We start from the raw sequence: 57,671 nt of genomic DNA, 5'->3' as shown, positions 1-57,671 counted from the left end.
CTGCATATCAGCTTTGAGAGCGGCATGCTTGAGGATCCATGGTTCGATCCAAGTGCGCCGTCTAACAAGGATATGTTCGTCTTGAGTGTAGACCCTGAGGATGCACCTGACCAAGCGGAGTATGTAGAGCTGAATTTTGAAAAAGGGAACTGCGTCGGCTTGAACGGCGACCGCATGACGCCCCTGCAAGTAATGGAACGCCTGAATGAGCTGGGCGGCAAGCATGGCATCGGCCGTGTAGATATGGTAGAAAACCGTTTTGTCGGCATGAAGAGCCGCGGCGTATATGAGACTCCGGGCGGAACAATCCTGTTCACCGCTCACCGCAAAATGGAGTCCTTGACCATGGACCGTGAGGTTATGAACCTCCGTGACTCCCTGATCTCCCGTTATGCGACTCTTGTATATAACGGCTTCTGGTTCGCTCCGGAACGTCTTGCTCTGCAAGCGCTCGTGGATGAGAGCCAAAAGAATGTAACAGGTACGGTCCGTCTAAAGCTGTACAAAGGTAATGTTATCGGAGCCGGCGTACAAAGCCCTGTGAGCTTGTACAACCCTGACATCGCCACGATGGAAGCTGATCCTACACAAGCTTACAATCAAGGTGACGCAACAGGCTTTATCCGCCTGAACGCGCTTCGTTTGAAGGTATCTTCCGGCGTTCAACAAAACGCGAAGAAGTAAGGACAGAAGGCCGTGGGAATCGCGGCCTTTTCGTGAGACGGGCTTTCCTGTGGATCTCCATAGGGAGGCCCTGCATCACGTATACACAAAGAGCTTTCCTCAAGGAAAGCTCGGGCTATCGAGAAACCCTAACGTACAGAAAAATGCGAAAGGTGATAAGTGGGGTATCTCCTGGAGGAGCGATAGCGTTCGCCTTTGTTCTCGGGAAATACCGCTATATAGCGAAGATAATCAACATTTCCCGAGAACAACAGCGACCAGAAGGGGATATCCCACCGGAGTACCAAAGCTATTTTTCAGATTTTCAGGTTTCTCGACAAACTTAGCTTTCCTAGAGGAAAGCTCGTTAGTATTGCTTACGAAGTCAACTTTCCTCCGGAAAGTTCTTAGAAAGGGGCAGCAGCCGTGTCAAAGCTTTGGGGTGGACGATTTACTAAAAAAACGGACCAGCTGGTGGAGGAGTATACGGCTTCCATCATGTTCGATAAAGAGCTGGCTGAAGAAGATATTCAAGGCAGCTTGGCTCACGTAACGATGCTTGGCAAATGCGGAATTTTGCCGCAGGAAGATGTGGAGACCATCAAGGACGGGTTGTTGAAGGTGCAAGGCACGATCCGCCGCGGGGAAATGGAGTTCTCTGTCAGCGACGAGGACATCCACATGAACATTGAAAAAGCCCTGATCGAAGAAGTTGGACCTGTAGGTGGCAAGCTGCACACGGGACGCAGCCGTAACGACCAGGTCGCTACCGACATGCACTTGTATTTGCGCAAACGTGTGGTGGAATTCGTTGGGCTGTTGAATAAGCTTCAGGAAGCATTGATCGAGCAAGCGAAGAAAAACCTCGATACAATCCTTCCTGGCTATACGCATCTTCAGCGCGCTCAGCCGATTTTGTTCGCCCATCATCTGATGGCCTATGTATCGATGTTCCAGCGCGATATCGAGCGTTTGCAGGACAGCTACAAACGCATTAACGTGCTGCCGCTCGGAGCGGGAGCTCTGGCGGGAACGACATTCCCGATCGATCGTCATTTCGTGGCTCAGCAGCTGGGCTTCGACGGTGTGTATGAGAATTCCCTGGACGCCGTCAGCGACCGCGATTTTATCATCGAGTTTCTGTCCAATGCTTCCATGATTATGATGCACCTGTCCCGCTTGAGCGAAGAATTCATTCTTTGGTCTTCGACAGAATTCCATTTCATCGAGCTTGACGATGCATTTTGTACGGGAAGCAGCATCATGCCTCAGAAGAAAAATCCGGACGTACCGGAGCTTGTTCGCGGAAAAACCGGCCGTGTATACGGCAACCTGTTCGGCTTGTTGACGGTGCTTAAGTCACTGCCTCTTGCCTACAACAAGGACATGCAGGAGGATAAAGAAGGCATGCTGGACACGGTTCGTACGCTCCAAGGCGCCCTTCAGCTGTACGCCCCGATGGTCAGCACCATGAAGGTCAATAAGGATCGCATGCGTCAAGCGGTTAACCAGGACTTCTCTAATGCAACGGATATTGCGGACTACTTGGTTAACAAGGGCCTGCCTTTCCGCCAAGCACATGAAGTTATCGGTAAAACAGTACTCTACTGTATCCAAAACGGCAAATTCCTGCTCGATCTGAAGCTGGAGGAATTCCACCAGTTCTCAACTCTTTTCGAGCAGGATATCTATAAAGTATTGCAGCCGGAGCAGGTCGTTAACGCCCGTAACGTTTACGGCGGTACGGCAAGCAACCAGGTTAGCGAAGCTATTGCTCGTGCTGAGGCAGTGATCAACCATACGAACGAATGGTTCGAGCAGTACAGTAACAAAAGCCAATAAATGTGAATGGTTGATGAAATAAACGAAAGCGGCTGGCAGAGAGGTGACTCTGTCCAACCGCTTTTTTTAATGGGCTCCCCTCATAGTATCTGACCACTTCGAAACCTGGGCTTCGCTTTGAGGGATTGTTTTACCGGAAAGTCGGCCCTTTCACGCCGTCCTCTATAAGTGGGGCTTCCGGCTGCCGGTTGTTCGGTTCTGCGGCACTGCCTTGGTTGGTAGCAATGATGGTAGGTTGAGCGGCATACGTGTCATGAGAAATCCTTTCCCTGCTTATCTCGACTCCATTTTTCATTTTGATCCGGTACGTATCGACGACGTAGCCGGTTTTTCCTGTGCTGATGGTCTGTTTTTTTCCTTTGGGGAGCGTCGGGTTTAAGATGTATTTGATGGAAGGCTGCAGCTTTTCGATAGTAGTCGACTCGATGGCGTAGGTAATATCCGTTGGCGTTTGTCCGAATAATTTGACGGTAATCTGGCGGTCGTCCGTATAGGTACGAATCAGCAGGTGCTTCTCCGTATTGTTGCGGAATTTGAAGTTGATATGGCCGCTTGCAAAGGTGGCGTCCTGCCCTAGTGGAACATAGCTGACCGGAAGGGAGTGGTTGCGTCGCTCGACGATTTGCAGGCCTGCGCGAAGCACGGCATTGTACAGAGTGGACGAAACCTGGCAGATCCCGCCTCCGATACCCGGCACCAGCTTGCCGTTGAGAATGACGGGTGCTTCCTTGAAGCCGAATTTGGCTTCGGTTTGGGCGATATAGGTTGCGTAATCGAAGGTTTCCCCGGGCTTTAATAACACATCTTGGATAGATTGGGCTGTAGAGCGTATATTGTGAATCCGCCCATCGCCGTTTTGCGGGTATGTTGTTGTAAACTCGCTGATTTTACGCTCAATTCCTTGGGCTTGCAGCATGCTGATGGTGACGGCAGGCTCCTGCTTTACCAAAGGGAGCACGACAAGAAACGGCGTTTTCCCCGCAGGCAATACCACGGGCGCTGCCTCCTCCTGAACCCGCTGGACCGCTCCTTCTCCGGAGTGATTTTCCCCCGGGTAGTCCGCAAAGCGCCGCCCATCCTTTCCCACTGTCCAACCGATGGTTCCCATGGAAGGAAGAATTCGCTGCAGCTGCTGAAGCAGCTCCGGTTCATGGATACGCATGACGGCTGTTTCGGGAACATAGCTGATCATGTCGTTCGGACCTACAATTCTTTGAGCATCGACAGGCTGTCTATTGTACAGCTCCGGAAATCCGCGCATAAGTGTGGCATGAAGCTTGGCAGCATCGAAGGTAGGGGCCAGGGGCCACTCTTCATTGCGGATATGCCAGCGATAGGCGGCTCTGTGAAACAAGGAGCCCGTTTTGAGCGGTTGAAGCCGGTCGATCACGTCCTGCAGGGAGAGATCCAATCCGAGCTGATCCAGCATCCAGTCTGCAGGCTGAAACGGAACATCGGGCTGCTTGCTGACCATCCGGACTGTTTGCTGCAGTAGCAGCTTTTTTTTGTCCTCCAGTTGGCGCTCGAATTCAAGAATCGGTAAACCGCCGACGTCCCAGTTATCTACGGTTAAGCCTGCGGGAAGCGTTCGCTGCGATCCGTACCAGGCCATGGCTGCACAGGCGGCACCGGCAAACAGCAGCAAGCCTACAATCGCCTGCCATATCAACATGCGCTGACGCGTCATCGGTTTCGTCTCCTTTGGTTTCATGGTTCCATGACAAGCTCTGCTCGTACATATTGATATATATGCTGTCATTTCGGAAATTTGCCTGTGGGAATATTCGTGTTTTCTACAAAAAATGCCGGGGTAAATGTGAAAATGTGTTGAAAATCTTTTACGCGTAAAGGAATTTACCTGTTTATGTCGAAAGGATATAAGCTAGCTAAAAATTCAGGATGTGATACCGTGATTGAAATGCATGACGTTTGGAAGACGTATCCCGATGGAAGTCAGGCGTTGCGAGGCATCAATGTCAAGGTGGACCGCAATGAGTTCTTGTATGTGGTAGGTCCGTCGGGTGCAGGAAAATCGACATTTATGAAATTGATTTATAGAGAAGAGCGGCCTACGAAGGGAAGTATTTTTGTAAACGGATTTAATTTGGAAAAGCTGAAGCAGCGCAAGATTCCGTATGTGCGCCGCAATATCGGTGTTATCTTTCAGGATTTCCGCCTGCTTCCCAAGCTGACTGTGTATGAGAACATTTCCTTTGCAATGGAGGTTATTGAAGCACCCAAAAAGCTGATCCGCCGGCGTGTGCAGGAGGTTCTTGAGCTCGTCAGGCTGAAGGACAAAGCCGGCTCTTTGCCGACGCAATTATCTGGCGGAGAGCAGCAGCGGGTAGCGATCGCCAGGGCTATCGTGAACAACCCTTCGGTCATCATTGCCGATGAGCCTACGGGTAACCTCGACCCCGATACATCCTGGGACATTATGAAGCTGATGGAAGAGATCAATTTTCGTGGTACGACGATCATCATGGCTACACACAACAAAGAAATCGTAAACACGATGCGCAAGCGTGTTCTGGCTATTGAACAGGGACAAATTGCCCGTGACGAAGTTAGGGGTGAATACGGCTATGAGGATTAGCACAGGCTTCCGCCACTTACGGGAAGGCGGTAAAAATGTGATCCGCAATGGCTGGATGACGTTCGCTTCGATAAGCTCAATTGCCATTTCGTTATTGATATTAGGTGTATTTTTACTGCTGACGCTGAATGTGAATTATCTCGCTCAGCAAATCGAGCAGCAGGTTGAGATTCGCGTTTACCTGGATGTGAACATTACCAAGGAGCAGACGGCATCCCTGCAAACGGAGATTGCCTCTATAGCCAATGTTGCCAACGTTACCTTCATATCGAAGGACGAAGGACTTAATTACTTGCGGGACAAGCTCGGCGATAGCGGAAAGTCTTTGCTGGAAGGATTTGACGGAGACAATAACCCTCTGAATGATTCCTTTACCGTCGAAGTGGTAGAGCCCCGTCAGGTAGGAACGGTTGCCCAGCAAATCAGCGATCTGAACAACGGAAAAGCCTCCAAACCAATTTATCGTGTCAGCTACGGACAGGGAACGGTGGAAACGATGTTTAAGGTTACCCAAATCGTTCGTAACATCGGACTTGTGCTGGTAGCAGGGCTTGCATTGACGGCTATGTTCCTCATCGCCAATACGATCAAGATTACTATTGTAGCGCGTCGCCGCGAGATTGGCATCATGAAGCTGGTCGGGGCGACGAACTCCTTTATTCGTTGGCCATTTTTTATCGAGGGTGCTTTACTGGGCATTGTAGGATCCATTATTCCTACCGCCATTTTGTTATATGGTTACTGGGAATTGATGAGCTCGACACAGCTTGATTTGAACTTGCTGATGATTAAGCTGCTGCCTTTTAATCAGATATACTATTCGATGTCGGGTCTGCTGCTTGGAATCGGCGTGTTAATCGGGATCTTTGGCAGCACCTTGTCCGTACGAAAGTTTTTGCGAGTGTAGCATAGATGGTGTAAACAAGCTTAAGCCATATCCGGCTAAGGAATGAATCTAGTTGGGGAGGAAACGAAAGTTGAAGAAGTCCGTTCTATCACTGGTCGTTACCGCGGGGATGGCAAGTACGCTGCTTGTGCCGCAGCTGTCCTTTGCTTTGTCCGAATCGCAAAAGATTCAGCAGCAGCTGGATCAACTGAAGAAGCAGCAAAATTCCACCCAGCAAAAGGCTACCGAAACCCAGCAGGAAATAAGCAAGGTACAGCAGGATAAACAGCAGGTGGAAGCTGAGGTCAAAAGCATCATTAAGCAGATCGAAGATGAGAATTTGAAGCTGAACAAATTGAATGAGCAAATAGCGGATACGAAGGATAAGCTGACAGAGAACAGCAAGCTGCTGGACGAGCTGAAGGCCCAAATCGAGGCCCGCGATGTGCTGCTAAAATCTCGTCTGCGTCTTATGTACATGAACGGTGTCGTATCGTATGCGGACGTTCTGCTTAGTTCTACGAGCTTTGGGGATTTCCTGGACCGCATGAACGCGCTGAGGGCTATTGTGAATCAGGATAAAGAAATATTGCAGGCGAACCAACGGGATAGGGAAGCCAAAGAAGTGAAGCAAAATCAGATTGAGCAGGAGTTCAAGCAGGTAAGTGATCTATATAGCCAGTCTGCTGCAATCAAAGCTAGCCTGGTGGCTAAGGAGAAAGATAAGGAAGTCAAAATTGCCAGCCTGTCCAAAAAGGAAAAAGAGCTTGAAGACATCAGCGAGGATCAGGAGCAGCAGCTTCTTCAATATGCCCGTAAGTCGGCTGCTTTAGCGGAGCAAAAGCGTAAAGCGGCTGCGGCAGAGGCTGCGAAAGCTGCAGCGGATGCGGCGGCCAAGGCGAAGGCAAGCGGAAATAGCGGCAGCAGCGGTGGAGGCGGTTCTACAGCCTCGGCGGCACCAACATCCACCTCCGGGGGCAAATTCGGCTATCCGTTAGCTAAAGTAGCTCCGATGACTTCGGATTTCGGATACCGTTCCGACCCGTTCACCGGCGCCAAGAAGCTGCATAAAGGCATTGACTTGGGTGCCCCTAACGGCACGGATATTTTGGCGGCAGCAGAGGGTGAAGTCATTGTCGCTTCCTGGTGGAGCGGTTACGGCAACACGGTAATCATTGACCATGGGAACGGTTACTGGACGCTATATGGACACATTCGCAATGGAGGTACGGTAGTAGAAAAAGGAGACCATGTGAAGCGCGGCCAAAAAATCGCGGAAGTGGGCTCTACAGGAGAATCCACTGGCAACCATCTGCATTTTGAGGTGCGCATTAACGAAGATCCGGTTGATCCGAAACCGTATTTAAAATAAAAACCGCTGTTAATAATTTCTAATAGCTTGTCATATAATACAGAGACGAGTTCACCAAGGCAGGAACAAAGGCGGTGTAAAGGGCAATGACGTTTAAGGGACGTACGGTTTTAGCATTTATTTTGTTGGCTATGTTCGCCAGCAGCATTATGACGCTTACGATTGTAAATCCGTCCATGTTTGCCGGTGCCGGGAAGGAAGGCTCCACGGCTACGGTGAAATCAGGGTTAACTTCCAAGGACATGAACAAAATAGCAACGACGTATCAGCTGATACAGAACAAATTCCTATCTGAGGTCGATCATGAAAAGGTCGTCAACGGAGCCATTAACGGAATGCTCGCCACATTGGACGATCCTTTCACCGTGTATATGGACCAGAAGGAAGCGAAGCAGTTTGACGAAAGCATCACATCCTCGTTCCAAGGGATTGGCGCTGAGGTATCTACGGAAGACGGCAAAGTAACGATCGTGGCTCCCATCAAGGGCTCTCCGGCGGAGAAAGCGGGCCTGCATGCCAAGGATGTCATTCTGTCGGTGAACGGAGAGAAATTGGACGGGCTGACGCTGAACCAGGCCGTGATGAAAATCCGCGGTCCGAAAGGAACCCAGGCGAAGCTTGAAATCCTGCGTCCGGGTACTCAGGAGCCGATCCAAATGATCGTGGTTCGTGATGACATTGACGTAGAAACGGTCTACGCCGAGATGCTTCAAGGCAATATCGGGAAAATCGAAATTCGCCAGTTCTCCACGAATACGGCCAAACGCTTCAAGGAAGAGCTGCAAAACCTGGAATCCAAAGGAATGAAGGGGCTTGTCATCGACGTTCGTAACGATCCGGGCGGCTTACTGCAGGCTGTAGTGGAGATTGCAGAGCCGTTTATTGCCAAAGGCAAACCGATTGTCAAGATCGAGGACCGTAACGGCAAGCAGGAGGATACACCGTCCCAGGGAGCGGGAAAAAGCTATCCGGTCACCGTTCTGATGAACAAAGGAAGCGCAAGTGCTTCCGAAATATTGGCCGGCGCTCTTCGTGACTCCGCTGGTAGCAAGCTGGTCGGGGAAACCTCCTTCGGAAAAGGGACGGTACAGGTGCCGTTCGAGAAGGAAATGGGCGATGGAAGCAATATTAAGATGACCGTATACAAATGGCTGACGCCGAACGGAACATGGATTCACAAAAAAGGGATTACTCCCGACATTGCTGTTGAACAGCCGGCTTATTTTAAAGTAGCTCCATTGACGAAAAAGGCGACCCTTAAGCCTGATTCGATTGGCGATGACGTGAAGAACCTGCAAATCATGCTGACCGGACTCGGAATGAATCCGGATCGGACCGACGGCTACTTTAGTGAGAAGACCGCTGCAGCTGTAAAAGCATTCCAACGTCTTCATAACTTGCCGGTCACCGGTGAAGTTGACGTAGAAACAGCCAATCAGCTGGAAAAAGCGATCTTGAATGAAATCAAAGATCCGAAGAACGATCTGCAGCTGAAAGCGGCCGTTCAGGAAATCCAATCGGCTATAACCAAATAAGGTCTGTTGGAAAAATGGAATCGTAGAAGGAAAAGCCCCTATAGGCGTCGAATGGTAAAGAAGGTTGGACTCGTCCAGCTTTCTTTCTTTTTTTGAACCCATGAATGATGTACGATAGGCGGTCATGCCTTTATCCTTGTGTACAAAGGAGCAGCCTAATGAACTTATTAGCGGATTTGGCTTACCAAGGGCTTCACGCCTTGCTGCAATTGCTGTTGCATCCGTTCTATTATGTAGGGATTTTATTTATAGTGCTTCAGTATCGAAGACAGATTCAATTAGAACGCAAGCTATTTCATACCAAGCTGCATTCATTAATATCGGAAACATGGCGGGCGCTGCTATGGGGATGGATTGGCGGCCTGCTCGCGTCCGTTCTTATGGCCGTTGTTGGAGCAACCATTCAGCCGGAGGCCGTTGTCCTGCTATGGATTATTTCTTTGTTGCTGATCTTGTTCCGTGTCCGGTTTCTATGTTGGGCTTATGCGGTCGGGGCTATAGGAATCATTCAAGTGCTGGTCAGCACAATAGGCACTATATCGGACATAATGCCAGCTTGGTTGCTGGAGCCTTTACGAAGCCTTAACGTGCCGACGCTGCTTGCTCTTGTGGCTGTGCTTCACTTAATTGAAGCTATTCTGGTTCGGTTGCAGGGGGCGAGAACGGCCACGCCGATGTTTTACGAAAGCAAGCGCGGGAAAATTGTCGGCGGTTATCACATGCAGGGATTTTGGCCTGTCGCTTTGTTTTTGCTGGTGCCGCTTCAGGGAGGGAACGTTCATCCATTGCCCTGGACTCCGCTGTTAGGCGGTGAATTATGGAGCGGTGGCTGGACGATTGTCGGTTTCCCCGTCATGATCGGCTTTGCAGAATTAACGATGTCCCGGCTGCCGCAAATGAAGGCCAGGCTGACGTCCAGATTGTTGGCATTGTATGCCTGCCTCGTCCTGCTCCTTGCGATTGCCGTTCATGAATGGCCTGTAGTGACCTTGGCCGCTTCCCTCTTATGCATTGCGCTGCATGAAGGGCTGCTCTTGTTCAGCCGTTGGGACGAAGCCAAGCGCAGTCCGATATTTGTACACGATCAGAGGGGCTTAAAGGTACTGGCCATACTGCCCGGGAGTCCTGCGGACGAGCTTGGCATTGTGCCAGGCGAAATACTTCATAAAGTCAATGGAATGCCGATACGAACCAAAAGTGAGCTTCACCAGGCTATGCAAGTGAATTCGGCCTTCTGCAAGCTGGAAGTATTGAACTTGGCGGGGGAGAGTAAATTTTTGAAGCGGGCCATGTTCTCGGGAGAGCATCATCAATTAGGTATTTTATTGGCCCCGGATCAAGATGCAATGTACTATGCCGTAGAGAAGCAGACCCCTATTTTCGCTTATATGAGAAGAAAGCTGGTCGGATTGCTCAGCAAGCCTTCCGATACGACGAAGCCGATGTAACGTATAGAGAATAGTAAATTGAAAAGCTGCCGGGGATATCCCCGACAGCTTTTTTTCGAACCGATATTAATCATTTTACCGATAACCTAGTGGTGTATGATCAGCTTTTACCTCTGAGAACGACAATTTCGACACGGCGGTTTTTGGCGCGGTTCTCGACGGTATCATTGTCGGCGACAGGCCGGGTATCGGCGTAGCCGGTCGAGATGAAGAGCTTCGGATCCAAGCCGTCATTATATACAAAGTAGCGAAGCACCGATAGGGAACGTTCGTTCGACAACCCCCAGTTATCCTTATAGAGCGAACCCGTCGCTAGCGGAAGGTTATCCGTATGCCCCTCAATGCTGATCGTCGTATCCTTCAGAGTAGGGAACAAGCTGGCCAATTGGTTCAATATCGGGTAGGCATCCTTTTTCAAATCGGCCTTTCCAAGATCGAACAGGAACAGATCGTTCAGTGTCACCGCAACTCCTCTTGGGGTATTGGCGGCGGACACTTGGGCCTGCAGGTTGTTTTGCTGAATGTACTGCTGAACTTGTTCCAGCAAGTTTTGCAGCTGCTTTTCGCGCTGCTCCAGTTCTTCGCGTTCTTTCTTATCCTTCTCGTTGTTCTCGGTTTTCTCGCCTTCCTGTGACTTGGCGGTGCTTACGCGGCCGAGAACCCCTTCACCCTGTGGCAGCACCGTATCCGACTTCTTAAATTCAAAGCTGAGCGCTGAGGCCAGGACCGAATACTTTTCATTATCGATTTTACTCATGGCGTACATGATGATAAAGAAAACCAGAAGAAGCGTGATCAAGTCGGAATAAGTAATTAACCATCGTTCATGGTTCTCGTGGGCTGCGTGCTTTTTATTTCTCCTCGCCACCGGTATCACCTTCGCTTTCCGGTTTCTTCTGCTCTTGGTGTAGGAACGATTTCAATTTTTTCTTGATCAGCTGCGGATTTTCACCGGCTTGCAGCGCCAAAATCCCTTCCAGCATAAGCTCCATTTCGGAGATTTGCTCCTTGCTGCGGACTTTGATCTTTTGGGCAAGCGGCATGTAAATAACGTTAGCGGATGCAACCCCGTACAAGGTGGCGGCAAAAGCGACCGCGATTGCAGGTCCTAATGTGCTTGGCTCGGAAAGGTTGCCCAGAACGTGGATCAGACCCATTACCGTACCGATGATCCCCATCGTTGGCGCAAAACCGCCGGCGGATTCAAAAATTTTGGCCCAGCCTTCGTGATGATGCTCCAACGCATCCATTTCGAGCTCCAAAATTTGTCTTGTCAATTCAGGATCGGTGCCGTCAACGACCATCATCAAGCCATCGCGCAAAAAGTCGTTGCTGTGCTCCTGCGCACGCTGCTCCAAGGCAAGTACGCCTTCCCGTCTGGCAACTGTAGCCATGTCGACCAGCTCGTCGATGATAGCGCCTGGATCGCGCTTGGTTTCTTTAAATGCCATTTTCAACGCTTTTGGCGTTTCCTTCAACGTTGACATTGGAAAGCTTACTACAACCGCTCCAATGGTTCCGCCGAATACGATCAGCATGGCACTTGGGACTATCAGTGCAGAAATATGTCCTCCATCCCACATGTAACCGCCGATTAGGGCGCCCAAGCCGAATACAATACCTAGAATTGTTGTCAAATCCATTTTTCGTACCACCCCTAGTTCGAGTAAATGAGAATGCTTCTTGTTTTTTTTAATCCGTTCTTCGGCTGTGGCTGCAGCATAGAAGTGGAAGACTTATGCGTTTGCAACATAACCTGAAAAAAGGTATAATATATGGGAACAAATATTCCTATAGAGGAAAAAGTCGAACGGAGTCAACCTGCGTCGATGTGACGCATAGTATTTATCGGAAACATCCCGGCAAAAGTTTATAGAGAATGATCTTTTTCAATAGGCGGTGAAGAAATGAACGATGTAGTGATGAGTGACAAGCGCTTTGAGCTGGTATCCGAGTTTTCCCCTCAAGGGGATCAGCCCAAGGCCATAGAGAAGCTTTTAGAAAGTATCCGATCAGGGAAAAAGCATCAGACGCTGCTTGGAGCGACAGGAACGGGGAAGACGTTTACAGCAGCTCAGGTTATTGCACAGCTGAATAGGCCTACACTGTTAATTGCCCATAATAAGACGCTGGCTGCGCAGCTGTGCAGTGAGCTGAAGGAGTTTTTTCCGAATAATGCGGTTGAATATTTTGTAAGCTACTACGATTATTATCAGCCTGAGGCCTACATTCCTTCATCCGATACGTTTATTGAAAAAGACTCGAGCATAAATGATGAGATTGATAAGCTTCGCCACTCCGCTACCAGCGCGCTGTTCGAGCGCCGCGACGTCATTATCGTAGCGAGTGTCTCCTGTATTTACGGTTTGGGTTCTCCAATGGAGTACCGGAACCTGGTGATGTCCCTGCGTGTCGGAATGGAGCGTTCGCGCAATGAGATCTTGCATAGACTGATCGACATCCAGTATCAGCGCAACGATATGAATTTTGTTCGCGGCACGTTCCGTGTTCGGGGGGATGTCGTAGAGATTTTCCCGGCTTCACATAGCGAGCATGCCGTTCGTGTGGAGCTCTTCGGCGATGAAATCGAACGGATTACGGAGATTGATGTCCTGACCGGCGAAATTCTGGGCGAGCGGGATCATATCGCTATTTTCCCGGCATCCCACTTCGTAACCCACGAGGATACGATGAAGCGGGCGCTTGTCGATATAGAGCGTGAGCTGGAGGAACGGCTGGAGGAGCTTCGCGGTCAAGGCAAGCTGCTGGAGGCCCAGCGGCTTGAGCAGCGGACGCGCTACGACATCGAGATGATGCAGGAGATGGGCTTCTGCTCGGGCATCGAGAACTATTCAGGCCCCCTCACGTTCCGCGAGCGCGGAGCTACGCCTTATACCCTGTTCGATTACTTCCCTGACGATATGCTGATTGTCGTGGACGAGTCGCACGTGACGCTTCCGCAAATTCGCGGGATGTATAATGGAGACAGGGCGCGTAAGGAAGTGCTGGTAGAGCACGGCTTCCGTCTGCCTTCGGCTTTGGATAACCGTCCGCTGCGCTTCGAGGAGTTCGAGAAGAAGATCACCCAAGCGCTGTATATTTCGGCTACTCCAGGACCTTACGAGCTGGAGCATTGTCCGGAAATGGTGGAGCAAATCATTCGTCCGACCGGCTTGATCGATCCCGAGATCGAGGTTCGTCCGACCAAAGGACAGATCGATGATCTGCTTGGGGAGATTCAGGACCGGATTCGCAAGGATGAGCGGGTGCTCGTTACCACATTAACGAAGAAGATGGCCGAGGATTTGACAGATTACTTTAAGGAAATCGGCATTAAGGTACGTTACCTGCATTCGGACATCAAGACGCTGGAGCGGATGCAAATCCTTCGTGAGCTGAGGCTCGGTGTATTTCATGTGCTGGTAGGCATCAACCTGCTGAGAGAAGGGCTCGACCTGCCGGAGGTATCCCTGGTCGCTATTCTGGATGCAGATAAGGAAGGCTTCCTTCGTGCAGAGCGGTCGTTGATCCAGACGATCGGGCGGGCGGCGAGAAACGCTAACGGCCGGGTCATCATGTACGGGGATAAAATAACCGACTCTATGGATAAAGCGATACGCGAGACGAATCGCCGTCGTGAAATCCAGATGGCCTATAACAAGCAGCACGGGATTACGCCGCAGACGATTCAGAAGAAGGTCCGCGACGTTATTGAAGCGGTCAAGGTTGCTGAGACCAAGGCGGATTATTTGACCGATGTGAAGCAGGCCAAGATGTCGAAGAAGGACCGCATGTCTTTAATCGAACGGTTGGAGCAAGAGATGAAGGAAGCGGCCAAAAACCTGCAGTTTGAGCGCGCCGCCGAGCTTCGCGATGCCGTTATGGAGTTAAAGGCAGAGCTTTAATGGGTATAATGTTGAAATAAAGATTCATGCATTGAATCTATAGTGAATAGATTAGAAATTCGGAAATGGCGGATTCTCCATCAAAGCGAGTACGGAAAGTAGAACAGCTGTCAGCTCCGTTGAATATGAAGGATGGTGGAAGGCAAGTGGCCAGAGATAATATTGTGATTAAGGGCGCAAGAGCGCACAACCTGAAAAATATCGATGTAACGATTCCCCGCGACAAATTTGTAGTATTAACGGGGCTCAGCGGCTCCGGGAAATCATCTCTTGCGTTCGATACGATCTATGCGGAAGGACAGCGCAGATATGTGGAATCCCTGTCTGCCTATGCAAGGCAGTTTCTGGGCCAGATGGATAAGCCGGATGTGGACTCGATCGAAGGATTGTCACCCGCGATATCGATCGATCAAAAAACAACCAGCCGGAATCCTCGTTCGACCGTAGGTACGGTAACGGAAATCTACGATTATCTCCGGCTGCTGTTCGCCCGGATCGGGCGTCCGCATTGCCCGATTCATAAGATTGAGATTACTTCGCAGACCGTGGAGCAAATGGTCGACCGGATTATGGAGTACCCGGAACGTACCCGGCTGCAAATATTGGCTCCGATTATTTCCGGGCGCAAGGGCGAGCATACGAAGCTGCTGGCGGACATTCAGAAGCAAGGCTTCGTTCGCGTGCGCGTCAACGGAGAAGTCATGGATCTATCGGATAAAATTGAGCTTGATAAAAATAAAAAGTCCAACATAGAAGTCGTTGTGGACCGTATCGTCGTCAAGGCGGATGTGCAGGCTCGCTTGGCGGACTCTCTTGAAACGGCGTTAAAGCTGGGAAGCGGCCGCGTTATTGTCGATATATTGGAGCAGGAGGAGCTTCTGTTCAGCCAAAACCTGGCTTGTCCTGAATGCGGGTTCAGCATAGAGGAGCTCGCTCCAAGAATGTTCTCCTTCAACAGCCCATTCGGTGCTTGTCCTGACTGTGACGGCCTGGGCAGTAAAATGATAGTAGATCCGGATTTATTGGTTCCGGACCCGAAATTGACGATTGAGGACGGCGCCTTTGAGGCTTGGGCGGGAAGCACCTCGAATTATTACCCTCAATTTCTGGCCGCGGTATGCGATCATTACGGTATTCCGAGAAACGTGCCTGTAAGTGAGCTTACGGCAGAGCAAATGAAGAAGCTTCTTTACGGTACAGGCGGAGAGAAGGTTCGTTTCCGGTACGAGAATGATATGGGCCATAAAAAAGAAGCTATGGTCGCTTTCGAAGGGATTATTCCGAATTTGGAGCGCCGCTATCGCGATACGTTCTCGGATGGGATTCGTGAGCATATCGAGACCTATATGAGCTCCAAGCCTTGCAGCAAGTGTAAAGGACAGCGGCTGAAGCCGGAGACTTTGGCCGTTACGATTAACGGCAAAAATATCGCTCACGTGACCTCTCTATCGATTGGAGATTCACAAGAATGGTTCGAGTCCCTGCAGCTGAATGACAGGGAGTTTCAGATCGCTCACCTGATCTTAAAGGAAATCAAGGCACGGCTTGGATTCCTGGTCAACGTAGGGCTGGACTATTTGACGATGCATCGCGCCGCCGGTACGCTCTCCGGTGGAGAAGCGCAGCGCATACGCTTGGCTACCCAGATCGGCTCAAGCTTAATGGGCGTTCTGTACATTCTGGATGAGCCCAGCATCGGACTCCACCAGCGTGATAACGATCGATTAATTAAGACGCTGGAGCATATGCGTAATTTGGGCAACACCTTGATCGTCGTAGAGCATGATGAGGATACGATGCTGGCCGCTGATTATATTATCGATATTGGGCCGGGAGCGGGGATTCATGGGGGCAACGTAGTTTCCCAAGGCACTCCGAAGGAGATCATGGAGGATCCCCATTCATTGACAGGCCAATATTTAAGCGGCAAGAAGTTTATTCCTGTCAGCGCCGAGCGTCGTAAGCCTAATGGCAAATGGCTCGAAATCAAAGGTGCCAAGGAAAACAATCTGCGTAACGTCAATGTCAAATTTCCATTAGGCGTGTTCACCTGCGTCACCGGTGTATCCGGATCCGGCAAAAGTACGCTGATCAATGAGCTCCTGTATAAAACATTGGCCAAGGAGCTGAACGGAGCCAAGGTACGTCCCGGTGAATACCGTGAATTTGTAGGTCTGGAGCATGTCGATAAAGTCATCGACATCGATCAGTCGCCTATCGGGCGAACTCCACGATCCAACCCGGCTACGTATACCGGTGTGTTCGATGATATTCGCGACGTCTACTCCGCTACCAATGAAGCCAAGGTACGCGGCTACAAGAAGGGCCGTTTCAGCTTCAACGTCAAAGGCGGACGCTGCGAGGCTTGCCGAGGAGACGGCATTATCAAGATTGAAATGCATTTCCTGCCTGACGTGTATGTACCATGCGAAGTTTGCAAGGGCAAGCGATACAACCGGGAAACGCTCGAAGTGCATTACAAAGGGAAAAATATCTCGGAAGTGCTGGATATGACCATTGAGGATGCATGCGAGTTTTTCAAAAACATTCCGCGTATCCACCGCAAGCTGCAAACCCTTCTGGATGTAGGCTTAGGCTATATGAACCTGGGGCAACCGGCGACAACCTTATCCGGCGGCGAGGCGCAGCGCGTGAAGCTGGCAGCCGAGCTGTACCGTAGAAGCACCGGCAAGACAATTTATATACTGGATGAGCCTACCACAGGGCTTCATATCCATGATATCGACCGTCTGCTTAAGGTACTGCATCGATTGGTAGAGAGCGGCGAAACGGTCCTCGTGATCGAGCATAACCTGGATGTTATCAAAACCGCAGATTATTTGATCGATCTCGGTCCAGAAGGCGGCAGCAAAGGCGGTACCATCGTAGCTACCGGAACACCGGAAGAAGTGGTGAAGGTGGAAGGCTCCTATACCGGCCGTTACTTGAAGCCAATCTTGGAGAGAGATAGAGCTAGATCCGAAGATTATGCTCAACGTATCAAACAGATGGAAGACGCTGCTGTATAATAAATTTCGGCATCGCCCCGACTTGGACGAGTTAGGGGCAATGTCGTGCAGATAGCCCGATAAAACGCCAAAAAGCTTGGTTCCTCACAGGAGGACCAAGCTTTTTGTTTCAATACATTAAGAAGCAAGAACCGAAGTCAATTTGTCTTGGAAGGCACCGATGCCTACACGATGAACAAATTGATGGAAGGTTTCATCTTCACTGCGGTTTTCTTTGTAATACAGAATCAGCTGTTCCAGGACAGGGCCAACATTATCGCCTTTGACGCGGCCTTTCAACACTTGGTTGAATTGAGCGCCTGGGCCCAGAATACCGCCTACTGCGATATCGAATGCATCGACCATTCCTTCAGGAGTCTTAACAAGCGCTCCTTGAAGGCCGATATCGGCGATGTGCTTTTGACCGCATGCATTCGGGCAGCCGATGAAGTGGATTCGGATTTCCTCGTCCAGCTCTACGTTAGCATCCAAATATTCAGCGACGAGTACGGCTCTTTTCTTTGTTTCTACAACGGCCAGGTTGCAGAACTCGTTGCCGGTACAGGATACGGTACGGCTCAAAAAATGCTTAGGATTCGGAGTCAGGCGTTCCATGATTTTTTCTGCCAAAGCAGATTCAACCTTCTCCGTAGGGATGCCGGACAAAATAATATTCTGGGAAACCGTTGTACGGATAGTTTTGTCTCCATACTCGTCCGCAATGCGAGCCAGCTCAGTAAGCTCCGCATCATCCAGGCGTCCTACGGGCACGCTTAGGCCGATGTAGTTCAAGCCTTCTTGCTTTTGCGGATGCACGCCATCAAAATAAGCAGCCTTCCAGCCAACAACCTTATCTTCACCGAGAGCTGGCATATCACCGATCAGCTTGATAAGCTCCTCCTTGAACTTCTCAGCACCCCAGTCTGCCACAAGGAATTTCAGGCGGGCATGGTGGCGTTTTTCACGGTAGCCATGATCACGGTAAATGGTGGTTACGCCGATTGCGACCTTCAAAACCTCTTCCGGTCTCACGAACAGGTCGAGCTTCTTAGCCAAATGAGGCTTAGCCGACAATCCGCCGCCGACCCATACGTGGAAGCCGACAACTTCTTGCCCATCGATCACCTTGGCAGCTGGCGTAAACGCCAAACATTGGATTTCAGCATGACCGGAGTTATAAATATTAGAAGAAATGGACATTTTATATTTACGCGGCAAGTTAGAGAAATCACGGTTCAATAAGAAGAAATCATTGACTTCGTTGACCAGCTGCGTTGTATCCATAAGCTCATCTTTATCGATACCGGCGAGAGGGTTTCCTACGACGGTACGAGGGCAGTCTCCACAAGCTTCATAAGAGTACAAGCCTACGGATTCCAGACGTTTGAAGATGTCAGGTATATTCTCGATGCGAAGCCAGTGAAACTGTATAGCTTGTCTGGTTGTAACATCCACAAGACCGCGGCCGTAATCTTTGGCTATAGAAGCCAACACCCGGGCTTGGTCCGAGGTCATGATCCCTGAGTTGATACGCACACGCATCATGAAATGACCGTCTTTCGGTTTTTGCTCATACACACCGGCCCACTTGAAGCGATTCATATCGTCTTCGGTGATAGCGTCGTAGCCTTCGTGAGCGTATTTCTCAATAATGGTACGGATGACATCGAGGCCGTCTTTTTCCAGCTTTTGCAGTTCAACCTTGTTAAGCTTGGAAGGGTCAGCCGCCCAAATTGCTTCATAAGCCATGTTGTTTATGCTCCTCCTTTAAAGCGTAAATCCGATGAAAATAGTATGAAAAGATCAACCTAATAGTAACATTTTTAAGAGGATACGTAAATCGCAATAGAGGAGCTATATATAAGGTTTTCTTATAAATAATGTCTGGTATCGTTATAACAGTAGTTGGTTAGTATAAGGAAATATGAGGAGTCTAAAGGCTGCCAATACAGGAAATGTTGACAAACTTGTTACACTTCCTATTTATGGCTTGCACTTCAAGACGACTCAAGATAAGATAGAAAATAAGCATTTTTGTACATTGAAGGAGGTCTCTCGATGTTTTTGGCTGAAGAGGCAGCGCAAGCAGCGAGTAAATTCACCGGTTTTGACCCATTCGTAATTTTGTTTACTATAGTTATTGCGATCGGCGTTCTGCGGTTATTGGGTGCTGCTAAGAAAAATCCTTTTGCCATCGGCTTCAGTTTGATCAGCTTGATCGTGTTTCTGATCATGGACGTCGTTATGGTCATGAATTGGATGGACAAATTGTAATACGGAACGGGACCTAAGTATCAATAATAATGCTGCGGCTTTATGAAAGCGGCAGCTATCTGCATGTGCAGATGTATAACTCAAGCCTGTAGGAGCGTTCTAACAGGTAAAGAAGCCCTGGATCTCATGGAGACCAGGGCTTTTCGCTTGCCATAACGGGCTGGTTATACCCACCACATTTCGCCTAGCGGCTCTCTAATCAATACTTGCTGCAGGTTTTGCACGGCTTTGGTGAAGCCCTCTTCCACAGACATCAACCCATCCTCATGCTCAATGCTGACCACATAGTCGTAACCAACGAGACGTAAAGTGCTAATGATGTCTGCCCAGGTTTTGAGATCATGGCCGAAGCCGACGCTGCGGAACTGCCAAGCGCGATCAAGCATCGCCGTATAAGGCTGCATGTCGGTCAAACCGTGTTTATTGACATTAATCGGGTCAATGGTCGTATCCTTGGCATGGAAATGATGGATAGCTCCTGCACGGCCAAGAATTTGAATCGCATGCACCGGATCGATACCTTGCCACCACATATGGCTCGGATCCAGATTGGCGCCGATGACATCGCCGGCGGCTTCACGAAGACGCAGCAGAGTAGCCGGAGTGTGAACGGAGAATCCGCCGTGAAGCTCCAGACCGATTTTTACATTGCGATCGGCAGCATATTTCCCGGTCTCGGTCCAATAAGGAATGACTTTATTAGTCCACTGCCAATCCAAAATTTCCTGATAATCCGGAGGCCAAGGGGCTACAGGCCAGTTCGGGTATTTGGCATACTCATGATCACCCGGGCAGCCGGAGAATGTATTGACGACAGGCACTTCCAGCTTCTCGGCAAGCTGAATGGTTTTTAGAATCAATTCCTGATGTTCTTGGGAAATGGCTTTTTGCGGGTGAAGCGGATTGGCATGGCAGCTTAGAGCGCTTATAAAGAGCCCGCGGGATTCAATCGCTTGTTTGAACGCTTTCAACTTGCTTTCGTCAGCAAGAAGCACGTCCGGATCGCAATGCGCATTGCCCGGATAACCGCCTGTACCCAATTCCACTGCATCCAAGCCTTTAGATGCTATAAAGTCCAATGCTTCTTCGAAAGGTTTTTGTCCAAAAAGTACTGTAAAAACGCCTAATTTCATTTGACACCTCCGAAAAAATAGAAAATGTACGCGTGTACGCGATCATTTCGATTATAGCATTGTTTGGCTTCCGCTCCTAGTGCAACTTATGGACAAGTCAAGATATGTGGAAATCAATAGGAAAAAAATAAACTTCGACAGTTTGTCTCGACAGCATTCCCATTTCTTTGCAGGAAGTATCCAGTACAATAATGAAGGCGCCAATTTACTGAGGAAAAGAGGTGTATAGTAAAGCCGAGCAGCGGCGGTGTCGGTCGATCGCGGATGTCAAAACTTTTTGAAGAGAGGGCGGATCAAATATGTATAACAAAGATACCCAAATCGTTGAAACGGTTTCTGGCCAATGGCTTCGTTTCCCTAATCACTTTAAAAAGTCCACATGCTTGGTTGAATTATCCAATCAAATTTCCCTTAATATCGATATCAAGTCGGGCAACGTACACATTCATAAGAAGGACCATAACCAAGTATACCAGCACATCGGCGATGTGTTTATTTCGGCGTCAAGCAATAATCAAATTCAATGTCATGTTTTCCAAACGGCCAATAGTGAAATGATGGATTCGGTATTCTCCGGTCTGCTGCAGACGGGTAACGGGCAAAGCGAGGAAACGCTAGAGAAGGAGGAATCAGCTTGAGAATCCGGTTTCAGGACAAAGAAATTCCGGTTACGTTCGTCTCAAGTGATCATAAAATGATTCCGCAGTTAATTTATGCATTGAAAGCAAAAGGGGATGAGAAGCAGGGCGGTTCCATTGATGTAGAATCCTTGGAACGAATTGAAGTCATTGGAACGGAAGCGTACTTATATTCCAAAGCCAATCCGGGAAAATGCTATCTGGCCCTGTATTAAGCAAAAGAAAAGAGTCTGACGTTCCTAATGAGAGAACGAAAGACTCTTTTTAAAGTTCGGTTTGTCCGGCCTTAGAAAGGCCAATGGAACAAGCCACGGTAAATTTTCAAGACGGTTTCCAGGTTACCGCTATAGACGATTACGGAAAGCGTTACAATGGCCTGGGTCAAGGCACAACGGTATAGGAAATAGGCTCGGGACACCTTTTTCTTGTTGACCGTCGATTTGCCCAGCAAGGTTTCCAGAGCGATGACGATACCATGGTAAAGACCGTAGAAAAAATAAATCCAGCCGAAGCCATGCCACAGGCCGATCAGGACCATAATGAGAATCGACAATGCTGCTCCGGTCCATTTGGTAGGGGCTTTTCGCGTGAAAAACATAAAAATATGATCGCGGAACCAGTCGCCGAGTGTTGCGTGCCAATTGCGCCAAAATTGGGTGAGTGTAGGCGATTGAAACGGCTTCTTGAAGTTTTCCGGGATGGTGTAGCCCATAAGCCGGCCAAATCCGATCGCAATGTCGGAATATCCTGAAAAGTCGAAAAATAGCGTAATATAGAACCAAATCATCAGAAAGACGGATTGGTGCGTATACAGCTCCTGATTCTGTACATGATGGAACACATCCGTCATCCAGGTGACGACAACCAGCTTTTTGAACAAGCCGAGAATGATCCGCTTAATCCCTTCCTCCACTTGACTGGAGCTGACCTGATAAGGCTTTTTGGCATCGGCCATAAAGTCACGAAACTTCAGGATCGGCCCGGATGTAAAAGTAGGGACGAACAAGATGTAGTTGGCATAGTCGATCACGGCTGCCCGGGCATCTTTGCCGAAGAAGTAAGCAAAATAATGAGCATCAATGACCTTAAGCACGTTATAGATCAATGTCAGTGCAATGATGGCGTCATAAAGCGGGCTTTCGGTCGGCTCCATGCCGAGAAGCCTCATTCCGGAAACAGCTCCTACATTCAGTACGATGAGCAGGATGAACCAGAACAGTCTCCACTTTTTGACATGGCACAGCCATAAAAAGGCCAAATAGTTCAGCGCGGTATAGATGATATAAAAGAGAAAGAGCTTCTTGCTGAACAGGAGCAAGAAACAAAGATTGAACGCCAGCAGCAAGATTCGCTTGTTGTGCGGCCACCAACGGGTGAGGGCCAGAACGATGATCATTCCGATGAGCGCCATGACCGCGTTCATGTTCATAAAAAACATAGGTTTACTCCTTCGGTCCTTCTAGTAAAGAACCCCGTTCCGTAAATACTCCGTTTTAAAATCCTTCGTAAATAAAAATACCTTTGCCGGTAAAATAGATCAATACCATGATCAGCATTGCCGTATAAACAATCACTTCGATGATTTTGCGAGCGAAAGGAGCCATGCGTCAACCTCCTTCGTAAATACCGGCGCGCCTTCCTGACGGCTTAAGTGAACGAGATCGTGAAAGAGCGACTTGTCGTACTTTTGCAGCAAATCCAATACAGGGACGTTATAGGAGGCTAGCCGCTGATTCACATCCGCCTGCAATCCTGGCATATAACGCGGCAGCTCGTAAGCTTTATTCCACGGCATCCAGACCACACGAAGCTTCAGATGATGCTCTTGGGCGTAGGCGAGTATCCAATCCAGCGCCGCAAGATTCTCCTTATAATCATTGCGGGACATCCAGCCGAAGCGTTGGTCGTATTCGCCCCATTTTTTCTTCAGCTCTTCGTCGGTTTTGTGCCCGAAGTAAAGCTCTTTATCAATCCAACGCGGCTGATAAGCCAAAGGATGCTCCTTACTCAGCTTAAGCGTCTCCGGAAAAGCGGCGCAGCTATTTATAGCAGAAGCATCCTGCTTGAGAAGCCCCTGATATAACCCGCAGGCGACCTCGGTACCCGTATCCCGGAAATAATCGCGGTAAGCGTACACATAAGGCTGGTACCAAAGCTTAAACCATGGATAAGTGGGGTCGGTTTCCAGGCTGTCGATCATGGTATGGACGTCTATACCGATGACCAGCTCGTCTTCAACATGGAAAAGCTGCCGTTCCAAAATTGCTTTCAGATCGGTCAGCTTGCCGTAGGAGAGTCCCATCTCTATTAATTTGGCGTTCGACTTTTCCTCTATATACGCACCGGTTACAGCCGAATTGCCGAAGAATACAGGGCCGTGATCCTGCCATTGATGGTGGTATAACGTTTTGGTAAAGTCGTTTTTATAAAATCGGCGCGACGTCACCATCGGATCCCACAGGCTAATGAGAAGATCCGACAGGACGAAAACGACGATCAGCAGCAGCACAAAGCTGTTTTTGCGAAAAAAAGCGCTCAGTTTCATAAGGAACCTACATCTTTACAACGATTTTTGCTGCCAGGCATGGTACTGCTCACGGAAAGCGGCAGGCCAATTCGATTCTTCCAATCCGTATTGAGCCAAGAACGCAAATGCCCAGCGCTCGATGCCGAAGCCGACGCAGCCGGTGACTGCATTGCGTTTGCCCATCTTGATGTTAAATGCCGTACCGAACGTATTGCTGTGGAAATTGATGGAGCTGCAGGCGATCGATTTGTTAACATAAGGAACCGTCAACCGAAGCTCGTATTTCATTTCCTGATTCCGCTGGAAGGACGCCTTGGTTTGGAAATCATTCGTGAAGAACGGGTCGTTAGCGATTTCCAGCATGCTGTCTACATTCCATTCAACGGCCAGCTCTTTGATATATTCGATTGAACGAAGCCGGTTTTCTTTGACGAACTCCGGTTTCCCTACGAAAATAATCTCGCGCATGCTGAAATCGAGCAAGCGGCCGAAGTCGCTATGATTGCGCGATTCAAAACGGTGGCATTTGGAGATAGCCGAGACGATAAGACCATCGCCCTCAAGCGTTTCGTTCTGAAGGCCTTCGTAGCAGTGGTAGCACGTCGATGGGTTCATCGTAAACTTCGGCTTCGGCATGGTCTGGTTAAGATCCAACGGAGCATCCTGCTTCCAGCCTCCGGCATCGCGAATCGATTGGGAGAAGGATTCAATAATCTCGAGATCCTCGCGCAGATGCGTAAGAAAGTGGATATGCTCCGGGAAGGAGGTGAAGTGATTTGTTTTGTTCAAAGTATCGGCATGAATGACGGCCGGATACGATTCCTCCTTGACTCCCTCGAATCGATTGGCGACCTTGGTTACGAAGGAATAGTCGAAGAAACGCATCAGACTTGAGAACGGCTCGCGGAAAATAAATAAGCCCGGCTCAAGCACTTTAATGATTTTACGGTCTACGAGCTCGGAAATAATGTCGCCTTCATAAGGGGTATCGACTTTATGCTCGAATAAAATATTTTCTTTAAAGCCAAAATCACCCTGCGAGAAACGGGTAATTAAACGGCGTACGTGCGCTTCAATCGCCTCGTTGCCCTTGGCCGATTCATGAGTGATATAGATCTTGTTATCGTCAATCCGAATATCGCGGATTTGCTCGTCGATGAAGGCGGCGGCATATTTCAATTGTCCGTGCTGGCTAGAAGCCAATCCCTCTAGGGATACGACGCATTCCATAATCAATTACCTCGCAGTCTTGGTCTGAATGAAATCGGCGATTTCTCGCACTGTATTCATAGAATAAAGCATCAGGTCCTGATTCGTCACTTGGATCCCATAGGTTTTCTCGATATGAGCAATCAACGCGGTAGCTCCGATAGAATCAATATAGCCGTAGTCGAACAAGTGGACATCTACGGTAAAATCGTCATCGTCCTCTTCAATTTCATAGCGGTTGCGGATATGCTCTTCGAGCTGCTGAAGCAAGTCTTGCATGAAAAGTCCTCCTTTGGAAGTCATCTATGGTTAAATTCGGTATGACGAAAATTTGGCGGGTAACGCGAGAAATTCCCGCTAGAGCTTGTGGCTTGCGGGAATCTTTCGGTCACGAGGCTTCCGTTTCAACGGGCCAAGCCTTCTTAATAACGGATCGTTATCGTTGCTGGAGCTCCGAAGTGAGTCACGGTATACGTCCCGTCCTCCGCTTTATGGTCGATCTGGAGCTGATCTCCTTCGATCGTAAGCGGCTTCGAGCTTTGCAGCTGAATCTGCTGCATGCCGTCCGACTGCCATTCCAGCTTCCATTGGCCTTGCTGCTTGTCCAGCTTGTAGGGCACATTGGAACGCAGCAAATGCAGCCGGCCTTCGTCGCTCGAACCGAACCAGACCTTGGTAGCCTGCGGAACGCCTAAATACAGCTTCTGGTTAAGCGTAGTGAACACGTCGGCATCGGTAGAAACCGGACGGTCTTCGTAAGCCAAGCCGCGTTCAATGACGACGCCAAGCGTCCCTTTGTATTCGGCAGCCTGGACGGGAACATGGTCCGTTGACGGCTTGATCCGTATCGACGGCTCCGTATGGATGCCGATCATCCGTTTCAAATGATCCGCGATGACCTCGATCCACGGCCGGTATACCGTCGTTTGAGTCGTTAAGGTATTAAGGACCGAGCGGGCCAATTGCGGCTCTTTCATAAAGTTATAGCCGTACTGATTGCGGATCTGGTCCAAATATTTGACGAATTCGAGCAAGCCTCCCGGTCCGGCTACGCCATTCGGGAATTTGTATTCGATATGCTCGAAGTAATCGATCGGCAGATCAAGCTGAATATAGGATTGGAACAGATCCTCGGTGGAATACTGCCCAAGTCGAAGCACTGGCGCCGGTGTGCCGAGCAGCATCGGCGGATTCGAAGGCTCGGATGAGCCCTGGTCCGTCATCAGGAATGGCATCCCCCAATTGTATTGAACACCCAAACGGGGTTCATTCGGAATATTGGACGGACGGAAACCGAAGTTGTACCAAATCCCCGCGCCGCGCTCGTTGTTCAACGTCTGCGTACGATCCGGATTGTTGATGCGCCAGGTGTGCTGGTTCGTACCCGGCATGTTCCATGGTATGTCCAAGGTTTTGAACGATTTTTGCTGGAGGGCAATTTCCTCCTTCTCCTGCTCGTCGCTCGTAAAGTTATGGACAAAGATGTGCGGATACAGGTCCAGGTAATGATCCTTGTTATATTGAATAAAGGCTTTCAGCTGCTCCGCATAAGGGAACTTGGGATCATCGACGGTAATCGGCATGCCGAATTCCAGCTGGCCTACGATAAGATCGTCTTTGCCGTCATGATTCAAGTCATACCACAGCGGCACCGAATTGTGACCGCCAACGAGAGCATGATTGCCGAGCTGGTTCACGGTAGCGCCCTCGACTACGCCGGAAGGCTTCCATGTGCCGTCAGCCTGCTGCAAATAAATGCGCAGGTCGCCTTCGACGTTGCCGACCACGAGATCGGGCCGACCGTCGCCGTTCATGTCACGGATCGACGGCGCGGCGAATCGGGCAGGCAGCTTGAACAGCAGGCTGCCTGCGTCGAAGGCGACGGGCTCCCCGGCTGTGCCGGAGCCCGGGCCGCCGCGGCCCGCGGTGCGGTGGCCGCGATAGAGCGTCACACCGCCGTCCGCATCCCCGACCACGAGGTCGGGAACACCGTCGGCGGTGACGTCTCCCAGAGCCGGAGCCACAGGCGCCGCGGCTCGGATGGGCTTGCCGCCCGCCAATAGCGGGGCGGGCTCCGCAAAGGCGCCGCCGGCTTCGCCATAGGCGACGGCGAGCGTGCCGTCGGACAGCCCGAGTACGAGATCGGGCTGTCCGTCGCCGTTGAGATCGTACGCCGCAACGCTCGCGTACGCATCGGTCTTGAGCGGCTGACCGTTCTTCAGCCGCAGCGGCTCGCGCTTGCCGAAGGCATCGGGCGCGGTCGTGCCGCCGGGCAGGAGCTGCCCGGCATAGGCATCCGGCTGCGTCCCGGTGTTGCGGTAAGCGGAGATGGTGCCGTCGGCCGAGCCGACGATCAGGTCCGGCTTGCCGTCGCCGTTCCAATCGGCGAGAGCGGGATAAGCGCGGAAGGCTTTGTCGATCGGATCGCCGAGCGATCGGTAGTCCGGATACATCGCGAGCTGAATCGGCTTGCCGTCGCCCATGATGCGGGTTCCGCTCGAATAGAACGAGTTCGGCGTCTCCCCGGCGAAGGCGGGCTTCTCATTCGTCCCCGTATTCAAGTGCACGGCCAGCGATTCCTGCCACCGTCCCCAATGGAATGAAGAGCGGACGAGTGTGAAGGACGGCACCTGATTGTATTTCTTCAGCAGCTCGGCCCATTGAATGCCTTCGCCGTCGCGAATCGCCTCGATAGCTTCAAAGTGATTTTGATGCGACATGGCGGGCCGGCCATAAGGTCCGAGCACTTTTTTGATGCTGTAGCCGAGCGTTTCCTTGGATACGAAAGCCACATATTCGCTCCGGAACAGCGCGCTTCCCGCGCTGAAGGTAAAGTGAAAATATGGCTCGAGCGGCAGCTGCCCGCGGTCATAATATAACGCGCCTGCGGTCGGCTTCTTGGCTTGATTCGTTTGTTCCGCCAGCTTGGCGAAGCCCAGGCTGGGGTCCATACCGCTGCTCATATCATAGCCGGTAATATAGAAGCGGTTCGGCAGGAGAACGCTGCTGAAGAAGACTGTCCCTTTTCCGTACCGGTTCAAGGCGTACAGCGCCGTATCATGCAAGGATACGACGGGCTCTGCCGTCGAAGGGATCAAGCCTTTGCCCCACGAAAACCTCTGCAGGTCCGACACTCCGTCATGATTGATGTAGTTGTCCATGAACTGCCGGAACAGCTGCTGCATAGCCTGCAAATTCAGCTCGACATCCGGATAGGAGAACGTCTCCGCTTCGGCCGAAGCTGTCTTTGCCGTACTTGCGGCAAGAGCTTTGGGCGGTGTCAGCTCAACGAGCTCCTTCGCGCCTATAAAGGCCAGCGGAAAATCCGCGGCCAATCCATTTTCAAGGAACAGATGCCCTCCCTGCGATACATAGCTTTGAAGCAGCTCGCGCTGCTTGTCTGTTATCGCTTCATGAAGGGAAGGATCCAAATATACGGCTTCATAGCTTTTCAGCTGGTTGAGCGAAAGCTGCTCCAGACTGCGCCGTTCCAATTGCAAATTGGCGATTAACGACTGCTTCAATTGGCCATAGGCAGCCGAGTCATAGCTGTCCCCATTCGACACATAGAGCATGCGAACAGACAGCTCCTTGTCGGAGACGGCCAACCACGCTGCGAGGATAAGCAGGATGCCGATAACGGTGCCTGCAATCCGGGCTTTTGTTAGCTTCATGAAATCCCTCAATTATATCTCTGGTTGGACTACCTTGCAATTATAGCATGGATGGCGGGCTTTGTTAACTTTTGTCGGCAGTTCCAGCAGGGTGTCACAAAGGGAGAAAGATTGGGGGACAGCGTGCTTTTGGATTGGCGTTGCCTGCTGAAAAATGGGGAATGGTCCATCCGGTAGGGGAGGCGACGAACAGCTGCTTGTCAGCCTGCGCTGCTTGCTTTTTCATCAGCCTCTGCCGGTCATTTGGCAGATTCCGGCTCGCTGCTTGCTCAATCTGTCACTCGTGCGGCGGCCAGGCCGTTTCCTCTGCCATTTGCTGGTTTCATTAGCTTTCGGGCCTCCTTTTCTGGTACACTATATAGTTGAAGTGATAAAATCAGACGCGGAATCAGCATTCGGAGGAATGAACATTATATGACGGTAAAAAAATCAGATATTGAGCTGTTGGCTCCTGCCGGAGATTGGGATTGTTTGCGTGCGGCTGTCGCTAATGGGGCGGACGCGGTATTTTTCGGTGTGGAGAAATTTAATGCCAGAGCAAGAGCTAACAATTTTGTTACGGATGAGCTGCCGGACATTATGTCCTTTTTGCATTTGTACGGGGTCAAAGGCTTTTTGACGTTTAATATTCTTGTATTTGAGGACGAGCTGGAGGATGCCAAAAAGCTGATCGAAGCCTGTGTCGATGCGGGTGTCGATGCTGTCATCGTTCAAGACTTGGGCTTGGTCAAGATGATCCGCGATATTTCCCCGGATTTCCCGATTCATGGCTCTACTCAAATGACGATAACCTCGCCGGAGGCGGTCGAGTTCACTAAGCCGTTCGATATTGAACGGGTCGTATTGGGACGGGAAAACAATCTGAAGCAAATCAAACAGATCGGGGATCAAGCGAAGCTGCCGATGGAGGTTTTCGTCCACGGGGCCTTGTGCGTTTCTTATTCGGGCCAGTGCCTGACCTCGGAGATGTGGGGCGGACGCTCGGCGAACCGCGGGGAATGCGCGCAAGCCTGTCGTTTGCCGTACGATCTGATGGTGGATGGGGAACAGAAGCCGATGGGCGATATTGCTTATCTTTTATCTCCCAAAGACCTGGCGGCGCTCGAGCTTGTACCGGAATTGATTGAAGCGGGAGTAACCTCCTTCAAGATTGAAGGGCGGCTAAAAAGCCCCGAATATGTAGCGAACGTAGTAAGCAAATACCGTAAGGCGATCGACCGTTATTTTGAGAACGGAAATGCCAAGCCGACCAAGGAGGAGCTGCGGGAGCTGGAGCAAAGCTTCTCGCGCGGCTTCACCTACGGCTTCCTGAAGGGAACGAACAACAAGCAGCTGGTAGAAGGAACTTATCCGAAGAGCCGCGGCGTATACTTGGGACGGGTGAAGCAAATTTTGCGTGACGGTGTCGTATGCGAGCTCGAGGCGCCTGTAAAACGCGGGGACGGTATCTGCTTCGATGCCGGAGATCCGACCAAAAAAGAAGAAGGCGGGCGCGTCTATGACATTCGCCGCAAGGGCGTGAAGCTGGAGGGCGAAGCCGCCGGCGGGCTGATTGAGATCATTCCGGGACGGAACGACGTGAATTTGGGCCGCGTGCATGTAGGAGATCGGATTTGGAAAACGAATGATCCGCATTTGGACAAACGGCTCCGTCAATCCTTCGAGACTGACAAGCCTTACCGTACGTTCCCTGTATCGGTTCAAGTGACTGGCACTCTCGGCGGGTTGCTGAAGAGCCAATGGACCGATGAGCTGACCGGCCATACCGTAACCATTGAGTCCGAGCTGCCGCTCGTACAAGCGGAGAAACGCCCGATGGACGCGGCTTTATTCGAAGAGCAGTTCGGCCGTCTTGGCGGTACGATCTTCGAGCTCGCTCGACTGGACGTACAGCTGGATGGTGCGCTGATCGTGCCTATGCGCGAGCTGAACAGCATGCGCCGCCGGGCCGTGGAGCAGCTGGAATCACTGCGCCAGCAGCCGCGCCGGTATGTGAAGCGGCCGGTCGAGGTGATGTCCGATGCTCCGGTCAAGCCGGAAATTCGTCAAGCCCCTCGCTTGACGGCCTTGTGCCGCAACCTGGAGCAGGTGCGCGCCGCACTGCGGACCGATGTCGATATGATCTATGCCGATTTTGAATTTATCAAGCAGTTCCCTGCTGCAGTCGAGGCGGCCCGGGCCGCCGGGAAGCGCATTGCGCTCGCTACGCCGCGTATTCATATGCCAGGTGAAACGGGATATTTCAAGAACATCACCAATTTGCAGCCTGATGCTGTACTGGTACGCAATACCGGTGCCGTCTACTATTATATGAAGCAGCGCATGGAGCATCCGAATGAGAAGCATCCGGAGCTGATCGGAGACTTTTCTTTGAACATTGCCAACCATAAAACGGCTGCCCTGTTCCTGGAAACGGGATTACACCGTGTGACTCCGTCGTATGACTTGAATATTCAGCAAATGGTGGACTTGCTTCAGGTAGCGGATACCTCCAAGCTGGAGGTCGTTATTCATCAGCATATGCCTATGTTCCATACGGAGCACTGCGTCTACTGCACGTTCCTGAGCGAAGGGACAGACTATACGAACTGTGGCCGTCCTTGTGAGGAGCATCGTGTATCTCTGCAGGACCGTGTCGGAATGTCCCATCCGGTAAGGGTAGACGAAGGCTGCCGGAACACGGTGTACAACGCTATCGAGCAATCCGGTGCTGAATATATTCGCAACTTCCTTGACATGGGCGTCTCCACCTTCCGGGTAGAGTTTCTGGAGGAAACGCCGGAGAAGGTGCTGGAGGTCATTGATTTGTATCAGCGTGCTCTGCAAGGCTCCATCAGCGGAACACAGGTATGGAAGACACTCAAGGCAACGAACCAGCTCGGCGTAACCCGCGGGCAGCTGGTGAAATAATATTCGCAAAACAGTCGGTATACTAGGGGATTTCCCTGTTACCGGCTTTTTTTTGCTTGGATTGAACAAAGAGTCTATTTTTGCTATTATATACCTAGATTTACTATGCATAGATTAGCTATGTATAGAAGGAAGATGCTTAGACTATTGCAGGAGGTGCCTTTCATACCATGAGTGTCAACAAAGAATTGCTGAAGGGAAGCACGGGAACCTTAATCCTCACCTTGCTGGACAGGCAAGACCGGTACGGCTACGAATTGATCAAGGAGCTGGAACGCAGCTCGGACGGAACGTTCACGCTGAAGGAAGGAACCTTGTATCCGATCCTTCACGGGATGGAGGCGGAGCAGTGGGTAGAGGCTTATTGGCACGAAGCGGAAGGCCGTAAGCGGAAATACTACAGAATCACCGAAAGCGGGAGAAAGCAGCTGAAGGAGAAGAAGCAGGAATGGCGATTGTTCCGCAATGCGGTCGATCGTGTATTAGGGGAGGGGCAAGGATGATCAACAAGGACAACCATCCAATTATCGACGATTATTTGGACTCGGTTATTCGGCTTGTTAAAGCGAGAGAGCTTCACAAGGACATCCGGCGGGAAATAGCAGATCATCTGGAGGAGCTCGTCAGCTTGAAGCGGGAGGAGGGCAGCAGTGAGGAGGAAGCGGCCCGTTGGGCAGTTAGACAGATGGGAGAGCCGTCGGTCGTGGGGTCAGAGCTCAATAAGGTACATAAACCGCGCATTCCATGGGGATTGATTGGCTGGGTGGCAGTTTGGCTTATCTTTTCGTTTGTCGCCATGTACGCCGTTGAATTAAGCTATGCCGGCATGGAAAGGCGATCTTATATTCCTTTTTTATTGAAAAAAGTGGAGTTTACCGCAATCGGACTTATTCCCATGGTTTTACTGCTGTTCTTCGATTATCGCCGAATACTGAAATATTCTTGGGGCATCTACATAGGCACGGCTGTGATATCGTTAATTACCGTTCTTTCCGGTAGGCAGATTAACGGTATGAAGGCTTATATTTCGCTCGGCCCTATTCAATTAGATTGGATATCCATCAGTATCTATTTATTTATCATAGCGGCCGCGGGGATATTAAGCAGCATGGACTCAAGCCAACGTTCCGGATGGAAGCAGTATCTTCTGCTTCTGGTTGTGCCGACTTATCTATATTTGATGAGCCCGTCTGTATCCTCCATTATTTTGTATGTCTGCTCCTATCTGATTTTATTATATTTTGTTACGAAAAGCTGGCGTGTTGTTCTGACCCCTATATTGCTATTTGGAGCTTTTGTGGTTGTCATTCTATGGATATCCGAATATAGGCTGGATCGGCTCACCGCCTTTTTGAATCCGTATTCCGACCCGGAAGGCGCTGGGTACATGTATATGCAAATCAGTCAGGCCATACGTTCCGCAGGCTGGTGGGGACATGGTTTGGGCGCAGTGAATATAAGGCTTCCCGAAATTCATACGGATAATTTGTTTACTTATTTGATATACAGCTTAGGCTGGCTGCCGGGCATGGTGATTATTGTGTGTGCCGTATTGTTTGCGGTCCAGATGCTTCAAGCGTTTGCTAATGTTAGAGACCGCTACGGAAAAATACTCATCGGCGGGCTGGGAAGCTTGCTCGTTATGCAATTTGTTTGGAACCTTGGGATGTCGACGGGTGTCCTTCCAATATTGGGCGGCATTTCTCTTCCGTTTTTAAGCTATGGCGGCAGCCATTCTCTTATCGAGATGGTGGCTATGGGGATTATGTTCAGTGTTTACCGGCGTAAGGATATGATTCGAACTCGTGCATAAAAGATAGAGCGAAACGGCGGCCAGACGGATATGGGCTGCGTTTCGTTCTTTTTTTATGTATTCCTTCAATTAGGGTCACAACCTGACAAAAAATTTTGTGGTCTATAAGAAAAAAGACCTAAAATAGCGAATTTTGTAAGATATTTGTAAGGGGTTATATAGTACACTTGATCCAAGTGCTATTGCCAGAATCTGTAATGGGGGATGTCGGCAGGCACAATCGTTCATTGACAATTTTATAGGAGGAGAAACCATGTTTGACAAACAAGGACGCAGTAAGATGAGCGCTCTTCTTGTGGTTGCCATGCTGTTTAGCATGCTGATGCCTGCTATGGCTTTCGGTGCGACGGCTGCGCAGCTCAAGGATACGGCTGATTCTTACGCCCAAAAGGAAATTCAATCGTTAGTCGATTCTGGTATCATCTCTGGCTACGAGGACGGCACGTTCCAGCCTCGCAAAGCGATGACTCGCGCAGAATTGGCGAAAATTATCGTTCTTTCACTTGGACTTAAGGAAAACCCAGATAAAGCCTCAGCCTTCACGGATGTGGACAAAAGCAGCTGGTACAGAGGGTTTGTAGGCGCTCTGGTAGAGTCCGGTATTACTCAAGGCACATCGGATACTACGTTTGCTCCGGATGCCAAAGTGACTCGTGAAGAGCTTGTCGTATTTTTCATACGGGCTATGAAGCTGGAGGAAACCGCCAAGAAGCTGACAGCGGATGCGAAACTGTCCGATTTGAAGGAAGTTTCCAGCTGGGCACAGGCACATGTTTCTTTAGCTTTCAAAGTAGGCTTCGTTAACGGTCTGGAGGACAAGGACGGCTCTTTGAAATTTGCTCCAAAGGATAATGCAGAGCGTCAAGCGTTGGCACGTCTTGCTTACGAGTTCAAAACGAACAAAGACAAGTATGTCGCCAAAGCGAATGAGCTTGCAGCTTCCAAGGGCGTAGAAGGACCGATCAGCTCGGTTTCCGTTGTAAACAATGTAACGGTTGAAGTTACGTTCAACGAAGAAATCAGCGCTCCGAACAAAGCCGACTTCACCTTTGATAACGGCTTGACGGTTACCGCTGCAGAGCTGAAAAAAGACAGCAAGAAAATCGTTGTGTTGACCACTGGCGTTCAAACAGCAGGTACGGTGTACAAGCTGAGCTACAAGGGTAAAGACACAGGCAAAACCATTACCGGTGCAAGCGCAGCTGTTGGCGGTGGTGGAGGCGGCGGCAGCTCCTCTAGACATAATAGCGGAACTACGCCTGGTCAATTATTGAATCTTGGCGGAACTTATACGAATCTGACACTCACGCAATCGGGAGAATTTGGCCCAGCTGACGGTTTCACTACAACGATTACCGGTACGTTGACTATCAACCCTGGCGAGAACGGCGAAGTGAAGCTGAAGAACATTTCGGCAGCTAATATCGAAGTTCTTTCCGGTAGCGATCAGTCGGTGAAGTTCTCTAAATCCAAAATTACATCTTTGAAAGTCAATGCACCAAACCAAGGCAAAAAAGTAAGAATCGAAACCCTGGAAGGCACTAGCGTTGTAACGACCAGTGTGTATTCCCAAGCTATTCTGGAAGGAACAGCAGGCACACTTGGCAACGTAACCGTAGGTCCGGAAGCAGCAGGCAAAACGGTAGCGCTGAAAGGGAATATCGGAAATGTGAAGGTAACTGCTGCCAATGCGGATATTCAGCTTCTTCCTACTGCGGCAGGTGGAGCCACAACTGTAAATGGCTTGGAAATTGCAGCTAATGCAAAAGTAACAACAGATGCGAAAGCGACATTGAAGTCCATCACCATCACAGCTCCAAAAGCATCCGTAGAGTTGAACGGTGCAGGTGCGGTTCAATCCGTGACTGTCTCCCAAGCTGCTGAAGGTGCTACCTTAACGGTAGGTGCTTCGTCCAACATTCAAAGCATTGAAATTAACGCAAACGTTACTTTGGCCGGCGACCCTGCTAAACTTAGCGGAGTCGAAATCAAAGTAGCTGAAGGCGTAACGGTAAGCTTCTCTGATACGATTAAAGACGGATTGAAGAAAGCTGCTATCGATGCCATCACAACTCTCAAAGATTTCCAAGAATACAGCGTGGAGCAAGAACAACTGATCAAAACAGCGGGTATCGCTGTTAACAATGCTTTGACAGCGGGCGTTGCAGAGGAAGATATTACCGGTTACGACAAATATGTTGCAGCGAACAAGCTGATTCAAACGCTGAAGGCTGAGATTTTGGATCAATTGGATGCTGAGAAAGCAAATCTTGATTGGTTGCAGCAGGATATTCGTACCAGCCTCGAGCTGCCTGTATTGGGAATTTACGATTCTGTGATCGCTTGGTCATCTTCCGATTCTCATGTCATTTCTATTGAAGCGATGGAAGGAACAACTCAATTCATCTTGGGTCGTGTTGTTCGTCCGGAAGCGGGACAACCTGATGCGGTTGTAACCCTGACTGCGACCATTACCAAAAATGGTTTGACTGTAACGAGAGAATTTACACTTACCATCAAAGCTCAAACCAACTTGCCTGAAATTCTTGATGTTTCCGCGGCATACTTTGCAAACGAAGGAATTTATATCAAAGGTATCGTTGAAAATGCAACGGACGTTAAGATCACTCTAGTATCCCCGGATGGCGTGAGATCCGACTTCCGTGTGGGTACAGGCGTTGAATTGATTGACAATTATTTTAGATTCGTACATAGCGGTAATCTGGCTAATGGCGAATGGACGTACAAAGTAACGGCAATTTCCGGATCTGCGGTATCTGCTGCAGTAACTGGTACAGTAACGGTAGGAAATGGACCTGTTGAAGAGCAAGTAGCAGCTCCTACAGCTTCTATTGCCTCCGGAACTCAAGTTCCTGCTGGAACTACAGTTCAACTGGAAACCGTTACAGTGGGCGCTTCCGTGTATTACACTTTGAACGGAACGGTACCTACGACGGCAAGCATCTTGTATACAACTCCAATTGCTATTAATGCGGATCTCAACATTAACGCGGTTGCTTATAAAGACGGCAAATACAGCAGTGTTTCCTCTTTCCGTTACACAGTTGCTCCTTCTAATTCCGTGAGTGCAGTAGTATATGCCGTATACTCAACTAACTCATATAATGGTTCTGTAACAGGCACAGTGTATGGTCCATTTGATTTTACTAATAACCGTACTATGTTCGCCGTTCCAAATACGGCAGCAACAGATTATATTATCGTGAAATTCAGCGATGTTCTTGATGTTGATTCATTTGCAGGAGAGCTTAAAGTGCATAATGTGAAAGTAAACGGAGTATCGGTAGGAGCATCGGTATACGATAATGTTTACTTGGTATTCCCAACCAATAATCCGGCGCTTCCTGTTGGAAACCATATTTATCATATCACTGGATTGGAAAGAACAGTAACAACCCAAGTATATAATGTCGATATCACCCTTAAACGACTAAGTAACTGATTTTCATTCGAGTCAACCTTCAGGTTGACTCTTTTTTTCATCCCTTTCACCAGCAAGCAAATAAACGATATAGGGGGGCAACATGAGTCAAAACAAACTATCACTGATCCTTATCCCTATCCTAGTTATTGCAGCCGCTTGGTTTATTTACCCCGCTCTGACCAAGCAGAACGAAGCCGTACACGCCGACGCGCAGGAATATGCGGAAGCCTTGTCTTTAATTCAACAAGGGAAGCTCGATGCGGCCCGAAAAAAGCTGGAAACGGGAATGTTGAAGGAACACGCGGAGGGAAAATATGATTTTGCCCTTGGCAATATCGATCGATTGCAGTCCAACATGGATCAGGCACTCGTCCATTATGCAAAGGCCGTTCAGAAGACTCCCCAACTGAAGGAAGCCTACAACAATATGACGGCTATTTATATGCTGCAGCAAAAGAATGACGAGGCTTTAACTACGGTGAATGACGGGCTGAAGCAGGATCCCAAGGACAAGGAGCTGCTATTTAAAAAGGGTCAGCTGTTATATTTGAAGGCCAACTACGCGCAGGCTGTCGAGGTGCTTCAACCCTTGGTTCATGACGCAGAGTATGTTGAGGCGTATCGTTTTATAGCCCTTTCCTATGTCAAACAAAATGAACGTGCGCAAGCATTGCAGGCTTTGAAAGCTTATTTACAGAAAACACCCCAAGGAAGTCGAGGTCGTACCGAGCTGGAACAGCTTCTTGCCGATTTGGAAAAGTAAAAGAGAGGGTTCCCACTCTCTTAGGCTGTTGAGAAACTTAGCTTTGTGTGAACTATTGCTGCATGTGGAGGTGGGGTATACCTCGGAGGAGTTTACGTCCGCCTTTGAAACGCGTGAAAATACTGCTGAATATAATGACATTTCACGGGTTTCAACAGCGGCTGGAGGGGTATACCTCACCGGAGTATTTTAGCAATAGCTCAAACTTCACATGCTTCTCAACAGTCTTAGAGAGGGGTACCTCTCATCGTAAAACGAGTCCCATTTTCGAGAAAGTTTTTCTTATAGATCAAGAAGGAATAACAGTATGGTTGTCGAATTGATCTTACGAGTCCTAAGAACTATTTTCCTTTTGATGAGAGTGATTATATATGGACCATAGACCTATATCCAACGTGAGTCTCGAGGATTATACCCATATCATTTTGCGAATGGAACGCAGTGTATTGAATGGAGATTCAGTGGATAAGAACGTATTGGCACAAATTCCCGTTCGTTTGCTTCAAAACTCCCCCTTACTGCTAGAGCAGCAGGCCGCAAGCTATTTTCATGACGGAAACTTACCGGAAGCAAGGGCCGCGGCAAGCATGGCCGTGAGAGTCTTTGCCCAGCAAACCCACGCACACAGGCTGAATTCGGCACTCTCTCTTCTCTGTATGATAAATGTAAGGCTGGGTGAGCTTCGTGATGCCGAAACGATCCTTGTCTTTTTGAAGGAACAGTGGGATCGACAGCCGGACGAGCTTGATGGGAAAGCGTGTATGGCATTGGCTAAGGGATTTTTTTTGATCGGAGATCCAACCAGGGAGAAGGAGTTCGGTATAGCTGCCAAGGAACGGTTTATTCGACATGGGCAGCTTGGGGAAGCGGTACAGGCCTGTCTGGACATGGCGGCCTCCCGAATGGTGACCCTTTCCGATCAAGAGATGGCTTCTGTTCATTTGTTTGCAGATCAGCAGGCAAGGCTGGACGGTCGATGGGAGTCGAATCGTCAGGTTCTGCAAAGTATGGATTGTATAAGGCAGGGGGATTGGGAGTCGGCCGTTCGGTGGCTGGAGCAAGTGGATTCGCATGCTTTATCCTACGAACACCGGGCCGGCTGCATATTGAATGAATGCAGAGCTTCTCTTTTCAAAGGCATTTCACTCTCTGAGCAGGAGCTGGAAAGGGTTCAGGGCATTGTAAAACAGTACGGAAGCGATTTATTCATCCGTTTTGAAGCGTACAGCTTGCTTTATCAAAGTGCGAAAATGGATCGACAACACTCTCTTGTAAATGAATATTGGCATTGCCTTAGAGCGGCTGCCGATATCACGAGATACCCATGGCATCAACAGTGGATGCAACAGCAAGAGGAGCATCAGGAGTCGTCAAGTGCCCTGAGCTGGAAAGTCCAGCTGTTCGGCAAGCTGAAGTTCGTACAGGGCTCTCATGAAAGACAGGATCTGGATTGGAAAAGGAAAAAGGCGGTAGAGCTGCTGGTCTATTTATTGATGCAGCCCCAATTTTCGGCCACCAAAGAGCAGGTGATGGAAGACTTGTTCGGATCGATTTATGTGGACAAAATGGCCAATCAGCTGTACGTCATCGTCCATCAACTGAAGCAGACCTTGAAAAAGGAGCTGGGCTCCGAGCAGGCAGTTATTTTAAAGGATGGGCTCGTACGGCTGCAGGAGCATTTGGTCAAAGAAACGGATGTGGAACAGTATGAGGCTCTGCTGCGTGAAGCAGACCAAGGTTGGGACCACTTTCGCTCCAAAGCCATTGATCTGTATAAGCAGGCTGCTGTAATGTACAGGGAATTTGCTCCGGAAATCCGTTATGCCGACTGGTCGGAGAGATACAGGATTTCTCTCCAGGATAAGCAGGCGGCAGTGCTGAAGCGATTGGCAAGGGAAGCCAAGGACCACTCTCAGTACGATCAGTCGGAAGCCTACTACAAGGATTGGATCGCACTATGCCCTACCCAGGAAGAAGCTTATCAGGGACTTATTGAGCTCTATGTGATGGATTCTAGGAAGCAGGAAGCATTAATCTATTATCGCAAGTGGGAGAAAATATGCATGGAGGAATTCGGTGTCGATCCGAGCCCGGATATGAACACATCGTTCTTATCTTCATGAGTCAAGGCACACCATAACGGGGGGCTGAAACGGGATGAGCTTAAGAATAAGGACAGAGGGGCCGGCTCTGATTATTGACTTCGCAGGAGCGGTGGATCAGCATGCGGAGGAACGGTATCTTCGTCATCGTGATTGGCGTCAAGGTTTGGGAGACGGAAGACGCACGCTCATTTTGAACTTTAGTGAAATGAGCTTCATACACATCACCGGAATCACGATGTTAGTCCGCCTGGCGCAGTACGGCGAGGAAGGGCAGTATCAGACCTTTGCATACGGCCTGTCGGAGCAGTATCATAAGCTCTTCCGCCTCATTGGACTGACACAGCATATGATGATTTACCCGGATGAATATACGCTGATGCGAAGATTGAAATCGCTGGAGGAAATTTCGTAGCTTCAAACTCTAATGGTTGATTTTACAATATGGTTCGTCAGAGAGGCTGGTTTTTAACTGAGCCGCCGAAGAAGATTCCATTCATACCCACCTTGGACGTATCCTAATGGATAGGTCTTTTTTTTGCATTATGGCTCCTATACGATAGGGCAAGGAACTATGTGGTGCAAAATACTATATATTTGTTCACAATTTGGACACATTTTTTTAAGCTAATTTTCAGATTGGTTTAAGCTGCTTTTATTGTTTTATTTGTATATTGTTGGGGGTTAAGCAGTTGTCATAATGGAAATGGCTTAAGTAGGCGCATATTTCGTTTCGAATGGAGGTTTTCATGCGTGCTTGAGGTAAAGCAGGTAAGTAAGCTGTACGAGAATCAAAGAGGGGTCCACAACATTGATTTTTCCATGAGCCGTGGCGAAATCGTTGGTTTTTTGGGACCGAACGGCGCAGGAAAAACGACTACGATGCGGATGATCACCGGCTATTTGAATCCTACGATGGGATCCATTGCGATCGACGGGTTATCTATGGCCAATCATCCGAAGAAGGCAAGACAAAAGATCGGATATTTACCTGAAACACCTCCGTTATATCCGGAAATGACGGTGGAAGCCTATTTGAAGTTCATTGCCGATTTGCGCGGGATTCCCGGAAGAGAACAGAAAAAGCGCGTCGGAGAAGTCATTGAACGGCTTGGGCTTCAGGGCCGTGAACGGCAGATTATTCGCGGACTGTCCAAAGGGTATAAGCAGCGGATGGGATTGGCGCAGGCCATTCTGCACAGTCCGGATTTGCTTGTGCTGGACGAGCCGACTTCGGGCCTGGACCCGAAGCAGATTATTGAGATTCGCCAGCTGATCCGAGAGCTGGGCGAGAATCATACGGTGCTGCTGAGCACGCACATTTTGCCGGAAATCAATGCGCTGTGCAACCGCGTATTGATTATTAACCAAGGCCGCATCGTGATGGACGGCCATCCCGATCAGCTGGCTCAATCGATGGGCGAGCGTTTCGAAGTCTCGCTCGAGGTCAAAGGGCCGCGCCAGGCCATACTGGCCGAGCTGCGCGGCATGTCCGCCATCGCCACCGTGCAGCCGCTGGCGGAAGAGCCCGCGGCCGCTGCACCGGCCGCGGAGACCACAGCTGCGCCCGAGCCGGCCGAGGGCGCAGAAGCCTCGCAGGCTGAGCCTACGGCCGCGCCTGCGCTTGCATCCACGGTCGAGCCGACCGTGAAAGTGCTTGTGTCCGCGAAGGATAACGCGGACATTCGCGAAGAGATCTTCTACCGCATGGCGGAGCTGCGCTATCCGATCTTGTCGATGAAGAAAGAAAGCTTGAGTCTTGAAGACATCTTCCTCAAGCTGACGACCAATGAAGCGACGGAAGCTTCCGACAACGAGTCGGCCGCGGCACAAGAGGAGGAGGTGACCCCGAATGCGTAGAACTTGGGCGATTTGCAGGAAGGAGCTGCAAATGTATTTTTACTCGCCGACCTCCTATGCGGCGTTTGCATTCTTTTTCTTAATTGTAGGGTACATGTTCAGCTCGAACTTTTTATACTCCATGATGATCGACGTGCGTATGGTGACCAGCCCGGTCAGCTTCCTTTATTTGCTCGTGATTCCTTTCTTGACGATGCGTCTTGTCTCCGACGAGCTTCGGCATGGCACCGATGAGCTGCTGCTCACTTCACCGGCCAGCATTACAGAAATTATTCTCGGCAAATATTTGGCCGCCGTCGTCGTTCAATTGCTTTTGGTCGGAGGATGCTTGCTGTATCCTCTCATCATGAGCTCGTACGGCAAGATCGATCAGCCTGTCATGTGGCTTTCGTTCCTAAGCATGTTCCTGCTTGGAGCGGCCATGATGGCGGTTGGCTTGTTTGCATCCACGCTTTCCTCCCACCAAATGCTTTCCGGCTTGGCGGGTATCGGAATGCTGCTTGTGCTGTGGACGATCGATTGGCTGGGGGATACCGTTGCTACGGGACGGTCCAAAGAATATCTCAGTCTTTTTTCTATCGTCACCAGAGGCAGCAACTTGCAAAAGGGTGTGTTGAATTTCGCAGACATTCTCTTTTACGTGACGCTGGCCATTGTGTTTATCGTATTGAGCATCCAGGTGCTTGAAAGAAAACGTTGGAGATAACCGGCTTTGCCTGAAGGCGCAAGGCAGAAGGGGGAAAGGCAATTGAATAAGTGGATTCGCGGAACGAATGCGGTCGTGCTATCGCTTGCGGTAATCGGCATCTTCATCGTCCTGACGATTTTTCTTAACTCTACGAAGACGCTGCAGGTCGATTTGACGCAAAATAAACAATACACTTTATCCGATCAGACGATCAACACGTTAAAATCACTCGACAAAGATGTTCATATTATTGCGTTTACCAGCTCGCAAACGAATTTGACCATGAATCGTGAAGTCGTCGATATGGTGCAGGAATATAAAAAACGCAGCAGTAAAATCGTATTTGACCAGTATGATATGGAGAAGAACCCGGAAATAGCCAATCAGTATCAAGGGATCGACCCTTCCGGCGTCTTGGTCGTCGAAAGCGGCACCCAGAAGAAGATGGTCAATTATTACGACATGTTCCAGGGCTCGGGACAATCCCAATTTGATTACCAGTTCAGCGGGGAGCAGAAGCTGACGCAAGCCTTGGTGAATTTGAATGTCAAGGATAAAATAACGGTGTACTTCTTGTCCGGACACAATGAAACGCCGTTGAACCAAATGACCTTGCTGCAAAGCTCGTTAGAGAACGAGAACTATACGGTGAAGGACCTGAACCTGCTTCGCGAGGGTAAAATTCCTGATGACGCGCAGGCACTGTTCATCATCGGCGCTCAAAACGATCTAAGCGACAAAGAAGCCGAGGTTATCAAGGAATATCTAAAAGGCAACGGCAAGCTGTATATGACGCTTGGATTTACGGAAAACATGGTGACATCCTGGAAAAACCTAGATTCCATCATGGCCCAATATGGCATTACGGACCAGCATGCCGTAGCCGTAGATTCGAAGCAAAGCCGATTGGTATCCCCGCTCACGATTATTCCTGAGTACGGGTATCATGAAATCACCAACAAGCTGCAGGATAATAACCTGCTCATGCAAATGGGGCTGGCCGTTTCCTTGAATGCAGACCCTGCGGCTGCTGATTACAAGGCGACCAGCATTTTGAAGACGACCGACTCTGCCTACGGCGAGACGGATTTATCCGGGCTGGTTAAAGGAAAAACCAGCAAAGACGACAAGGATATCAAAGGTCCTCTGAATTTGGGTTATGTCGTTGAGACCAAAGACAGCAAGCCTAAGGCCGTTATATTAGGCAGCTTTACGTCCTTAAGGGATGACTTCTTCCAGCAGCAGGGCAATCGCGACTTTGCCTTGAACAGCGTAGGCTGGCTGCAGGAGCAAAAAGAACAAGTGACGATTCGTCCGCGTGAAAATCAACAGCAGCCTGCGATGATTACCGGAGGTCAAGCATTAACCATTTTCTACGGCACTGTACTAGTGTTCCCGTTACTCTTCCTCATCGTGGGCGGCACGATTTGGTGGAGGAGGAGAAAAGGATGAAGAGGCTCATTCCGACGATCATACTGGTACTCATTTGCATAGGCGGTTTCTGGTACGCATCCAGCAAGGACTTTTTCAAGGAGAAGCAAGAGCCTGCTGCATCGCTTGCCAAGGTCAATCAGCAGGATGTAGCGAGCTACACGATCAAAACGGGAGATACCGAGATCGAAATGCAGCAGAAAGACGGTAAATGGACTATGATCAAGCCGTCGGCATTACCCTTGAACGAATACAGCGCCAAAGGCTGGATTGATTCCTTTAACGGGCTAACCAAAGAGTCGACTATTGACGCGGAAGGGAAAGAGCTGACCAAGTATGGATTGGATAAGCCGCAGCAGCAGTTTTCGGTGAAGCTGAACAACGGCACCGTCCAAACGCTTAGCGTAGGCAACGCGATGCTCGTTCCGGGTTATGATTATGCCATGCTCAGCGGCTCTCCCGAGGTATTTAAAATCAGTGATTCCCAAGTGAAGTCGCTTGCCAAGACCCAGCTGGATTTGATGGAGAAAAGCCCGATCCGGCTGGAGTATGAGCAGGTAAGAGGCATCACCGTGGAATGGAAGGGACAGAAGTGGACGCTGACCAAGACGGACACGGATAAAAAATCCTACGAAGCGAATTGGAAGCTGGGCGATAAAGAATTGAAAGGCTCTGATGCCAGCTCTTATCTGGATAAAGTGCAGTTCTTATCGACCGAACAGCTTGCCAAACCGGCGGATCAGGTGAAGATGGATACGCCGGAGCTTCGGCTGGAGGTTAAATACGCCGATGCGTCCAATAAAGAGACTACGGTAGTCTACTTGGGCAAGGTGGATAAGGATAACCTGTGGCTTACCCAGCAAGGCGGCCAATGGGCTTACTCTCTGCCAGTAACCTCGATCGAGGAGCTGGCGGATAAGTATAAGCAGCCTCCTCAACCGCCTGAACAACCGGCGCAGTCGCCATCGCCAGAACCGTCGCAATCCCAATAATTAAGGCTTGGCCTATCGCCCCCTCTTGTTATTACAGGAGGAGGGCGATTTTTTTATTCCAACTTTGGAAAGATCCTGCACATAGTTTTCCACATCTTGGGCAACCTAGACTTGTCAAAACGAAAGGAGGACAAATCGATGTTTACTCAGCAAGGGCAGCAACAGCAGCAAGGTATGAACACGGTCAGCTCCAAGGAATTGGCGTACATAACCGACAGCTTGAAAAACGAAGATTTACTGGCTAAATTGGCCGTCCACGGATTGGCGGACTGTCAATCTCCGCAGCTGAAGCAGAAGCTGGCGCAGATTGCCCAGGACCGTCTGCACCATTCCGATCAATTGCTTAGAACGCTGCAGCAGCAAACGCAAATGACTCACTAAATGACGCAGGAGGTGCACATCTGATGTATCAACAGCAAAATTATATGAATCAACCGACCCATCAGCATACGCCGCTTCAAGAGCAGGATTGGGGCAACCTGGTTTTGTCCGAGCTGAAGCGTACGGCCCGTGAATACACGACGGCCGCTTTGGAAGCAACCCACCCGGCGATCCGCCAAACGTTCCAAAGCTTGTCCCAAAGAACGATGCAGGAGCAGGCAGAATTATATCAGGTTTTATCCCAATTGAACGGATATGGTTCTGTACAATCGGCGAATCAGCAGGAGGTTCATCAAGAGATTCAGCAGCAGGTTCAGAAGGTTGAGCAGCTGCAATCCATCGTTCAACGTTCGATCCAGAGCGCCAATATGAATGCCGGCATCATGTACCAGCAGCAGCCGATGTATAGCGCGAACCCTCAATTTCAGCAGCAGCCGTCTTATTCCGGTTATGAAGCAGGCGGCTATGCGGGAATGGGTTCGGGGGCTTACCAGCAGCCATCTTCTCAAGCACAAGGGTATGGACAAGGGGGCTTCGGTTCCGCTTACGGCTCGTCCGTCGGCAGCTCGATACACAGCCAGGGCGGGGCGGGCTTCGGCAGCACCGCGGGAAGCGGGATGACCGGCATGAGCCAGAATCAAAATCCGATTACGCAAAGCATTGCCAATGAATATACCGGCTCGGCTTACAAAACAACGTCTGCAGGTACAGCTACTGGCACGTCCACGCAGTCTCTGGGCGGGTCCTCGACTGCCAAGTATGGCAGTGGTAATGAGTCTTACTCGGCTGTAACGGCATCCGATTCCCGAGGCGGTAACAGCTACAACTGGACGGATGATAACGCAGGTGCAGCAAGCAGCAGTGCGGCACATACAACAAGCAATCGTGGTGGTAACAGCTTTGACTGGCACGATTCCGACGATCAGTCCAGCGCCTCCTCTTCCTTGTCTGCTTCTCATGATAAATCGTCATCCTTCGGCAGCGGAAAGTTCATGTAATACTCCCGAGGGTACCATAAGGCCCCTGCATATATTGCAGGGGTTTTCTATGCGCTCTCCCCCCAAAACCGGAATTTGCTTCGAAGCCTACTGGAATATATAGCAATAGTTCAAGCTCTATAGGTTTTCAACAACAATGCCCCCCTCCGCGGGGTTCTTTTGTTCGCTGCAACCCATGGAAAGCAGTATAATGAAACTGGTTGAAAAAAATGCTTTATTAGTGGGGTGTGTTCCTTGTATCGGATTCTTATTGTGGAGGATGACGATAAAATCGCATCGATTTTGCAATCGTATATGGAGCGGTATGGCTATTCGCCGCAGAGAGCGACTGATTTTCGGGATATCAAGCAGCAATTTATGACACATAAGCCGGATCTGGTATTGCTGGACATTAACCTGCCGCATTATGACGGGTTTTATTGGTGCCGGCAAATCCGGACCGTGTCGAATGTGCCTATTATATTTTTATCCGCACGCGTCGGGGAGATGGATCAGGTGATGGCTATCGAGAATGGCGGTGACGATTATATTACGAAGCCGTTCCATTTGGATGTGGTCATTGCCAAGGTAAAAAGCGTGCTGAGAAGAACCTACGGAGAATATGCGGGAGCGAACCCAATGCCGAGGGATACTATGAATATAGCCGGTTTGATTCTGGATACTTCCAAAAACACGATGGAGTGGAACGGAGTCAAAATGGACTTGTCGCGTAACGAGTTTTTATTGATGAATAGTCTGGCGAGACATGCGGATCGAATCGTGACGCGGGAAACTTTGCTGGAGGCGTTATGGGACGATATTGATTTCGTGGACGATAACACTTTAACTGTGAACGTAACACGTGTGCGCAAAAAGCTGGAGGAGCTCGGCATAGTCAAAGCCATAGAAACGGTACGCGGGCAGGGCTACCGGCTTAATACATCCTGGGGGAGTACGAAGTGAGAGGAATAGACTTTATATCGGACAGGCTAGGCTATATCATCATTTATTTGGTGAATATTGCCCTTGCCCTATGCGTCGTTGAATTGGCTCTGCAACCACAGGGGGTATCGCTCCAAACGGACAATATCGTATATATTATTATTTTATCGTTAGCGGGTGTATGTACTTATTTGCTTATTGATTACGTACGGCAAAGGGAGTACTTTCTCCGGCTGTCTGGGATTCGCAAGCACCATGAGCCTATGGAGCGTATCAGCGGCTTGCCAGTAGGTGTGAAAAAGGAACAAATGATCATGATGGAGCTGATGCATGAGCTGTACAGCGGGTGCGAGGAGCGGTTGGCGCAATACAGAAAGCAGCAGGAGCAGCATGATGTGTTTATTCGACAGTGGGTTCATCAGATGAAAACACCTGTATCCGTCATCGATCTTCTGACACAGAAGACAGAATCCTCGGAAGAGCATGTTCCGCTGACTGTGCTGCAAAGCATCCAGGAGGAGAACGACCGTTTGGCGCATGGGCTTGATATGATGCTGCAGACCGCGCGTCTGGAGAAGTTCGAGCTGGATGTGCATGTGAAACAAGTCAACCTGGAGCAAACGATCCGAAGTGTCATCAATGAACATAAGAGGGCCTGCATTCGACGCGGAGTATATCCCAAGTTGACGGTCGAAGCTGATGTCCGGTTTGTAGAAACCGATGAGAAGTGGATCGCGGTGATCATTAGGCAAATTGTCACCAATGCCATTAAATATGCCAAGAGAACGGCCGATCCGGCAGACAAGCAGCTTGAGATCAAGCTGTCCAAGGGCAAGGACGGGGTCTGCGCGTCTTTTAGCGACACGGGAATCGGTATCCCGGAGCAGGATTTGCCTCGCGTCTTCGAGCCTTTTTTCACCGGAGAGAATGGCCGGAAGGTAGGGGAGTCGACCGGCATGGGCCTTTATTTGGTCAAGGAGCTTTGCCGCAAGCTTGGACATCGCGTACAGATCGCCTCCATCGAAGGGGAGGGAACGACGGTTACTCTGCATTTTCCGCCTTCTTCGGTGCTCCATGACATTCTTACACGATAGAAAGGTGACAACATTGTAAGAAAGACGTCTGTTTTGTAAGGTGAATCGATAGCGGCTTGGGCCCTCCTTTTTTTATACTAGAGGCAGTTACGTAAAGAGTGATCGTAAGGAGGCCATGCACATGGCAGTATTAAGAACGGAGAATTTATGCAAAACCTACGGGTCCAAAAACGGCAATGCCTTCTATAAAGCACTGGATCAAGTGCAGCTGGAGGTTCAGGAGGGGGAGTTCGTCGGTGTCATGGGGCCTTCGGGCAGCGGCAAGACGACGCTTCTTAATCTTCTCGCGACTATAGATAAGCCTACTTCAGGACATATCGAAATCAATGGAACGAACCCTAGTAAGCTGAATAATAAACAGCTTGCTTTATTTCGGCGCAGACAGCTAGGATTTATATTCCAGGATTTTAACCTGCTGGAGACGCTGAGTATAAAAGAAAACATCATCCTGCCTCTCGTGCTGGAAAATACAAAAGCGGCAGAAATCGAGCGGAAGGTTCAGGAAATCGCCGAAACGCTCAACATCACCCATCTGCTGGATAAGCGCACCTATGAGGTGTCCGGAGGACAGCAGCAGCGAGCCGCCATAGCCCGCGCCATGATTCATCAGCCCGCTCTCCTGCTGGCCGATGAGCTGACAGGGAACCTGGATTCAAAGGCTGCCAAGGATGTCATGGAGTCGCTCAAGGAAATGAACGAGGAGCGGGGGGCTACCATTCTTATGGTGACCCACGATCCTTTTGCTGCGAGCTATTGCAAACGAATCCTTTTTATAAAGGACGGCAGGTTGTTCAATGAAATTCGCAGAGGCTCCAACAGGCAGGCCTTCTTCCAGCAAATCCTGGATGCCCTAAGCTATTTGGGAGGGAACTTCGATGACTTTTCGACAGCTCGCTCTTAAAAATATTCAAGGCAATTGGCATCGATACATCGCTTTTTTCCTGAGCAGCACGTTTTCCGTTATGATCTTTTACATCTATGCCTCCTTTATTTTTCATCCCGATGTGGTGAATGGAACGATCCAGGCGGCTGCCAAGGTAAGACAGGGAATGGTGGGCTGTGAATTCCTGATCGTAATTTTTTCGTTTTTCTTCGTGCTTTACGCCAGCTTCGCTTTTTTGAAGACGCGCAAGAAAGAAATCGGTCTGCTGACCCTGTTCGGCATGACCCGATCTCAAATTAATAGGCTTGTGCTTTATGAGAATGTCGCCATCGCCATCCTATCCATCGTCGTCGGCTGCGGTCTCGGCACCCTGTTCTCCAAGCTGTTTTTTATGGCTTTAGCCGAGCTCTTGCAAGTGGATAACCCGATACGGTTTCTTATCGTTCCGAAGGCGCTATTTATTACAGCGATCGGTTTTCTGGTGTTGTTTTTCGCCATTACGCTAATTACATTGGTCGGCATGAGCAGGAATCAGGTCATTGAGCTGTTAAAGGCGTCCAAGCAGCCCAAAACGATGCCGGTATCATCCAAATGGCTTGTCCTTTTGTCGGCGGCTTGTCTTATCACAGGGTATTACTTTGCTTATACTACAACTCCAAACAACCTGGTCGTTGTGATGCTGCCTGTTATCTTTCTTGTGGTGGTGGGCACGTATTTTCTGTTTACCCAAGCGAGCGTGGCGATCTTGAAACGACTGCAGCGGCTGCCTCATATTTACTATCGCAACATCCAGCTGATTACGATCTCGCAGCTTGTCTTCAAAATGAAGGATAATGCCAGAATCCTGTTTACAGTATCTATTTTAAGCGCGGTTATTTTATCGGCGTCAGGGTCGGTATATATGTTTTATCAAGGCGCCCGGGGGCAGATCCTGGACCATTTTCCCCAAACGATCGGTTATGTGGCTAAAGGCTCTGACATTCCTGCTTCTTTGGAGCCTGAGCGGGTGAAAGAGGTTATGTCCCGTCAAGGGATACAAGTGGATCATCAGATTCAAACGGCGGGCATTCTTACCTCTATTCAAATCAAGGCCTTTCATAACAGGGAGATCAAAGCCCTCCTCTTGCCGTATGACCTTTATAACGACCTGGCAAGGCAGAATCAGAGACAAGGCGGCGGCAAGTCCAATATCACCGTTGAACCGGGTCATGCGCTGATCATCAATCCTTACTCCGAATCCGAGGTGGTCCTCTTTGGAAAAGGCGATTTATTGTCGACGACCGCGGCAGGGTCTGAACTAACGCTGCGAATGGACGGCCAGCTGGACGGCGCTATCTTGAACCCTATATTGGAAGCAACCTATATCGTTCTGCTTAACGATAAGCAATTTCAATCCATACTTAGTTCAACGCCGGAGGAGCGAAAAGCCTCTTATATCGGTTACGAGCTGAAGGACTGGGAAAACGCAAACGGGGCCATCAAGGAGCTGGAAGACAGTCTGACTGCCGAGCAGAAAAAGCGGTTCGCCAATCGGACGGAAGCCTTCTGGGGCATGAAGCAGTTCAGTTCCTTAACGCTGTTCATAGGGATGTTTGTCAGCGTATTATTCTTTATGGCGTCCGGAAGCATGCTGTATTTCAAGCTGTTTACGGAGCTGCAGGAGGATCAGGCTCAGTACAAGGCATTAAGCCGGATCGGCGTCTCCATGCAGGAAATACGCAAAATTACGAATATCCAAATCGGGCTCATCTTCTTTATCCCTGTAGTGGTCGGTAGCATCCACGCCGGATTTGCTTATAAAGCGCTAAGTAATCTCGTCAGTATTTCCGTCTGGAAATACGGATTGGCGATTATGCTGATTTACGCGGTGATGCAGCTGTTTTACTTCCTGCTGACACGACAGGCCTATATGAAACAAATGAAGCATGAATAGAGAAACGGACTAGGAACAAGTGTTCCTGGTCTTTTTCTTTTTAAGCCGGCGAAATGTTGGGGAAAATTGGATAAAAACGGATTTGACACGGTATTCCCGGTAGCATAGACTAGCTGTAGAGAAGGTTGAAATAGTACGTTTTGAAAGCGCCAAATCAAGAACGGAGGCCGTGCATTGCATTCGGATTTTAAGCAGTGGAGTCATATGTTTAAGCTGGACCCGGACCGGGAACTATCGGATGAATGGCTGGAAAAGGTATGTCTTTCGGGAACCGATGCCATTATGGTTGGAGGCTCTACAGGGGTTACCTTTGACAATACAGTAGATCTTTTATCGCGGATTAGAAGATACGAGGTGCCTTGTGTACTGGAGGTATCCGATCTGGATGCCATCGTGCCGGGCTTTGACAGTTTTTTTATTCCCATGGTATTGAATGCGGGGAATCCTCAATGGATCGTAGGACATCACCAGAGAGCGCTTCGTGAATACGGAGCTCTATTGGACTGGAGCCAAGTGGCGACGGAAGGATACGTGATATTGAACGAGCAGTCCGCGGCAGCGCAGATAACAGAAGCGAATACGGCGCTGGACATCAAGGATGTCGAGGCCTATGCCAGAATGGCGGACCGCTTGCTGCATTGTCCGGTTTTTTATATGGAATACAGCGGTGTGTTTGGCAATATGGAATGGGTGGCTCGAGTGAAGGGGCTCCTGAAGGACGCGAGATTGTTTTACGGAGGCGGTATTGATAGTCCGGAGAAGGCTTATCAAGCGGCCGCGGCAGCGCATACCGTTATTGTGGGCAATGCCGTCTATGATCAGCCGGATCAGGCTTTGGCCACCGTACAAGCGGTAAGAGAGGCAAAGGCCGCAAGCAATATGCAGTGAAAGGAATTGAAGTACAATGAACGATACGTTTGACATATTTGCATCCATACAAACCTTGAACCCTCAGCAAAAGAAGGCCGTAGAAACCGTAGACGGCCCATTGTTGATTATGGCGGGAGCGGGCAGCGGTAAAACCCGCGTGTTGACGCACCGGATCGCCTATTTGATAGCCACGAGAAAAGCAGCCCCTTGGAGCATACTGGCCATCACCTTTACGAATAAAGCGGCTAGAGAGATGCAGGAGCGCGTAGGCAAGCTGGTGGGCCCCGGCGGCCAGGACATCTGGGTATCTACGTTTCACTCTATGTGCGTAAGAATTCTTCGCAAGGACATATCGCGCATCGGGTTTTCTTCCAGCTTTACTATTCTGGATTCCGGCGATCAGCTGTCCGTTGTCAAGAACTGCATGAAGGAGCTTAACATCGACTCCAAGAAATTCGAACCGAAAGCGGTTCAGGCTGCCATCAGTACGGCCAAGAACGAGCTGAAGACGCCGGAAATGCTCGAGAACCTGATCGGGGACTATTTTGACGGCATTGTGGCCAGGGTGTACAAGCTCTACCAGAAAAAGCTGAAGATGAACAACTCTTTGGACTTTGACGACCTGATTATGACCACGATTCAATTGTTCAAGGAAGTTCCGGAAGTGCTGGAGTTTTACCAGAACAAATTCCAATATATCCATGTAGACGAATATCAGGATACGAACCGCGCTCAATATATGCTGTGCCTCATGCTTGCAGACAAGCATAAACGCATTTGTGTCGTAGGGGATAGCGATCAGTCGATCTATCGTTGGCGCGGCGCGGATATCAGCAATATCCTGAACTTTGAGAAGGATTACCCTAACGCGACGACCATATTGCTGGAGCAAAATTACCGGTCGACCTCGAATATCTTGAATGCCGCGAACAAGGTTATTTCCAACAATGCTGGACGCAAGGCCAAGAACCTGTGGACCGATAAGGGCGAGGGCAATAAAATTCGCTTCTATCAAGCGGATTCGGAGCATGAAGAAGGGTACTTTATCACCAATGAAATTAATAAAAATGTAAAAAACGGCAAACGATACGACCAGCATGCGATCTTATACCGTACGAACGCCCAGTCCCGGGTTATAGAGGAAATATTGATCAAATCGGATATTCCTTATCAGATCGTCGGCGGCATCAAGTTCTATGACCGTAAAGAGATCAAGGATATTCTTGCTTACTTGCGGCTTATTTCCAATACGGATGACGATGTAAGCTTTATGAGGATTGTCAATGTACCCAAGCGCGGGATCGGTGATACGACGGTCGATCGCTTAATGGAGGCGGCAGGCAGACGAGGCATTTCGATGTTCGCGATGCTTGAAGAGATCGATGGTCTGGAAATCAGCGGCAAAGCGAAGAACGCGCTGAGTGATTTCCGCGAGATGATCGACAATCTGAATCGAATGGTCGAATATTTATCTGTCACCGAGCTGACGGAAAAAATGCTGGAGCTCACGGAATACCGGCTGGAGCTGCAGCGTGAGAAAACGATCGAGTCGACGGCCCGGCTTGAAAATATAGATGAGTTCCTGTCCGTTACGATGGAATTTGAAAAGCGCAATGAGGATAAATCGCTCGTTTCCTTCTTGACCGATTTGGCGCTTATTGCCGATATCGACTCGATGAACGATGCCGCGGAGGATGCGGCCGATGCCAATAATTCGGTCGTTCTCATGACGATGCATAGCGCAAAGGGACTGGAATTCCCTATCGTGTTTATCATCGGGATGGAGGAGGGCGTGTTCCCTCACAGCCGCGCTTCTAATGATAATGAGGAGCTTGAGGAGGAGCGGCGGCTTGCCTACGTCGGTATTACCCGCGCGGAACAAGAGCTGTTCCTGACCTGCGCCAGAATGCGGACGCTCTTCGGCCGTACGAACATGAACCCTCCATCCCGGTTCTTGAGCGAGATTCCGGAGGAGCTGCTAGAGGCAGCTTCGCCTGGAGGGACGATAGGCGGCGGCCGGGCGGTCAGCTCCTGGGGGAGCCGGGAGGGCCGTTACGGCAACGGAGGCAGCTTCGGCTCCGCCGGGGCTGGAAGCACCTCTACGGCGGTGCCGAGCAAAGCGGCCGGCTTCCGGCCTACCGTGGGAGGCGCCGCTTCATCCGCTGCACGGCCTGCGGCAACCGCCAGCGGTGGCGCAGCCAAGCAGGTAGGCGACTACAAAATGGGCGATAAAGTCTCCCATGGCAAATGGGGAACCGGCGTTGTTGTCGCAATCAAGGGTGCCGGCGATGATACAGAGCTGCAGATCGCCTTTCCGGCGCCAGTCGGAGTCAAACGGCTGCTTGCCAAGTTTGCGCCGATTACCAAGGAAAGCTGAAGTTAGAATGCCCAGGAACGGATTCTATTTGGAGAGGAAGGTTTTCTTTATATGACGGATGCTCTGCAGGCCATGAAAGCCCTCATCGAAGAAATTAACCATCATAATTATTTGTATTACACGAAGGATGAACCAAGCATCAGCGATGCGGAGTACGATAAATTGTACGACCGTCTGGTCGCTATGGAGCGGGAGACGGGAATTACACTGCCCGACTCCCCAACCCAGAGGGTCGGAGACCAGCTCTTGAAAGGTTTCGATGAGCATAAGCACAGATCAAGGCTGTGGAGCTTGGATAAGGCCCAGAATCTAGACGATTTGATGGCGTGGCATACTCGTGCTTCCAAGCTTGTTAACGACTACAACAGCCGCAATCCGGAGAATCCGCTTCCGCCGCTTTCCTTTGTCGTGGAGTTAAAGTTTGACGGGCTGACCCTCAACCTGACTTATGAGAACGGGGCTCTGGTCCAGGCGGCTACGCGCGGGAACGGAGTGGTCGGCGAGGGCATATTGGCTCAGGTTAAGACAATCCGGTCCATTCCGCTGACCATTCCTTACAATGAAGGCGTCATTGAAATTCAGGGCGAAGGCATCATGAACCTGTCCGTGCTGGAGGAGTACAACAAAACCGCGGCAGAGCCGCTTAAAAACGCCCGTAACGCGGCTGCAGGGGCGCTTAGAAACCTGAACCCTAAAGTAACGGCGGAACGGAAGCTGAACGCTTATTTTTATAATGTAGGCTATACGGACGGCCTGGCCTTTGAGGACCATCGGGAGATGGTAGATTTCCTGCGGGACAACCGTTTCCGGGTGAGCCCGTTCGTCAAATTTTTCGATTCCATCGAAGCGGTCGTGCAGGAGCTGGAAAGCATCCTTTCGATGCGCAATACCTTCGACTTTTTGATCGACGGACTCGTCGTCAAAATCAACGATATGCGCACGCGGGAAGTGCTCGGCTACACCGATAAATTTCCGCGCTGGGCTGTCGCCTATAAATTCGAGGCGGAAGAGGCGGTTACCACGCTCTTGTCCGTATCCTGGGAAGTGGGCCGAACGGGCAAAATTACTCCTGTAGCCAAGGTCGAGCCTGTCGACATAGCAGGGGTTACAGTACAGAACTGTACGTTGAACAACATCGGCGATATCGAGCGGAAGAACTTGAAGCATGCTCTCGGGAGCCATGTGCTGATTCGCCGTTCCAATGACGTGATTCCGGAAATTCTCGGAAAGGCGACAGATGAACAGGACGGCGAAGAAATTGTCTATCCGGAGCACTGCCCTTCCTGCGGGTCCGTACTCGAACTAAAGGGCGCTCATTTGTTCTGCTTGAACCGTTTGGAGTGTAGGCCTCAGCTGATCGGCCGCATTACCCATTTTGCATCCCGTGACGCTATGGATATCGAGACGTTCAGCATCATGACGGCAGAGCAGTTGTATCAGGAGCTGGATGTTCGCGACCCTGCCGATTTATATGACTTGACCTTCGATGATTTAATCAAGCTGGACCGGTTCGGGGAGAAAAAGGCGAACAAGCTGCTCGCCGCTTTTGAGAAGAGCAAGCAGTGCGACTTGGCGTCGTTCTTGTTTGCGCTGGGCATTCCTAATACGGGCAAGACGACGACCAAGGTGCTGGCCGACCATTACCGAAGCCTTCAAAAGCTTATGGAGGCTACGACGGAAGAGCTCGTTACCCTGCAGGACATCGGGGAGATTGTGGCCGAGAGCATTGTCGGTTTCTTCCGCGATCCTGTCATGCAGCGAAGCATTGAGCGTCTGCTCCAAGCAGGGGTGAACCCCGTTAGTGAAGAAGCACCGGCGGTGGTTAATACGGATAATCCGTTTTTCGGCAAAACGGTCGTTCTGACCGGCACGTTGTCCGCCATGAGCCGTGATGAAGCCGGCAAAAAGCTGGAGGCTATGGGGGCTAAGATTACCGGAAGTGTATCCAAAAAGACCGATATTGTCATTGCGGGTGAAAGTGCCGGAAGCAAGCTAACCAAAGCGCAAGAACTCGGCATTCGTATTATTGACGATGAGCAGGAGCTTCTGCAGCTGCTGGGAATGGCATAAGTTTATTTGAGGGGGAGGCGGAACGCCTCCTCTTTGGTTGTAAATCAGGCGAGGAGGGATCAAAGGGATGCTTCATATTGTGAATGGAGACAGCTTTGGATCAACCCTGAAAGAAAGCGGCATAGCGGGAGAGGTTCTTGTATGGCGGGAATCGTTATACGAAGGGCCTCTTTCGGTTACCTTTACAGATCATGAGACAAGAGAAGCGAGGTTGAACTATTTCGCCGCAAGAGGGGTTCCTGCCAATGTCTTTCGCTCCTATACGGATGATCAGGAAAGCAAACTCCGAGATTGCTTTCGTTATAAGGACATTGTGCTTTGGTTTGAGCACGATTTGTTCGATCAGACCATGCTGATCTATTTGCTTCAATGGTTTCATAAGCATGAGTCCCTTCTGGCTAATACGGATCTTTACCTTGTTTGTATAGATTCATTTCCCGATGTGCACCCTTTTAGAGGGCTCGGGCAGCTTACCCCGCAGCAGACCAGGCAGCTGGACGGAACCTGGGTACCGGTATCCAAAGAACAGCTGGAGCTTGCAGGCCGGGCCTGGAACGCTTATGCATCCTGTGATCCTCGCGATCTAATCAAGCTTTTGAAGGAAGATACTTCAACGCTGCCTTTTTTGGGTAGTTCAATGAAGTGTCACCTTGAACGCTTTCCATCAGTCTTTAACGGTCTGAGCCATGTAGAGCAATCTACCTTGGAAGGACTGGGCTCCGGATTGGAACGGCTTCCGGATTTGTTTCGCCAAATATCGGAATCAATCCCTTCCTACGGGCTGGGAGATGTACAGTACTGGGGCTATGTAAAGGGTCTGTACTTAATACCGGAGCCTCTCATTGAAGTGACAGGTCTGCCCTTGCCGGGCTACATGAGCGAAGGGCCAATCGACTTCGGGCAATGGACGGTCAGAATGACTCCTTTGGGCGAACAAGTGATGTCAGGACAAGCGGATTTCGTGGAACGAAACGAAGTGAACCGATGGGTAGGCGGGGTTCATCTTTATGGACAACGAGGGATTTGGCGTTGGGATTCAGCCAATCAGCAGCTTGGTAAAAATTATTTTTAAAAAATAGTTGCATTACCTATCCCGTTTGTGGTACATTACTTTTTGTCGCCGCTGAGGGCTGCAAGGCCTGAAGAGATGACGCAACAAAAAAGTTAAAAAAAGATGTTGCAATAAGATGTCAATTATGATAGGATAAATTCTTGTCACGGCAAAATGAGTGACATAGAAAGCTCTTTGAAAACTGAACAAATGATGTTTGAATGCCAGTATAACATTGTATCATTTTGAGCTTAAGACAAGCTCTAATATAAGTCACTTCGGTGACACTTTATTGGAGAGTTTGATCCTGGCTCAGGACGAACGCTGGCGGCGTGCCTAATACATGCAAGTCGAGCGGTCCCTTCGGGGATAGCGGCGG

Annotated in this window: 43 protein-coding genes and 1 rRNA gene (1 of these 44 running past the window's edge); 34 read left to right on the top strand and 10 right to left on the bottom strand. The window is 49.9% G+C overall.

What is annotated here, in order from left to right:
- Positions 1–684, top strand: the 3' portion of a protein-coding gene (locus tag GGC63_RS32010) for an argininosuccinate synthase (protein WP_079914274.1). Its footprint begins 555 nt before the window's first position; the window shows 684 of its 1,239 coding nt (coding positions 556–1,239); its start codon lies beyond the left edge, outside the window; its stop codon occupies positions 682–684.
- A 405-nt stretch (positions 685–1,089) separates the two neighbouring features.
- Positions 1,090–2,505 (top strand): argininosuccinate lyase, encoded by a 1,416-nt coding sequence (argH, locus tag GGC63_RS32005; RefSeq protein ID WP_192705731.1) that lies wholly within the window; start codon positions 1,090–1,092, stop codon positions 2,503–2,505.
- Positions 2,506–2,635: 130 nt separating this feature from the next.
- On the opposite strand, the gene GGC63_RS32000 is transcribed toward argH, so the two are convergent.
- On the bottom strand, positions 2,636–4,192 hold the full coding sequence (locus GGC63_RS32000; RefSeq protein WP_225948642.1) for a VanW family protein: 1,557 nt from the start codon (positions 4,190–4,192) through the stop codon (positions 2,636–2,638).
- 222 nt (positions 4,193–4,414) lie between these two features.
- Between GGC63_RS32000 and ftsE the strand changes: the two genes are divergently transcribed.
- The 5 genes from ftsE (at position 4,415) to GGC63_RS31975 (ending at position 10,342) form a co-directional block, all read left to right on the top strand.
- Complete coding sequence (ftsE, locus tag GGC63_RS31995) at positions 4,415–5,101, top strand: cell division ATP-binding protein FtsE (RefSeq protein ID WP_079914328.1); 687 nt, start codon at positions 4,415–4,417, stop codon at positions 5,099–5,101.
- Positions 5,091–6,008, top strand: a complete 918-nt coding sequence (gene ftsX / locus GGC63_RS31990; RefSeq protein ID WP_192705730.1) for a permease-like cell division protein FtsX — start codon at positions 5,091–5,093, stop codon at positions 6,006–6,008. The genes ftsE and ftsX overlap by 11 nt, the downstream gene beginning before the upstream one ends.
- 70 nt (positions 6,009–6,078) lie before the next feature.
- The gene (locus tag GGC63_RS31985) at positions 6,079–7,359 is read left to right on the top strand and encodes a murein hydrolase activator EnvC family protein (RefSeq protein ID WP_225948640.1); all 1,281 of its coding nucleotides are present in this window, start codon (positions 6,079–6,081) and stop codon (positions 7,357–7,359) included.
- A gap of 86 nt (positions 7,360–7,445) precedes the next feature.
- Positions 7,446–8,894 (top strand): S41 family peptidase, encoded by a 1,449-nt coding sequence (locus GGC63_RS31980; RefSeq protein ID WP_192705729.1) that lies wholly within the window; start codon positions 7,446–7,448, stop codon positions 8,892–8,894.
- A 158-nt stretch (positions 8,895–9,052) separates the two neighbouring features.
- Positions 9,053–10,342: a PDZ domain-containing protein gene (locus GGC63_RS31975; RefSeq protein WP_192705728.1), complete on the top strand. Its 1,290-nt coding sequence runs from the start codon at positions 9,053–9,055 to the stop codon at positions 10,340–10,342.
- Between the two features lie 100 nt (positions 10,343–10,442).
- Here the strand turns inward: GGC63_RS31975 and GGC63_RS31970 are convergent, their stop codons facing one another.
- Both GGC63_RS31970 and GGC63_RS31965 read right to left on the bottom strand, forming a co-directional pair.
- Complete coding sequence (locus GGC63_RS31970; protein WP_079914281.1) at positions 10,443–11,210, bottom strand: flagellar motor protein MotB; 768 nt, start codon at positions 11,208–11,210, stop codon at positions 10,443–10,445.
- Positions 11,194–11,985, bottom strand: coding sequence for a flagellar motor protein (locus GGC63_RS31965; RefSeq protein ID WP_079914282.1), 792 nt, complete (start codon positions 11,983–11,985; stop codon positions 11,194–11,196). The genes GGC63_RS31970 and GGC63_RS31965 overlap by 17 nt, the downstream gene beginning before the upstream one ends.
- Positions 11,986–12,249: 264 nt before the next feature.
- Here GGC63_RS31965 and uvrB point away from each other — a divergent pair, with 264 nt between their 5' ends.
- Positions 12,250–14,247, top strand: coding sequence for an excinuclease ABC subunit UvrB (gene uvrB / locus GGC63_RS31960; RefSeq protein ID WP_079914283.1), 1,998 nt, complete (start codon positions 12,250–12,252; stop codon positions 14,245–14,247).
- A gap of 146 nt (positions 14,248–14,393) precedes the next feature.
- Complete coding sequence (gene uvrA, locus GGC63_RS31955; RefSeq protein WP_192705727.1) at positions 14,394–17,276, top strand: excinuclease ABC subunit UvrA; 2,883 nt, start codon at positions 14,394–14,396, stop codon at positions 17,274–17,276.
- Positions 17,277–17,393: 117 nt separating this feature from the next.
- On the opposite strand, the gene GGC63_RS31950 is transcribed toward uvrA, so the two are convergent.
- Positions 17,394–19,004 (bottom strand): nitrite/sulfite reductase, encoded by a 1,611-nt coding sequence (locus GGC63_RS31950; RefSeq protein ID WP_192705726.1) that lies wholly within the window; start codon positions 19,002–19,004, stop codon positions 17,394–17,396.
- 309 nt (positions 19,005–19,313) lie between these two features.
- Here GGC63_RS31950 and GGC63_RS31945 point away from each other — a divergent pair, with 309 nt between their 5' ends.
- Complete coding sequence (locus GGC63_RS31945) at positions 19,314–19,529, top strand: hypothetical protein (protein WP_079914285.1); 216 nt, start codon at positions 19,314–19,316, stop codon at positions 19,527–19,529.
- A gap of 164 nt (positions 19,530–19,693) precedes the next feature.
- Here GGC63_RS31945 and GGC63_RS31940 read toward each other — a convergent pair whose 3' ends face one another.
- The gene (locus GGC63_RS31940; protein WP_192705725.1) at positions 19,694–20,662 is read right to left on the bottom strand and encodes a sugar phosphate isomerase/epimerase family protein; all 969 of its coding nucleotides are present in this window, start codon (positions 20,660–20,662) and stop codon (positions 19,694–19,696) included.
- Positions 20,663–20,961: 299 nt separating this feature from the next.
- Here GGC63_RS31940 and GGC63_RS31935 point away from each other — a divergent pair, with 299 nt between their 5' ends.
- Together GGC63_RS31935 and GGC63_RS31930 are read left to right on the top strand one after the other, a co-directional pair.
- The gene (locus tag GGC63_RS31935; RefSeq protein WP_079914287.1) at positions 20,962–21,300 is read left to right on the top strand and encodes a hypothetical protein; all 339 of its coding nucleotides are present in this window, start codon (positions 20,962–20,964) and stop codon (positions 21,298–21,300) included.
- On the top strand, positions 21,297–21,515 hold the full coding sequence (locus tag GGC63_RS31930) for a hypothetical protein (protein WP_079914288.1): 219 nt from the start codon (positions 21,297–21,299) through the stop codon (positions 21,513–21,515). The genes GGC63_RS31935 and GGC63_RS31930 overlap by 4 nt, the downstream gene beginning before the upstream one ends.
- 71 nt (positions 21,516–21,586) lie before the next feature.
- Here GGC63_RS31930 and GGC63_RS31925 read toward each other — a convergent pair whose 3' ends face one another.
- From GGC63_RS31925 to GGC63_RS31905, 5 genes are all read right to left on the bottom strand, one after another.
- The gene (locus GGC63_RS31925; RefSeq protein ID WP_079914289.1) at positions 21,587–22,738 is read right to left on the bottom strand and encodes an MBOAT family O-acyltransferase; all 1,152 of its coding nucleotides are present in this window, start codon (positions 22,736–22,738) and stop codon (positions 21,587–21,589) included.
- Between the two features lie 132 nt (positions 22,739–22,870).
- Positions 22,871–23,839 (bottom strand): hypothetical protein, encoded by a 969-nt coding sequence (locus GGC63_RS31920; RefSeq protein WP_192705737.1) that lies wholly within the window; start codon positions 23,837–23,839, stop codon positions 22,871–22,873.
- A 21-nt stretch (positions 23,840–23,860) separates the two neighbouring features.
- Positions 23,861–25,057, bottom strand: a complete 1,197-nt coding sequence (locus GGC63_RS31915) for a hypothetical protein (protein ID WP_192705724.1) — start codon at positions 25,055–25,057, stop codon at positions 23,861–23,863.
- A 6-nt stretch (positions 25,058–25,063) separates the two neighbouring features.
- The gene (locus GGC63_RS31910) at positions 25,064–25,315 is read right to left on the bottom strand and encodes an acyl carrier protein (protein ID WP_079914291.1); all 252 of its coding nucleotides are present in this window, start codon (positions 25,313–25,315) and stop codon (positions 25,064–25,066) included.
- 143 nt (positions 25,316–25,458) lie between these two features.
- Entirely contained in the window at positions 25,459–28,710 is a 3,252-nt protein-coding gene (locus GGC63_RS31905) for an FG-GAP repeat domain-containing protein (protein WP_192705723.1), read from the bottom strand.
- A gap of 414 nt (positions 28,711–29,124) precedes the next feature.
- Here GGC63_RS31905 and GGC63_RS31900 point away from each other — a divergent pair, with 414 nt between their 5' ends.
- The 22 genes from GGC63_RS31900 to GGC63_RS31795 all read left to right on the top strand — a co-directional run.
- Entirely contained in the window at positions 29,125–31,620 is a 2,496-nt protein-coding gene (locus GGC63_RS31900) for a U32 family peptidase (RefSeq protein ID WP_192705722.1), read from the top strand.
- A gap of 170 nt (positions 31,621–31,790) precedes the next feature.
- On the top strand, positions 31,791–32,123 hold the full coding sequence (locus GGC63_RS31895) for a PadR family transcriptional regulator (RefSeq protein ID WP_192705721.1): 333 nt from the start codon (positions 31,791–31,793) through the stop codon (positions 32,121–32,123).
- On the top strand, positions 32,120–33,433 hold the full coding sequence (locus GGC63_RS31890) for an FtsW/RodA/SpoVE family cell cycle protein (RefSeq protein ID WP_192705720.1): 1,314 nt from the start codon (positions 32,120–32,122) through the stop codon (positions 33,431–33,433). Before GGC63_RS31895 ends, GGC63_RS31890 begins: the two co-directional genes overlap by 4 nt.
- 253 nt (positions 33,434–33,686) lie before the next feature.
- The gene (locus tag GGC63_RS31885) at positions 33,687–36,896 is read left to right on the top strand and encodes an S-layer homology domain-containing protein (protein WP_192705719.1); all 3,210 of its coding nucleotides are present in this window, start codon (positions 33,687–33,689) and stop codon (positions 36,894–36,896) included.
- Between the two features lie 82 nt (positions 36,897–36,978).
- Positions 36,979–37,641, top strand: coding sequence for a tetratricopeptide repeat protein (locus GGC63_RS31880; protein ID WP_192705718.1), 663 nt, complete (start codon positions 36,979–36,981; stop codon positions 37,639–37,641).
- Positions 37,642–38,012: 371 nt separating this feature from the next.
- Entirely contained in the window at positions 38,013–39,764 is a 1,752-nt protein-coding gene (locus tag GGC63_RS31875) for an AfsR/SARP family transcriptional regulator (protein WP_192705717.1), read from the top strand.
- Positions 39,765–39,798: 34 nt separating this feature from the next.
- A complete protein-coding gene (locus tag GGC63_RS31870) occupies positions 39,799–40,158 on the top strand; it encodes an STAS domain-containing protein (RefSeq protein ID WP_192705716.1) in 360 nt (119 codons plus the stop codon).
- A gap of 338 nt (positions 40,159–40,496) precedes the next feature.
- The gene (locus tag GGC63_RS31865; RefSeq protein WP_192705715.1) at positions 40,497–41,603 is read left to right on the top strand and encodes an ABC transporter ATP-binding protein; all 1,107 of its coding nucleotides are present in this window, start codon (positions 40,497–40,499) and stop codon (positions 41,601–41,603) included.
- Positions 41,596–42,309 carry an ABC transporter permease subunit gene (locus GGC63_RS31860; protein WP_192705714.1) on the top strand — a complete coding sequence of 238 codons (714 nt, stop codon included), beginning with the start codon at positions 41,596–41,598 and terminating at the stop codon, positions 42,307–42,309. The genes GGC63_RS31865 and GGC63_RS31860 overlap by 8 nt, the downstream gene beginning before the upstream one ends.
- 42 nt (positions 42,310–42,351) lie before the next feature.
- Positions 42,352–43,743, top strand: a complete 1,392-nt coding sequence (locus tag GGC63_RS31855; protein ID WP_192705713.1) for a GldG family protein — start codon at positions 42,352–42,354, stop codon at positions 43,741–43,743.
- Positions 43,740–44,714: a DUF4340 domain-containing protein gene (locus GGC63_RS31850; protein ID WP_192705712.1), complete on the top strand. Its 975-nt coding sequence runs from the start codon at positions 43,740–43,742 to the stop codon at positions 44,712–44,714. The genes GGC63_RS31855 and GGC63_RS31850 overlap by 4 nt, the downstream gene beginning before the upstream one ends.
- A 138-nt stretch (positions 44,715–44,852) precedes the next feature.
- Complete coding sequence (locus GGC63_RS31845) at positions 44,853–45,095, top strand: hypothetical protein (RefSeq protein ID WP_079914305.1); 243 nt, start codon at positions 44,853–44,855, stop codon at positions 45,093–45,095.
- 23 nt (positions 45,096–45,118) lie between these two features.
- Entirely contained in the window at positions 45,119–46,093 is a 975-nt protein-coding gene (locus GGC63_RS31840; protein ID WP_192705711.1) for a spore coat protein, read from the top strand.
- 234 nt (positions 46,094–46,327) lie between these two features.
- Positions 46,328–47,035 (top strand): response regulator transcription factor, encoded by a 708-nt coding sequence (locus tag GGC63_RS31835; protein ID WP_192705710.1) that lies wholly within the window; start codon positions 46,328–46,330, stop codon positions 47,033–47,035.
- Positions 47,032–48,108: a sensor histidine kinase gene (locus tag GGC63_RS35255; protein WP_192705709.1), complete on the top strand. Its 1,077-nt coding sequence runs from the start codon at positions 47,032–47,034 to the stop codon at positions 48,106–48,108. Before GGC63_RS31835 ends, GGC63_RS35255 begins: the two co-directional genes overlap by 4 nt.
- A gap of 121 nt (positions 48,109–48,229) precedes the next feature.
- Positions 48,230–49,009 carry an ABC transporter ATP-binding protein gene (locus GGC63_RS31825; RefSeq protein WP_192705708.1) on the top strand — a complete coding sequence of 260 codons (780 nt, stop codon included), beginning with the start codon at positions 48,230–48,232 and terminating at the stop codon, positions 49,007–49,009.
- Positions 48,984–50,924 (top strand): ABC transporter permease, encoded by a 1,941-nt coding sequence (locus GGC63_RS31820; RefSeq protein WP_192705707.1) that lies wholly within the window; start codon positions 48,984–48,986, stop codon positions 50,922–50,924. The genes GGC63_RS31825 and GGC63_RS31820 overlap by 26 nt, the downstream gene beginning before the upstream one ends.
- 174 nt (positions 50,925–51,098) lie before the next feature.
- Positions 51,099–51,812, top strand: coding sequence for a heptaprenylglyceryl phosphate synthase (locus GGC63_RS31815; protein ID WP_192705706.1), 714 nt, complete (start codon positions 51,099–51,101; stop codon positions 51,810–51,812).
- A gap of 16 nt (positions 51,813–51,828) precedes the next feature.
- On the top strand, positions 51,829–54,171 hold the full coding sequence (gene pcrA / locus GGC63_RS31810; protein WP_079914312.1) for a DNA helicase PcrA: 2,343 nt from the start codon (positions 51,829–51,831) through the stop codon (positions 54,169–54,171).
- Positions 54,172–54,222: 51 nt separating this feature from the next.
- Positions 54,223–56,241 carry an NAD-dependent DNA ligase LigA gene (gene ligA / locus GGC63_RS31805; protein WP_192705705.1) on the top strand — a complete coding sequence of 673 codons (2,019 nt, stop codon included), beginning with the start codon at positions 54,223–54,225 and terminating at the stop codon, positions 56,239–56,241.
- A 67-nt stretch (positions 56,242–56,308) separates the two neighbouring features.
- The gene (locus tag GGC63_RS31800; protein WP_192705704.1) at positions 56,309–57,313 is read left to right on the top strand and encodes a DUF1835 domain-containing protein; all 1,005 of its coding nucleotides are present in this window, start codon (positions 56,309–56,311) and stop codon (positions 57,311–57,313) included.
- Positions 57,314–57,581: 268 nt separating this feature from the next.
- Positions 57,582–57,671, top strand: a 16S ribosomal RNA gene (locus GGC63_RS31795); the annotation flags it as partial.

The sequence above is a fragment of the Paenibacillus sp. OAS669 genome (assembly GCF_014873645.1).
GTDB lineage: Bacteria > Bacillota > Bacilli > Paenibacillales > NBRC-103111 > Paenibacillus_S > Paenibacillus_S vulneris.
This window is presented reverse-complemented; position numbering and strand designations above follow the sequence as displayed.

Bases quoted from the DNA above. Each gene is read 5' to 3' on its own strand.
- GGC63_RS31850 (WP_192705712.1), top strand. From the start codon at position 43,740: ATGAAGAGGCTCATTCCGACGATCATACTGGTACTCATTTGCATAGGC.
- GGC63_RS31965 (WP_079914282.1), bottom strand. From the start codon at position 11,985: ATGGATTTGACAACAATTCTAGGTATTGTATTCGGCTTGGGCGCCCTA.
- GGC63_RS31925 (WP_079914289.1), bottom strand. From the start codon at position 22,738: ATGTTTTTTATGAACATGAACGCGGTCATGGCGCTCATCGGAATGATC.
- GGC63_RS31895 (WP_192705721.1), top strand. From the start codon at position 31,791: ATGAGTGTCAACAAAGAATTGCTGAAGGGAAGCACGGGAACCTTAATC.
- GGC63_RS31820 (WP_192705707.1), top strand. From the start codon at position 48,984: ATGACTTTTCGACAGCTCGCTCTTAAAAATATTCAAGGCAATTGGCAT.
- GGC63_RS31875 (WP_192705717.1), top strand. From the start codon at position 38,013: ATGGACCATAGACCTATATCCAACGTGAGTCTCGAGGATTATACCCAT.
- GGC63_RS31905 (WP_192705723.1), bottom strand. From the start codon at position 28,710: ATGAAGCTAACAAAAGCCCGGATTGCAGGCACCGTTATCGGCATCCTG.
- ftsX (WP_192705730.1), top strand. From the start codon at position 5,091: ATGAGGATTAGCACAGGCTTCCGCCACTTACGGGAAGGCGGTAAAAAT.
- GGC63_RS31910 (WP_079914291.1), bottom strand. From the start codon at position 25,315: ATGCAAGACTTGCTTCAGCAGCTCGAAGAGCATATCCGCAACCGCTAT.
- pcrA (WP_079914312.1), top strand. From the start codon at position 51,829: ATGAACGATACGTTTGACATATTTGCATCCATACAAACCTTGAACCCT.
- GGC63_RS31890 (WP_192705720.1), top strand. From the start codon at position 32,120: ATGATCAACAAGGACAACCATCCAATTATCGACGATTATTTGGACTCG.
- GGC63_RS31950 (WP_192705726.1), bottom strand. From the start codon at position 19,004: ATGGCTTATGAAGCAATTTGGGCGGCTGACCCTTCCAAGCTTAACAAG.
- GGC63_RS31870 (WP_192705716.1), top strand. From the start codon at position 39,799: ATGAGCTTAAGAATAAGGACAGAGGGGCCGGCTCTGATTATTGACTTC.
- GGC63_RS31885 (WP_192705719.1), top strand. From the start codon at position 33,687: ATGTTTGACAAACAAGGACGCAGTAAGATGAGCGCTCTTCTTGTGGTT.
- GGC63_RS31860 (WP_192705714.1), top strand. From the start codon at position 41,596: ATGCGTAGAACTTGGGCGATTTGCAGGAAGGAGCTGCAAATGTATTTT.
- GGC63_RS31880 (WP_192705718.1), top strand. From the start codon at position 36,979: ATGAGTCAAAACAAACTATCACTGATCCTTATCCCTATCCTAGTTATT.
- GGC63_RS31915 (WP_192705724.1), bottom strand. From the start codon at position 25,057: ATGGAATGCGTCGTATCCCTAGAGGGATTGGCTTCTAGCCAGCACGGA.
- GGC63_RS31800 (WP_192705704.1), top strand. From the start codon at position 56,309: ATGCTTCATATTGTGAATGGAGACAGCTTTGGATCAACCCTGAAAGAA.
- GGC63_RS31840 (WP_192705711.1), top strand. From the start codon at position 45,119: ATGTATCAACAGCAAAATTATATGAATCAACCGACCCATCAGCATACG.
- GGC63_RS31975 (WP_192705728.1), top strand. From the start codon at position 9,053: ATGAACTTATTAGCGGATTTGGCTTACCAAGGGCTTCACGCCTTGCTG.
- GGC63_RS31945 (WP_079914285.1), top strand. From the start codon at position 19,314: ATGTTTTTGGCTGAAGAGGCAGCGCAAGCAGCGAGTAAATTCACCGGT.
- uvrB (WP_079914283.1), top strand. From the start codon at position 12,250: ATGAACGATGTAGTGATGAGTGACAAGCGCTTTGAGCTGGTATCCGAG.
- GGC63_RS31980 (WP_192705729.1), top strand. From the start codon at position 7,446: ATGACGTTTAAGGGACGTACGGTTTTAGCATTTATTTTGTTGGCTATG.
- GGC63_RS31900 (WP_192705722.1), top strand. From the start codon at position 29,125: ATGACGGTAAAAAAATCAGATATTGAGCTGTTGGCTCCTGCCGGAGAT.
- GGC63_RS32000 (WP_225948642.1), bottom strand. From the start codon at position 4,192: ATGACGCGTCAGCGCATGTTGATATGGCAGGCGATTGTAGGCTTGCTG.
- ligA (WP_192705705.1), top strand. From the start codon at position 54,223: ATGACGGATGCTCTGCAGGCCATGAAAGCCCTCATCGAAGAAATTAAC.
- GGC63_RS31935 (WP_079914287.1), top strand. From the start codon at position 20,962: ATGTATAACAAAGATACCCAAATCGTTGAAACGGTTTCTGGCCAATGG.
- GGC63_RS31940 (WP_192705725.1), bottom strand. From the start codon at position 20,662: ATGAAATTAGGCGTTTTTACAGTACTTTTTGGACAAAAACCTTTCGAA.
- GGC63_RS31825 (WP_192705708.1), top strand. From the start codon at position 48,230: ATGGCAGTATTAAGAACGGAGAATTTATGCAAAACCTACGGGTCCAAA.
- GGC63_RS31845 (WP_079914305.1), top strand. From the start codon at position 44,853: ATGTTTACTCAGCAAGGGCAGCAACAGCAGCAAGGTATGAACACGGTC.